Origin of the sequence: Pseudomonas onubensis, from assembly GCF_965653655.1 — a bacterium.
Lineage (GTDB): Bacteria > Pseudomonadota > Gammaproteobacteria > Pseudomonadales > Pseudomonadaceae > Aquipseudomonas.
The window spans coordinates 56788-107123 of the sequence record NZ_CBFHAZ010000010.1 but is presented as its reverse complement, the minus strand read 5'-3'; the positions used below and the strand labels follow the sequence as shown (position 1 = coordinate 107123).

At 60.1% G+C, this 50336-nt stretch carries 46 protein-coding genes and 8 tRNA genes (1 of these 54 running past the window's edge); 40 read left to right on the top strand and 14 right to left on the bottom strand.

What is annotated here, in order from left to right; all coding sequences use genetic code 11:
• Positions 1-84: 84 nt before the first annotated feature.
• Both ACTD9P_RS05965 and ACTD9P_RS05960 read right to left on the bottom strand, forming a co-directional pair.
• A complete protein-coding gene (locus tag ACTD9P_RS05965; RefSeq protein ID WP_065911752.1) occupies positions 85-294 on the bottom strand; it encodes a hypothetical protein in 210 nt (69 codons plus the stop codon).
• 101 nt (positions 295-395) lie between these two features.
• Positions 396-1592, bottom strand: coding sequence for an amino acid aminotransferase (locus tag ACTD9P_RS05960; RefSeq protein WP_017138725.1), 1197 nt, complete (start codon positions 1590-1592; stop codon positions 396-398).
• A 343-nt stretch (positions 1593-1935) separates the two neighbouring features.
• Between ACTD9P_RS05960 and uvrB the strand changes: the two genes are divergently transcribed.
• The 13 genes from uvrB (at position 1936) to ACTD9P_RS05895 (ending at position 13907) form a co-directional block, all read left to right on the top strand.
• Entirely contained in the window at positions 1936-3951 is a 2016-nt protein-coding gene (uvrB, locus tag ACTD9P_RS05955) for an excinuclease ABC subunit UvrB (RefSeq protein ID WP_200431400.1), read from the top strand.
• Between the two features lie 199 nt (positions 3952-4150).
• The gene (gene gltX / locus ACTD9P_RS05950; RefSeq protein ID WP_438867025.1) at positions 4151-5632 is read left to right on the top strand and encodes a glutamate--tRNA ligase; all 1482 of its coding nucleotides are present in this window, start codon (positions 4151-4153) and stop codon (positions 5630-5632) included.
• Between the two features lie 147 nt (positions 5633-5779).
• Positions 5780-5855, top strand: a tRNA-Ala gene (locus ACTD9P_RS05945).
• Between the two features lie 78 nt (positions 5856-5933).
• Positions 5934-6009 (top strand) — tRNA-Glu (locus tag ACTD9P_RS05940).
• 50 nt (positions 6010-6059) lie between these two features.
• Positions 6060-6135, top strand: a tRNA-Ala gene (locus tag ACTD9P_RS05935).
• 79 nt (positions 6136-6214) lie between these two features.
• Positions 6215-6290, top strand: a tRNA-Glu gene (locus tag ACTD9P_RS05930).
• A 183-nt stretch (positions 6291-6473) separates the two neighbouring features.
• Positions 6474-7013, top strand: coding sequence for a TetR/AcrR family transcriptional regulator (locus tag ACTD9P_RS05925; protein ID WP_017138728.1), 540 nt, complete (start codon positions 6474-6476; stop codon positions 7011-7013).
• Between the two features lie 14 nt (positions 7014-7027).
• Positions 7028-7861, top strand: coding sequence for an alpha/beta hydrolase (locus ACTD9P_RS05920; RefSeq protein WP_438867024.1), 834 nt, complete (start codon positions 7028-7030; stop codon positions 7859-7861).
• A 37-nt stretch (positions 7862-7898) separates the two neighbouring features.
• Entirely contained in the window at positions 7899-8333 is a 435-nt protein-coding gene (locus ACTD9P_RS05915; RefSeq protein WP_438867023.1) for an acyl-CoA thioesterase, read from the top strand.
• Between the two features lie 55 nt (positions 8334-8388).
• The gene (locus ACTD9P_RS05910) at positions 8389-9348 is read left to right on the top strand and encodes a tRNA dihydrouridine synthase (RefSeq protein ID WP_438867022.1); all 960 of its coding nucleotides are present in this window, start codon (positions 8389-8391) and stop codon (positions 9346-9348) included.
• Positions 9349-9923: 575 nt separating this feature from the next.
• Complete coding sequence (locus ACTD9P_RS05905; RefSeq protein WP_438867021.1) at positions 9924-11303, top strand: hypothetical protein; 1380 nt, start codon at positions 9924-9926, stop codon at positions 11301-11303.
• A gap of 89 nt (positions 11304-11392) precedes the next feature.
• The gene (locus tag ACTD9P_RS05900; protein ID WP_438867020.1) at positions 11393-12391 is read left to right on the top strand and encodes a hypothetical protein; all 999 of its coding nucleotides are present in this window, start codon (positions 11393-11395) and stop codon (positions 12389-12391) included.
• 256 nt (positions 12392-12647) lie between these two features.
• Positions 12648-13907: a hypothetical protein gene (locus ACTD9P_RS05895; protein WP_438867019.1), complete on the top strand. Its 1260-nt coding sequence runs from the start codon at positions 12648-12650 to the stop codon at positions 13905-13907.
• Here the strand turns inward: ACTD9P_RS05895 and ACTD9P_RS05890 are convergent.
• The gene (locus ACTD9P_RS05890; RefSeq protein WP_438867018.1) at positions 13904-17200 is read right to left on the bottom strand and encodes a sensor domain-containing protein; all 3297 of its coding nucleotides are present in this window, start codon (positions 17198-17200) and stop codon (positions 13904-13906) included. The genes ACTD9P_RS05895 and ACTD9P_RS05890 overlap by 4 nt on opposite strands.
• 67 nt (positions 17201-17267) lie before the next feature.
• Positions 17268-18158: a LysR family transcriptional regulator gene (locus ACTD9P_RS05885; RefSeq protein ID WP_438867017.1), complete on the bottom strand. Its 891-nt coding sequence runs from the start codon at positions 18156-18158 to the stop codon at positions 17268-17270.
• A 140-nt stretch (positions 18159-18298) separates the two neighbouring features.
• Between ACTD9P_RS05885 and leuC the strand changes: the two genes are divergently transcribed.
• From leuC to ACTD9P_RS05790, 19 genes are all read left to right on the top strand, one after another.
• The gene (gene leuC, locus ACTD9P_RS05880) at positions 18299-19717 is read left to right on the top strand and encodes a 3-isopropylmalate dehydratase large subunit (RefSeq protein ID WP_438867016.1); all 1419 of its coding nucleotides are present in this window, start codon (positions 18299-18301) and stop codon (positions 19715-19717) included.
• A 10-nt stretch (positions 19718-19727) separates the two neighbouring features.
• Complete coding sequence (gene leuD, locus ACTD9P_RS05875) at positions 19728-20372, top strand: 3-isopropylmalate dehydratase small subunit (protein WP_094953214.1); 645 nt, start codon at positions 19728-19730, stop codon at positions 20370-20372.
• A gap of 146 nt (positions 20373-20518) precedes the next feature.
• Positions 20519-21283 carry a class I SAM-dependent methyltransferase gene (locus tag ACTD9P_RS05870; RefSeq protein ID WP_438867015.1) on the top strand — a complete coding sequence of 255 codons (765 nt, stop codon included), beginning with the start codon at positions 20519-20521 and terminating at the stop codon, positions 21281-21283.
• A 53-nt stretch (positions 21284-21336) separates the two neighbouring features.
• On the top strand, positions 21337-22419 hold the full coding sequence (leuB, locus tag ACTD9P_RS05865) for a 3-isopropylmalate dehydrogenase (RefSeq protein ID WP_438867014.1): 1083 nt from the start codon (positions 21337-21339) through the stop codon (positions 22417-22419).
• Between the two features lie 64 nt (positions 22420-22483).
• Positions 22484-23596, top strand: coding sequence for an aspartate-semialdehyde dehydrogenase (gene asd / locus ACTD9P_RS05860; protein WP_017138739.1), 1113 nt, complete (start codon positions 22484-22486; stop codon positions 23594-23596).
• Between the two features lie 242 nt (positions 23597-23838).
• Positions 23839-24849, top strand: a complete 1011-nt coding sequence (locus tag ACTD9P_RS05855) for an aspartate-semialdehyde dehydrogenase (RefSeq protein WP_200432912.1) — start codon at positions 23839-23841, stop codon at positions 24847-24849.
• 161 nt (positions 24850-25010) lie between these two features.
• The gene (locus ACTD9P_RS05850; RefSeq protein ID WP_438867013.1) at positions 25011-27584 is read left to right on the top strand and encodes a FimV/HubP family polar landmark protein; all 2574 of its coding nucleotides are present in this window, start codon (positions 25011-25013) and stop codon (positions 27582-27584) included.
• Between the two features lie 208 nt (positions 27585-27792).
• Positions 27793-28617: a tRNA pseudouridine(38-40) synthase TruA gene (gene truA, locus ACTD9P_RS05845; RefSeq protein WP_438867028.1), complete on the top strand. Its 825-nt coding sequence runs from the start codon at positions 27793-27795 to the stop codon at positions 28615-28617.
• A gap of 64 nt (positions 28618-28681) precedes the next feature.
• Positions 28682-29314 (top strand): phosphoribosylanthranilate isomerase, encoded by a 633-nt coding sequence (locus ACTD9P_RS05840; RefSeq protein ID WP_438867012.1) that lies wholly within the window; start codon positions 28682-28684, stop codon positions 29312-29314.
• Positions 29315-29559: 245 nt separating this feature from the next.
• Positions 29560-30480 (top strand): acetyl-CoA carboxylase, carboxyltransferase subunit beta, encoded by a 921-nt coding sequence (gene accD, locus ACTD9P_RS05835; RefSeq protein WP_003234319.1) that lies wholly within the window; start codon positions 29560-29562, stop codon positions 30478-30480.
• A complete protein-coding gene (gene folC / locus ACTD9P_RS05830) occupies positions 30477-31784 on the top strand; it encodes a bifunctional tetrahydrofolate synthase/dihydrofolate synthase (RefSeq protein WP_438867011.1) in 1308 nt (435 codons plus the stop codon). Before accD ends, folC begins: the two co-directional genes overlap by 4 nt.
• Positions 31768-32433 (top strand): SPOR domain-containing protein, encoded by a 666-nt coding sequence (locus ACTD9P_RS05825; protein WP_438867010.1) that lies wholly within the window; start codon positions 31768-31770, stop codon positions 32431-32433. Before folC ends, ACTD9P_RS05825 begins: the two co-directional genes overlap by 17 nt.
• A 223-nt stretch (positions 32434-32656) precedes the next feature.
• Complete coding sequence (locus ACTD9P_RS05820) at positions 32657-33214, top strand: CvpA family protein (RefSeq protein ID WP_138814682.1); 558 nt, start codon at positions 32657-32659, stop codon at positions 33212-33214.
• A gap of 41 nt (positions 33215-33255) precedes the next feature.
• Complete coding sequence (purF, locus tag ACTD9P_RS05815) at positions 33256-34761, top strand: amidophosphoribosyltransferase (RefSeq protein ID WP_017138746.1); 1506 nt, start codon at positions 33256-33258, stop codon at positions 34759-34761.
• A 65-nt stretch (positions 34762-34826) separates the two neighbouring features.
• Positions 34827-36038, top strand: a complete 1212-nt coding sequence (locus ACTD9P_RS05810; protein WP_438867009.1) for an O-succinylhomoserine sulfhydrylase — start codon at positions 34827-34829, stop codon at positions 36036-36038.
• An 11-nt stretch (positions 36039-36049) separates the two neighbouring features.
• Positions 36050-36814 (top strand): SDR family oxidoreductase, encoded by a 765-nt coding sequence (locus tag ACTD9P_RS05805; protein ID WP_178112646.1) that lies wholly within the window; start codon positions 36050-36052, stop codon positions 36812-36814.
• Positions 36815-36921: 107 nt separating this feature from the next.
• Positions 36922-36997: transfer RNA gene (locus ACTD9P_RS05800), tRNA-Val, on the top strand.
• A gap of 55 nt (positions 36998-37052) precedes the next feature.
• Positions 37053-37129: transfer RNA gene (locus tag ACTD9P_RS05795), tRNA-Asp, on the top strand.
• 105 nt (positions 37130-37234) lie between these two features.
• Positions 37235-37311: transfer RNA gene (locus tag ACTD9P_RS05790), tRNA-Asp, on the top strand.
• A gap of 235 nt (positions 37312-37546) precedes the next feature.
• On the opposite strand, the gene ACTD9P_RS05785 is transcribed toward ACTD9P_RS05790, so the two are convergent.
• A complete protein-coding gene (locus tag ACTD9P_RS05785) occupies positions 37547-38830 on the bottom strand; it encodes an NAD(P)/FAD-dependent oxidoreductase (RefSeq protein ID WP_017138749.1) in 1284 nt (427 codons plus the stop codon).
• Positions 38831-39014: 184 nt separating this feature from the next.
• On the opposite strand from ACTD9P_RS05785, the gene ACTD9P_RS05780 reads away from it, so the two are divergent.
• Positions 39015-39091: transfer RNA gene (locus ACTD9P_RS05780), tRNA-Val, on the top strand.
• A 116-nt stretch (positions 39092-39207) separates the two neighbouring features.
• On the opposite strand, the gene ACTD9P_RS05775 is transcribed toward ACTD9P_RS05780, so the two are convergent.
• Positions 39208-39624, bottom strand: coding sequence for a winged helix-turn-helix transcriptional regulator (locus ACTD9P_RS05775; protein ID WP_438867008.1), 417 nt, complete (start codon positions 39622-39624; stop codon positions 39208-39210).
• Between the two features lie 99 nt (positions 39625-39723).
• Between ACTD9P_RS05775 and ACTD9P_RS05770 the strand changes: the two genes are divergently transcribed.
• The 5 genes from ACTD9P_RS05770 (at position 39724) to pcp (ending at position 44230) form a co-directional block, all read left to right on the top strand.
• The gene (locus tag ACTD9P_RS05770) at positions 39724-40845 is read left to right on the top strand and encodes an NADH:flavin oxidoreductase (RefSeq protein ID WP_438867007.1); all 1122 of its coding nucleotides are present in this window, start codon (positions 39724-39726) and stop codon (positions 40843-40845) included.
• Positions 40846-41250: 405 nt separating this feature from the next.
• Entirely contained in the window at positions 41251-41676 is a 426-nt protein-coding gene (locus tag ACTD9P_RS05765) for a GNAT family N-acetyltransferase (protein WP_438867006.1), read from the top strand.
• A 241-nt stretch (positions 41677-41917) separates the two neighbouring features.
• Entirely contained in the window at positions 41918-42634 is a 717-nt protein-coding gene (locus ACTD9P_RS05760) for a DUF969 domain-containing protein (protein WP_438867005.1), read from the top strand.
• Positions 42631-43581 carry a DUF979 domain-containing protein gene (locus ACTD9P_RS05755; protein WP_438867004.1) on the top strand — a complete coding sequence of 317 codons (951 nt, stop codon included), beginning with the start codon at positions 42631-42633 and terminating at the stop codon, positions 43579-43581. The genes ACTD9P_RS05760 and ACTD9P_RS05755 overlap by 4 nt, the downstream gene beginning before the upstream one ends.
• 7 nt (positions 43582-43588) lie before the next feature.
• Positions 43589-44230, top strand: coding sequence for a pyroglutamyl-peptidase I (gene pcp / locus ACTD9P_RS05750; protein ID WP_438867003.1), 642 nt, complete (start codon positions 43589-43591; stop codon positions 44228-44230).
• A 15-nt stretch (positions 44231-44245) separates the two neighbouring features.
• On the opposite strand, the gene ACTD9P_RS05745 is transcribed toward pcp, so the two are convergent.
• The 4 genes from ACTD9P_RS05745 to ACTD9P_RS05730 form a co-directional block, all read right to left on the bottom strand.
• Positions 44246-45646, bottom strand: coding sequence for a heavy metal sensor histidine kinase (locus ACTD9P_RS05745; RefSeq protein ID WP_438867002.1), 1401 nt, complete (start codon positions 45644-45646; stop codon positions 44246-44248).
• Positions 45643-46314, bottom strand: a complete 672-nt coding sequence (locus ACTD9P_RS05740) for a heavy metal response regulator transcription factor (protein ID WP_438867001.1) — start codon at positions 46312-46314, stop codon at positions 45643-45645. Before ACTD9P_RS05740 ends, ACTD9P_RS05745 begins: the two co-directional genes overlap by 4 nt.
• 42 nt (positions 46315-46356) lie before the next feature.
• Positions 46357-46617 carry a DUF2790 domain-containing protein gene (locus tag ACTD9P_RS05735; protein ID WP_056861265.1) on the bottom strand — a complete coding sequence of 87 codons (261 nt, stop codon included), beginning with the start codon at positions 46615-46617 and terminating at the stop codon, positions 46357-46359.
• Positions 46618-46727: 110 nt separating this feature from the next.
• Positions 46728-47498 (bottom strand): alpha/beta fold hydrolase, encoded by a 771-nt coding sequence (locus ACTD9P_RS05730; protein ID WP_138814692.1) that lies wholly within the window; start codon positions 47496-47498, stop codon positions 46728-46730.
• Between the two features lie 221 nt (positions 47499-47719).
• Here ACTD9P_RS05730 and ACTD9P_RS05725 point away from each other — a divergent pair, with 221 nt between their 5' ends.
• On the top strand, positions 47720-48397 hold the full coding sequence (locus ACTD9P_RS05725) for an HAD-IA family hydrolase (RefSeq protein WP_438867000.1): 678 nt from the start codon (positions 47720-47722) through the stop codon (positions 48395-48397).
• A 19-nt stretch (positions 48398-48416) separates the two neighbouring features.
• On the opposite strand, the gene ACTD9P_RS05720 is transcribed toward ACTD9P_RS05725, so the two are convergent.
• From ACTD9P_RS05720 to csrA, 3 genes are all read right to left on the bottom strand, one after another.
• Complete coding sequence (locus tag ACTD9P_RS05720) at positions 48417-48713, bottom strand: hypothetical protein (protein WP_438866999.1); 297 nt, start codon at positions 48711-48713, stop codon at positions 48417-48419.
• Positions 48714-48807: 94 nt separating this feature from the next.
• Positions 48808-49071, bottom strand: a complete 264-nt coding sequence (locus ACTD9P_RS05715) for a hypothetical protein (RefSeq protein ID WP_200432886.1) — start codon at positions 49069-49071, stop codon at positions 48808-48810.
• A gap of 209 nt (positions 49072-49280) precedes the next feature.
• Entirely contained in the window at positions 49281-49475 is a 195-nt protein-coding gene (csrA, locus tag ACTD9P_RS05710; RefSeq protein WP_003192511.1) for a carbon storage regulator CsrA, read from the bottom strand.
• A gap of 262 nt (positions 49476-49737) precedes the next feature.
• On the opposite strand from csrA, the gene ACTD9P_RS05705 reads away from it, so the two are divergent.
• A complete protein-coding gene (locus tag ACTD9P_RS05705; protein ID WP_438867027.1) occupies positions 49738-50103 on the top strand; it encodes an SPOR domain-containing protein in 366 nt (121 codons plus the stop codon).
• 31 nt (positions 50104-50134) lie between these two features.
• Here the strand turns inward: ACTD9P_RS05705 and ACTD9P_RS05700 are convergent, their stop codons facing one another.
• Positions 50135-50336 carry the 3' end of an endonuclease gene (locus ACTD9P_RS05700; RefSeq protein WP_438866998.1) on the bottom strand. Its footprint extends 488 nt past the window's final position, so the window shows 202 of its 690 coding nt (coding positions 489-690); the start codon falls outside the window, past its right edge; its stop codon occupies positions 50135-50137.

The following is a 50336-nucleotide window of genomic DNA, read 5'->3' as shown; positions in this document are numbered from 1 at the left end:
GCGAAAGCGGTGTGTCAGTGATGGATGTATTGGCTGACCCACCGTATTCGCGAGCAAGCCCGCTCCCACATGTTGATCGTGTGTTCAGCCGCCAAATTGCAGGGTGCCCATTGCCAGCTTGGCCATTATCGCCGTGGCGCCCAGTTGTACCAGCCACAAGGCCAGCCCACCCAGGAACACACCCAGTGCCACTTGCAGCACCAGGCTTTTCTGGCGCTTTGCTTGCGGCGGGCGCGGTGCGTAGTCATGCAGTTCGTCGCGGTCGGCGCGCAGGTCCAGGTCGTCGTTTCTCATAAGGCTCTCACAGCAAGGGGGCGTTCGGTGTTCAGTCTAGTGGCTTGGCCAACAAAAAGGGGGAAGCCATTGGCTTCCCCCTTCGTACGACGCTGGCAGGTTTATAGAACCTGAACAATCGCTTTTGTTACCGCACCAATGTTCGACTGGTTCAACGCGGCCACGCAGATCCGGCCGGTGTCGAGCGCGTAGATGCCAAACTCGGTACGCAAACGGGTGACTTGCTCAACGGTCAGGCCGGAGTAGGAGAACATCCCACGCTGGCGGCCGACGAAGCTGAAGTCGTGACCTGGCGCAGCCTTGGCCAGTTCGGCGACCATCTGCTCGCGCATGCCGCGGATGCGCAGGCGCATTTCGGCAAGTTCCGCTTCCCATTGGGCGCGCAGCTCAGGGTTGTTCAGCACTGCCGCTACGATCGCCGCGCCGTGGGTAGGCGGGTTGGAGTAGTTGGTGCGGATAACGCGTTTGACCTGGGACAGGATGCGCGCGCTTTCTTCCTTGGATTCGCTGACGATCGACAGCGCGCCCACGCGTTCGCCGTACAGCGAGAACGACTTGGAGAACGAGCTGGAAACAAAGAAGGTCAGGCCCGATTCAGCGAACAGGCGTACGGCAGCGGCGTCTTCGTGGATGCCATCGCCAAAGCCCTGGTAGGCCATGTCGAGGAACGGCACCAGGTTCTTGGCCTTGATGACGTCCAGCACGTTCTGCCAGTCGGCCGGGCTCAGGTCAACGCCGGTCGGGTTGTGGCAGCAGGCGTGCAGCACCACGATGGACTGTGGCGGCAGGGCGTTGAGGTCTTCGAGCAGGCCGGCACGGTTAACGTCGTGGGTGGCGGCGTCGTAGTAGCGGTAGGTCTGCACCGGGAAGCCGGCTTTTTCGAACAGGGCCTGGTGGTTTTCCCAGCTCGGGTCGCTGATCGCGACGACGGCGTTGGGCAGCAGTTGCTTGAGGAAGTCCGCGCCGATTTTAAGCGCGCCGGTGCCGCCGACCGCTTGGGCGGTGATCACACGGCCAGCGCTCAGCAGGGGCGACTCAGCGCCGAACAGCAGCTTTTGCACGGCCTGGTCGTACGCCACGATACCGTCGATCGGCAGGTAGCCACGGGCGGCGTGTTGCGCAACGCGAATGGCTTCCGCTTCGGCAACGGCACGCAAGAGTGGAATCTTCCCCTCCTCGTTGCAGTAAACGCCCACGCCAAGGTTGACCTTGGTGGTTCGTGTGTCGGCGTTGAATGCTTCGTTGAGGCCCAGGATTGGATCGCGTGGTGCCATTTCGACAGCGGAGAACAGGCTCATTTTTGCGGCAGCTCTATGGGGGAAGGGAGGGACGTGTCGCGCTCCAGCCGAATGCACTAGAGCGGTGCACAAACGGGGAGCTAGTATAGAGGCCATCCAGGCTCAGGGCGACAGCCGAAACGGCTTTTAGGCCAAGTTTTTCGGTTTATTTGCCCACCGTTAGTCTTATTGCAATATTGACCATCGACGGCTGGTAGGACGATTGCCTTGAAACCCGCCACATTTGCCACCACTTCTACAGCTATCATGGTTTTTTCCTGCAACCTGCGAAGACTTTTCGCGGGTTGCTGAGCTATTTCGTCCCTGGCGGTGTTGAGTCTGGGGTGACTTCACGAGGTACGTTATGTCGGATTTCCAGCTCGTCACCCGTTTTGAACCCGCAGGCGACCAACCTGAAGCCATTCGGTTGCTGGTCGAAGGCATCGACGCCGGCCTGGCGCACCAGACGCTGCTCGGGGTGACCGGTTCCGGCAAGACCTTCAGCATCGCCAACGTGATTGCGCAGACCAATCGCCCAACGTTGGTGCTGGCGCCGAACAAAACCCTGGCCGCGCAACTGTATGGCGAATTCAAGGCGTTCTTCCCGAACAACGCGGTGGAGTACTTCGTTTCCTACTACGACTACTATCAGCCCGAAGCTTATGTGCCGTCTTCCGACACCTTTATCGAGAAGGATGCGTCGATCAACGACCATATCGAGCAGATGCGCTTGTCGGCGACCAAGGCGTTGCTGGAACGCAAGGACGCGATCATCGTCACCACGGTGTCGTGCATCTACGGCCTGGGCAGCCCGGAAGCCTATTTGAAGATGGTGCTGCACGTCGACCGCGGCGACAAACTCGACCAGCGCGAACTGCTGCGCCGCCTGACGAGCTTGCAGTACACGCGTAACGACATGGATTTTGCCCGCGCCACCTTTCGTGTGCGGGGCGATGTGATCGACATTTACCCGGCTGAGTCGGACCTGGAAGCAATCCGCATCGAGCTGTTCGACGACGAAGTCGAGAGCCTGTCGGCCTTCGACCCGTTGACCGGCGAGGTGATCCGCAAGTTGCCGCGCTTCACCTTCTATCCGAAAAGCCACTACGTGACGCCGCGTGAAACCCTGATGGGGGCGATCGAGGGCATCAAGGGTGAACTGGTTGAGCGCCTGGAATACCTGCGTTCCAACAACAAGCTGGTGGAAGCCCAGCGTCTGGAGCAGCGCACCCGTTTTGACCTGGAAATGATCCTGGAGCTGGGCTACTGCAACGGCATCGAAAACTACTCGCGTTACCTGTCGGGGCGCGACTCCGGGCAGGCGCCGCCGACGTTGTTTGATTATTTGCCGGACGACGCGCTGCTGGTGATCGATGAATCCCACGTCAGCGTGCCTCAGGTCGGTGCGATGTATAAGGGTGACCGTTCGCGTAAAGAAACCTTGGTGGAGTACGGTTTTCGCTTGCCGTCGGCGCTGGATAACCGGCCAATGCGCTTCGACGAGTTTGAAAGTATCAGCCCGCAGACTATTTTTGTCTCGGCCACACCGGGTAACTATGAGGCCGAACATGCGGGGCGCGTTGTTGAACAATTGGTGCGCCCGACCGGCCTGGTGGACCCGCAAATCGAGATCCGCCCGGCGCTGACCCAGGTCGATGACTTGCTCTCGGAAATCACTAAGCGTGTGGCCCTGGAAGAGCGGGTGCTGGTCACTACGCTGACCAAGCGCATGTCCGAAGACTTGACCGATTACCTGGCCGACCACGGCGTGCGCGTGCGTTATTTGCACTCGGACATCGACACCGTGGAGCGCGTGGAGATCATCCGCGACTTGCGCCTGGGGGTGTTCGACGTGCTGGTGGGGATCAACCTGCTGCGTGAAGGCCTGGACATGCCGGAAGTCTCCTTGGTGGCCATTCTGGATGCGGACAAGGAAGGCTTCCTGCGCTCCGAGCGTTCGTTGATCCAGACCATCGGGCGTGCGGCGCGTAACCTCAATGGTCGCGCGATTCTGTACGCGGACCGCATCACCGGCTCCATGGAGCGGGCGATAGGCGAGACCGAGCGCCGTCGTGACAAGCAGATCGCTTTTAACCTGGAGCACGGCATTACCCCGAAGGGTGTGTTCAAGGATGTTGCCGACATCATGGAAGGCGCCGTGGTGCCCGGTTCGCGCAGCAAGAAGCGCAAGGGCATGGCCAAGGCTGCCGAGGAGAGCGCCAAGTACGAGAACGAACTGCGCTCGCCGAGTGAGATCACCAAGCGGATTCGGCAACTGGAAGAGAAGATGTACCAGTTGGCGCGCGATCTTGAGTTTGAGGCGGCGGCGCAGACGCGTGATGAGATTGGCAAGTTGCGTGAGCGGTTGTTGGCTGTTTGATTTGTAGAGGCTGTGATGGCCTCTTCGCGAGCAAGCCCGCTCCCACATTTGACTGCATTCTCATAGCAGAACTCGGCCGAATGTGGGAGCGGGCTTGCTCGCGAATGCAGGCACCGCGGTCTGCCAGAACCCCCCACGCTGGTGTTACCATTCGCCCCTTGTTTCAATTTTCAGTTTTATCGCCCATTCGAGACCTGCCATGACCACCGTCCGCACGCGCATTGCGCCATCGCCTACTGGGGATCCCCACGTCGGTACTGCCTACATCGCCTTGTTCAACTACTGCTTTGCCAAGCAGCACGGCGGTGAATTCATCCTGCGGATCGAAGACACCGACCAAGTGCGCTCCACCCGTGAGTCGGAACAGCAGATCTTCGATGCCTTGCGCTGGTTGGGCATTACCTGGGCCGAAGGCCCGGATGTCGGCGGCCCGCACGGCCCGTATCGCCAGAGCGAGCGCAGCGACATCTACAAGCAGTACACCCAGCAACTGGTCGACATGGGCCACGCCTTCCCGTGCTTCTGCACCGCCGAAGAACTCGACCAGATGCGCGCCGAGCAACAGGCCCGTGGCGAAACCCCGCGTTACGACGGCCGCGCGCTGCTGCTGTCCAAGGAAGAAGTGGCCCGGCGCCTGGCCGCCGGCGAGCCGCATGTGATCCGCATGAAAGTGCCGAGCGAAGGCGTGTGCGTGGTGCCGGACATGCTGCGCGGTGACGTCGAGATCCCGTGGGACCGCATGGACATGCAAGTGCTGATGAAGACCGACGGCCTGCCGACGTACTTCCTGGCCAACGTGGTCGACGACCACCTGATGGGCATCACCCACGTGCTGCGCGGCGAAGAGTGGCTGCCATCGGCGCCCAAGCTGATCCTGCTTTACGAATACTTCGGTTGGGAACAGCCGCAGCTGTGCTACATGCCGCTGTTGCGTAACCCGGACAAGAGCAAGCTGTCCAAGCGCAAGAACCCGACCTCGGTGACGTTCTACGAGCGCATGGGCTTTATGCCTGAGGCGATGCTCAACTACCTGGGCCGCATGGGCTGGTCGATGCCGGACGAGCGCGAGAAGTTCTCGTTGCAGGAAATGGTCGATAACTTCGACCTGTCACGCGTTTCCCTCGGCGGGCCGATCTTCGATATCGAGAAGCTGTCCTGGCTCAACGGCCAATGGCTGCGTGACTTGCCGGTGGAAGAGTTCGCCAGCCGAGTGCAGCAGTGGGCGCTGAACCCCGAGTACATGATGAAGATCGCGCCGCTGGTACAGGGCAGGGTAGAGACGTTCAGCCAGGTCGCACCGCTGGCGAGCTTCTTCTTTGCCGGTGGCGTGAACCCGGATGCCAAGCTGTTTGAGTCCAAGAAGCTCTCCGGCGACCAGGTTCGCCAGTTGATGCAGTTGATCCTGTGGAAGCTCGAAAGCCTGCGCCAGTGGGAGAAAGATGCCATCACCGCGACGATCCAGGCGGTGGTCGAATCCCTTGAATTGAAATTGCGCGATGCCATGCCGCTGATGTTTGCCGCGATCACCGGGCAGGCCAGTTCGGTGTCGGTGCTGGATGCGATGGAAATTCTCGGCCCGGACCTCACGCGTTTCCGTCTGCGCCAAGCCCTTGATTTGCTTGGGGGTGTGTCGAAGAAAGAAAACAAAGAGTGGGAAAAGCTGCTGGGCGCTATCGCTTAAGCAGGCGGTTGTTACGACGAAACCCCGGTTTTCCGGGGTTTCGCCGGTAAGTGATTGTTATCCCGGCAAAAAAGTTTGGAAATTGTTGAAAATAAATTTGACACACTTCCAAACCGCCATTAAGATTCGCCCCGTCCTCACCAATGAGGGGCTATAGCTCAGCTGGGAGAGCGCTTGCATGGCATGCAAGAGGTCAACGGTTCGATCCCGTTTAGCTCCACCAATTTACAGGTTCAAGGTCTGGCCACACCGTCCTTGAATTGATCAGAACTCAGCTCTGATCGGTTGTACAGAAGGTTTTGTCCCCTTCGTCTAGTGGCCTAGGACACCGCCCTTTCACGGCGGTAACAGGGGTTCGAGTCCCCTAGGGGACGCCAGTTTCAACAAGCAGCTCGAAAGGTCTGCTGCGTCGCGAGACGAAAAATCCGGGGCTATAGCTCAGCTGGGAGAGCGCTTGCATGGCATGCAAGAGGTCAACGGTTCGATCCCGTTTAGCTCCACCAATTTACAGGTTCAAGGTTCCGGCCACACCGTCCTTGAATCGATCAGTTCTCAGCGCTGATCAGTGTATAGAAGGTTTGTGTCCCCTTCGTCTAGTGGCCTAGGACACCGCCCTTTCACGGCGGTAACAGGGGTTCGAGTCCCCTAGGGGACGCCACGATTACCCGCTCTGCGGGATTTTTAAGGGTCATTCAATTATTGAATGGCCCTTTTGTTTGTCTGGCGTTTGGCCAATCCTCTCCTCAATACCCTTTATTCTGTCCTGACCAGCGGTCATGCCTGTCGCTTGCTAAATATTATTATGGTAATAATATTTAACCCATGAGAAACGGAGGCTTTGATGAGCGATAAAAAAGCGCAAACCCGCGAACGCATTTTGCAGGCTGCCAGCGCGGCGTTGATCCAGCGAGGCCCGGCGGAGCCCAGTGTCGGCGAAGTCATGGGCGCCGCCGGGCTGACGGTCGGCGGTTTCTACGCACACTTTGAAAGCAAAGACGCGCTGATGCTCGAGGCGTTCACCCAGTTGCTGGCTCGGCGTCGTGCGTCGATCGACGACATGGACGCGCAACTGACGGGGGAGGAACGCAGAAGCCTGGTGGCGGCGTTTTACCTGTCGCGCAAGCACCGCGACTCCACCGATCACGCTTGCCCGATCCCGGCCACCGTGGGCGAGATGAGCCGCCTGCCGGATGAGTTTCGCCTGGCGCTCAATGAGCACACCGAGTTGATGGCGGCCCAATTGGCAGCAAGCCCCGAAGACACCGACAAGGCCTTGGCCGACATGGCCTTGATGATCGGCGGCCTGGCGCTGGCCCGTGCGCTGGGCCCGGGTGAGTTGTCCGACCGTGTGTTGCGCGCTGCCAAGTCGGCGGTGCGTTAAGAAGGAGTCGCATGATGGGCGCATTCACCTGGATTCGTGGTTTCCATGGCACCGTTGGCCGGTTGGCGCCGCACACAGTGGCCAGCAAATTGCGCCGTACCTTCATGACGCCGCGCACCCTGCCGCCACGTGATTGGGAGCTGCCGCTGCTGGCGCAATCGGAGCGCATCACCTTGCGTTTCGGCTTGTCGGCGTTGCGCTGGGGTCAAGGGCCTGCGGTATTGTTGATGCATGGCTGGGAAGGGCGTCCTACGCAGTTCGCCAGCCTGATCACTGCGTTGGTGGCTAACGGCTATTCGGTGATTGCCCTGGATGGGCCTGCCCATGGTCGCTCGCCGGGGCGTGAGGCGCATGTTTTGCTGTTTGCGCGCGCCATGCTTGAAGCCGCCGCAGAGTTGCCGCCGCTGCATGCGGTGGTCGGGCATTCCATGGGCGGCGCCAGTGCGATGCTGGCGGTGCAACTGGGGCTGCGTACCGAGGCGCTGGTGAGTATTGCCGCGCCCTCGCGCTTCCTGGATGTGCTGCGCGGTTTTACCCGCATGGTCGGTTTGCCGCCGCGTGCGCGCTCGGCGTTTATCCAGGAGGTCGAACTGACTTTCGGCATGCCGCTCAAGCACCTGGATGTGGCCCACTACCAGATGAACCTTCCGGGGTTGATCGTGCACGCTGAAGACGACACCTTTGTCCCGGTCAAAGCCTCGCAAGCCATCCATGAGGCTTGGTTCGACAGCCGTCTGCTGCGCCTGGAGCAGGGCGGCCACCAGCGGGTGCTGGCTGATCCACGGGTGATCGAGGCTGTTCTGGCCCTGTTGGCCGGCCGTCGTTTACAGGAGCGGCAAACCGCCTGATACACTGCCCAGCGACATTCATCGACTGGAGCAAGGCATGGGCTGGGATCTGGCAGCGCCGTTTATCATCGACCTGCAGGTCGCCGCTGAAGATATCGACGGTCTTGGGCACGCCAATAATGCGGTGTACGTGTCCTGGCTGGAGCGTTGTGCGTGGCGCCACTCCCAGCGTCTGGGGCTGGACCTCACTGAGTATCGGCGGCTGGACCGCGCCATGGCTGTGGTGCGTCATGAGATCGACTACCTGGCGGCTGGTTACGAAGGTGACGAGTTGCAACTGGCTACCTGGATTGTTGACTGGGACCAGCGCCTGAAGATGACCCGGCGTTTTCAATTGGTTCGCCCCACTGATGGCGTGACCCTGCTGCGTGCGCAAACGACCTTTGTGTGCATCGAGCTGTCCAGCGGCAAGCCCAAGCGCATGCCTGCCGAGTTTCTTGATGGTTATGGCCCGGCACTGACCGGGGGTTAACGGTTCCAGCTGGAAACCCAGTAAACTGCGCCACGATTTTTCTTGAGTGTTTCCCATGCAAATTGCTTTGGCGCCCATGGAAGGGTTGGTCGACAACATCCTGCGGGACGTGTTGACCCGCGTGGGCGGTATTGATTGGTGCGTGACCGAGTTTATTCGCGTCAACGACCGCCTGCTCACCCCGGCCTATTTCCACAAGCTCGCCCCCGAACTGCTGCACGGTGCCCACACCGCAGCGGGCGTGCCATTGCGCGTGCAGTTGCTGGGCTCCGACCCGGTGTGCCTGGCGGAAAACGCAGCGCTGGCGTGTGAGCTGGGTTCCGAGGTGATCGACCTGAACTTCGGCTGCCCGGCCAAGACCGTCAATAAATCCCGTGGCGGTGCGGTATTGCTCAAGGAGCCGGAGCTGCTTAACCAGATCGTCGAGCACGTGCGCCGCGCCGTGCCGGCGCATATCCCGGTCACTGCGAAGATGCGCCTGGGCTTCGACAGCCCCGACGGCGCGTTGGTGTGTGCCACGGCCCTGGCTGAAGGCGGCGCGGCGCACATCGTGGTGCATGCGCGCACCAAGACCGATGGCTACAAACCGCCGGCCCATTGGGAGTGGATCCCGCGGGTGCAGGACGTGGTCAAGGTGCCGGTGTTTGCCAATGGCGACATCTGGAGTGTCGAAGACTGGAAGCGTTGCCGCGAAGTCAGCGGCGCCGAAGACATCATGCTCGGCCGTGGCCTGGTGGCCCGCCCAGACCTGGCGCGGCAGATCGTAGCGGCGAAGGCGGGTGAAGACGTGGTGGAAATGACCTGGGCGCAGCTGCAGCCCATGCTCCATGAGTTCTGGCGCCAATCGGTGGCGCAACTTACCGAAAAGCAGGCACCTGGCCGTTTGAAGCAGTGGCTGGCGATGCTCACGCGCAACTATCCCGAAGCGGTCGAGCTGTTCACCGCGCTGCGCCGTGAAACCGGGCTGGAGCAGGTCAGCCGCTTGTTGGGTATGAAGCATCCCGACCCAGCGTAGTGACGTGATCACAGCCGCCTTTGTTGCAAAAATGCTCCGTATTGAAAGATACGGAGCATTTTTGCATTTAAAGGTATTGCCGGGGAGGCTCACCAAGCTTGAGAGGTGGCGTTTTTTTGCCGTCTGAGGCTTTTTTGAATGTTGGAAAGTAACAGGCGCTGCCTACCGGCGTTCAGAAGTTACTACAGAGTTGTTCTGAAAAGTCAGTTGCTTGTTTTTACCGCGCAGCAGGTGTTGCGAAAGGTGTTTGGCTGAGTGCGGAATAGCATGGGTTGTTGTTTCGTTGTTCTGTTAACTATGTCGATTAATTGCAGCTTGGCAGTTTATAAACGCGTGTTTCTGTAGTCCTGCGAGCAGGGGCGAGCGATGCCTCGGTTTTTCGTGAGTAACAACGGGGAAAAGTCCCAAAGATTGATTTGGTTTCCTTATATGAAGCGCGATTTCTGGAACTCAATAGTCTCGTGCTCCACAAAAGTGGGGACTGTGAAGCAATACGGTTGCTTGCAGCACTTAAAACAACTGTCGCTGTTCTGGGTGTTTAATTGCCAAGGCTGCGCTTAATTAGGAAATTGTTAATGTCTTTTTCGATCAATAACTCGCCCTTGTTCAAAAATGATGCGCTGCCCCTTGACTCGAAACCGTCAAAAGGTCCCGATGTCGGTACGCCGCTTAGCATGTCCGGGGCTGGTCTTGGGCATACTCCATCCCCCCCCCAAACTGAATTTTCCGCAACGCTGCAGCGTGACGGGTTGAATAATGCCGGCGTGTTCACGAAGCTGTTTGATATGTTTGATCAGCTTGTCAGTGCCATGCGTGAGATGTTTTCGGGCAAAGCTGAAATCCCTAATCGATTGTCTCACACTGATAGCGCGGTCCCCGGCAAGCAGGACCCAGGCGTTCAGAGCGTCGCGCCTGCGCACACTCAACCGCAGGTGAAGGGCTCCTCTTCCGAGGTTCAATCGAAAAGCAAACTGGAAGAAGGCTCGCAGCCAAAAGAAGTACCCGTTGCAGGCGTTCAAACCAAAGAAAGGCTACCAGTCGGTGTGTTGTCCAAGGTTATATCGGATGTCGCGAATCAACTGAAGAAGAAGTCGAGTGAGGATTCGCATCAAACAGAACCGCATGCGCCCAAGCTAAGTGTTTTACCTCGGGCACGTGAGCCCGGCATTAATGTGACAAGCGAATCAAACCCACAGATCAAAGTGGAGGTTAATGTCAACCACTGCCACTGCCCTGACACGTCGATTGAAGCCGGCAAGGACTCGCGTGTCATCGCCGGTATGACGTCCAGGACTCACGTGCCTTTGCCGCCTGAAAGGCAAGTACCGACTGAGAGCGTGGAGGGGCATGTAAGGTCGCTCATCACTGGGGGCCAGGACGGTGAACACGTTATTGAGGGTAAGGAGAGTCATGTCGAGTCAGCCAAGACTGATAGCCAGGACGCTGAGCACGTTATTGAGGGTAAGGAGAGCCATGTCGAGTCAGCCAAGACTGGTGGCCAGGACGCTAAGCACGTTATTAAGGGTAAGGAGCGCCATGTCGAGTCAGCCGAGACTGATGGCCAGGACGCTGAACACGTTATTGAAGGTAAGGAGAGCCATGTCGAGTCAGCCAAGACTGGTGGCCAGGACGCTAAGCACGTTATTAAGGGTAAGGAGCGCCATGTCGAGTCAGCCGAGACTGATGGCCAGGACGCTGAACACGTTATTGAGGGTAAGGAGAGCCATGTCGAGTCAGCCAAGACTGATGGCAAGGACGCTGAGCACGCTTCCGATGACCTTACTGCGCACACCCACCGTGATGAAGTCGCTGAGTCTGAAACCTCTGGCACCCGCGAGGCAACCTCGGAGGTAAGCGCCGGGACCAAGCGTGGTGTGACCAGCCCAGGCCCTGCTGAAAATGAGAATGATCGCTGGAACCAGGGCTTCTCCAACCGCTCCCGGCTGAGGAACTGACACCCGGCAGGGTGTTTTAACTTCGCCGATAACGCCGCGTTTCCCCGGGCCCAAGTTTCGGGGAAACGTTAGAAAACGTGGAGCAAGTCATGGTGTATTACCGAATTGATAACATCGCTTACCCAGATGTGCGTCAGCTGCCAGGCATGGCTTTGCATGACGGTCCCAATGAGCGGGCGTCCTTTTACGCGCCAAGACATGCCGGTTCGCGGTCGAGCTCGATGCCGGTGCTCAGTGATAGGCCTGGGCACCCAAGAGCTGACAGCCTGGTGGGCAGGGTTGCCGCATTCCTGGCGGGGTTGGCCAGTGGTCCCTCGCAGCAGAAGGCTAAGGTCTTTCCCGATGTGCCCCCACAAACCCAAGTGAATCCTCAGTCGGTGAGGCGTGCCGCGCCAGCTGACTCGGCGCTCATGGTAGCTTCCGCGCCTGCGCAGGGGTATGGAGGCGATATCCCGGGCCTGTCCAATAAGCGAAATGGCGCAAAGCCTTTTAATATTTGGAGTGGATTCCGTCAGGGGCCAGGCGGTAACTGTGCCACGGTAGCGACGATCAAGGCTGCCATGCACAAATTCGGTCAAAGCCCGACAGACATCTACCGCGAAGTCAGGCGCCTGGACGGTGGCTATCGGGTAACGATGCGCGACAATTACACGCTCACATTGACCGACCGAGAGTTGGCAGTCGCCACGCGCGCTTCGCAGTTCATCGGCCCCGATAAGGGCATGCTCAAGGATGCGCACTTTTTGTTTGCCGTCAGTGCCAAGCGTGCACACGAGGAAAACAACGACACAACGGCGGGTGATAGCTTTGAAGCGGGTGTCGAAAGTTTGAATGATGGCGAGGATGAGGAACAACCTGGCGAGGGCTTCCTGCGGTTAGGGCTAATTCACTACATGAAAAAAGTCAGCGTGCGTGAGCTTGCCGAAGGTCGCCTGGGCGTGAGTAATCGGCGGGATCACTCGGTGGCGGTCATCAATGGCCGTGAAGAGACCTGGGGGCGGCCAGGCGCTGTGCCTCGGCAAGGGGAGGCTGTGGCACTCAAACACACGCCTTGCTGTCAACGCCCGGCCTCGCTCGGTGCCCAATGATCGGGCAATAAAGGATCAGCGTTGGCGGTAACGTTCAAGTTATCGCAACACATTATTTTAATCCCTCTTTTTAAAGTGTATTGACTGACTGCAGGAGTCATCTGTGTGGATATTGCCAGGCTAAACCTCTCTACACTTTCAACGCGCGCACATTCCCAGCCTTTTACAGGACCGGTCGCACACTCGACAGGCGTGAAGTTGCTGGATGTTGTCAACGCATTCAATGCCCCACAAAGACGCTTTGGTGAGGACTACGATGAGCGTCACTGCGCCAGTTGATCTGCCTGAGCGAAAGAACGGCGCTAAGCCCACCGATATCTTGAGTGGGTTTGATGCTGTTGAGCGCAGTTTTGGTGAGCATTTTGATGTCAGCCATCACGCTGCCGTGATCAAAATGATGATGATGGAGTTTGGCCAGCGCCCAACCGATGTATTTGAGAAGGTCACGCCGTCTGGGGATGGTTATGACATTACGATGAAAGACGGGTTTGAGCTTCACCTGTCGAATGCGCAATTGACGCGCACCGCAGAGGTCTCGCGTTTTGTCGGACGGGACAAAAGCATGGTGAGCAGCGCCAATTTTATGTTGGCGGCGTATATAAAGCGCAGGCAAATGACCAGCACGCCATCTGATGAACCTCAGCGTTTTGAGACCGCTTTATCGCAGACGCTGCGCAGGGACACGAGCTATCGGATCTTGAAGGGGATGGGCATGATTGGGTTCATGCGCATTGTCGAACCGCAAAAAATGCAGGAGAAAGGCGCCGTTGCCGTGGTGGATGACTTTTCCGGTGCGCTGGTGCTGGATGGGATAAAACACCGTTATGGCCAACAAACGCCGGTGGTCAAGGAGTACGGCTATAGGCTCGACAGGCAGACGTCGCACCCGCCGGCATCAAGCCCTGGAAGCCAGCGCTGGACGCTCTCGGACATGCCGGTGGGGGCCAAACCTGAGAATATCTGGGGTGGGTTCTATCAAGGTTCTGAACTCAATTGTGTCACCGTCTCGGCGATCAAGGCCGCCATGATGAAGTATGGTCAAAACCCTCAAGGCATCTACTCGCGCATCACCGAGACAGCCCAGGGCTATACCGTGACCATGCGCGATTCATGCACGGTGCACCTGACCCATGATGAGTTGAAACAAGCGCGCAAAGGCTCAAATTTTCACGGCGAGAATACAGGCCTTTTGAACGATGCGATTTTCTTGTACGCCGTGAGTGCCAAGCGGGCGCAAGTGGAGAATCATGATTTTGTGGCCGGGGAAAGTTTTGCGGCGGCCATGGGCTCGCTCAATGATAAAGAAACCTCAGGTGAAGCGCTTCGACGCCTCGGGTTGTTTGCCTTTACCTACAATAGCAGCGCGCAAGAGTTGGCCAGTGGCGTTCCAGGCACCCTCGCCAATCATGACCACTCCGTAGGTGTTTTTGATGGGTTTATCGATTTTTATGGCTCAAAAATGAAACTGGCCGGGTCGGATTGGATGAAAGACACGCACGCATTAAAGCTGGTTTAAACCGCACCTCGATTTTGCACCATCAGTTGCCTGAACCCCTCAATCGGCAGCGGCCGACTGTGCAAATACCCCTGGAACAAATGGCACCCCAGCTTTTGCAGGAACGCCAGTTGTTCCAGGGTTTCCACGCCTTCGGCAATCACATCAAGGTTGAGGCTGCGCGCCATGGCCACGATGGCGCGGATGATTTCCGCGTCGTTGGGGTCATGGGTGGCGTCGCGCACAAAGGACTGGTCGATCTTCAGCGCATCCACCGGCAAGCGCTTGAGGTAGGTCAGCGATGAATAGCCGGTGCCGAAGTCATCCATGGCAAAGCTCACGCCGAGTTTTTTCAGGCGGCGCATCTTCGCCACGGTGTCGTCCAGGTTCTGTATGACGATGCCTTCGGTGATTTCCAGCTTCAACAGGCTACAAGGCAGGTGATGCTGTTTAAGGCTGCGTTCTACCCGCTCCACGAAGTCGTTCTGGCGAAACTGCCGGGGGCTGATATTCACGCACAGGCTGAAATCCAGCGGGTTTACCAGGCCATCGGCAATCAGCTGCGCAAAGGCGCCGCAGGCTTCATCGAGAATCCAGGTGCCGACCTCCAGGATCAGGCCGCTGTCTTCCAATACCTTGATAAATTCGGAGGGGGACTGCGCGCCCAATTGTGGGTGTTGCCAGCGCACCAGCGCCTCGGCGCCGACAATTTTGTTGCCGCGTGCATCCACTTGGGGCTGGTAATGCACGCTGAACTCACCGCGTGACAGTGCCAGGCGCAGGTCGGTCTCCATGCGCAGGCGCTCACTGGCGGTTTTCTGCATGCTGTTGTGGAACATCTGCGTGGTATTACGCCCCGAGTCCTTGGCGCGGTACAGCGCAATGTCGGCGCGCTTTAGCAGGTCGGCCGGTGTGGAGCCATGATCGGGTATAAGCGCCACGCCGATGCTCGGTGTGACCTGCAGGCGGTGGCCATCCAGGAACATCGGTTCCGACAGCAGTTCGCGCAACGTGTCGGCCAATACTTGCACTTGGCCGCTGACTTCTGCCCGTGTGCCGTCCAGGCCACTGAGCAACACCACAAATTCATCACCGCCCAGGCGCGCCACGGTGTCTTCCAGGCGCACACTGGCTTCCAGCCGCGCAGTGACTATTTTCAGCACGGTGTCGCCCACCGGGTGACCGAGGGAATCATTGATGTGCTTGAAGTGGTCAAGGTCGAGGAACAATAACGCGCCGCGCAGGTTATGGCGCTTGAGCAGGGCGATCTGCTGGCTGAGACGGTCCATCAACAGCGCACGATTAGGCAGGTTGGTGAGCGGGTCGTGATAGGCCAGGTGGCGAATCTGCGCCTGGGCGTTTTTCAACAGGCTCACATCCCGTGCAGTCAACAGCAGGCACGGGGTTTCATTGAGGGTGATGGGTTCGACCGAGACTTCCACCGCCAACACTTCACCGCGCTTGTTGTGCCAGAGCATTTCCAGGTGATGAATACGGCCCTTGATCTGCAGTTCGGCCAACAATGCCGCGCGCTGGTTTTCATCGGCCCAGATGCCGATCTGGTAGAGCGTGAGGCCGATGGCTTCTTCGGCGCGGTAGCCGGTCAGGCGGCAGAAGCCATCATTGACCTCGACATAACGGCCGGTGTCGCGTTCGGTAATGGAAATCGCATCGGGGCTGGAGTGAAAGGCCTTGGCGAACTTCTCTTCGCTGGCCTTGAGCGCGGCTTCCGAACGCTGCTGCTGGGTGATATCGCGCAGTGTGGTGACGATGCACGGCTGATCGCCGACCTTGATCAACCGGCTGGAAATCACGCAGGTCAGGCTTTGGCCGTTCTGGTGATGCACCACCAGGGCCACATTGCTCAACGACTGTTCGCGAATCACCTGTTCAATGCGTTGCAGGCGCTGTCTTGAATCGTCCCACAGGCCGATTTGCTCGGCGCTGTTGCCGATCACTTCAGCGGCGGTCCAGCCAAACGTCTGGGTAAAGGCCGGGTTGATCTCGATAAACACGCCGCTGTCCAGGCAGGTCACGCAGATCGGGTCGGGGCTGGCCTGGAACAGGCTGGCGAATTTTTCTTCGGAGGCGGTCAGGCGTTGTTCGCGTTCAACCTGGTCGGTGATATCGAGCAAGGTGCCGGCCATGCGCAGCGGCTTGCCGGCGTCATCGCGGTACAGGCGTGCGCGGCTTTCCAGGTAGCGCGGGCTGCCATCTTCCATTTCCACGCGGTAGGTCAACTGGTAGTTGCCGTCCGGGCCTTCGCGCAGGCTGCGGTAGGCATTGCGCATACCCTCGCGGTCGGCATCGGACATGCCTTCAAAAAACGCATCGAAGGACTCGTGGAAAGGCTCAGGAGGCAGGCCGTGCAGTTGGGCGGCGCGGGCCGAGCCGTAGAGCATGCCGGTGGGGATGTGCCAGTCCCAGGTGCCCAGTTGCGCCGAGTCCAGGGCCAGGTCGAGGCGCTCCTGGCTGTCCTTGAGGGCCTGCTCGGCGTTCTTGCGGTCGGTGGTGTCGAGGAAGGTGCTGATCAGGTAAGCCTCGCCCTCAAGTTCGACCTTTTGCGCGCAGAGGGTGCCATCGTGAATCTGGCCGTTGCTGGCGCAGAACTGCACGTCCATGGTGATCGGCTCGCCCTTGCGCTGGGTGGCCTTGACCAGCAGCGCGCGCTGCTCAGGGTGGCGCCACAGGCCCAGCTCCAGAGTGGTGCGGCCAATGGCCTCGGCGACGGGCCAGCCAAAGTGAATCTCGAAGTACTGGTTGGCTTCGCTGATGCGCCCGTCAGATTGGCGGGTGAGCAACACCATGTTGGGGCACAGGTGAAACAGCGTGGCGAAGCGTTTTTCGGAGTGCATGAGGGCATGTTCGCGCTCGCGCTGGCGAGTGGTCTCGCGAATTACGCCGATCATGCGGCGCCGGCCGGTTTTGTCCGGCGTCAGGCTGCCGTTGATTTCCAGCCAGTGATGGCTGCCATCCGGCCATTGAATGTGGTGGTGCATGGCCTGCTCGAACGGCTCGCCCGCCAGCACCGCATGAAACGCGCGCACCACCCGGGCGCGGTCCTGGGGCGCCAGCAAGTCCAGGTAGTCCAGGTCTTTGGGCAGTGGTTGTCGAGGGTCGTAGCCGAACAGCGCCTGGGTGCCGCGCGACCAACTGATCCTGCCGGTATCGATTTCCCAGCACCACGCCCCAAGGCGGGCAGCATTGAGGGCTGCCAGCAATTGCGGAGCACTTTCCCAGCTTTGTTCCGCCTCTTGAGGGTCCAGGGCGTAAATGCGCGGCAGGGGCGGTACGGAATCGACGGGGTTGCGCATTATCAAAGGGCCTTGGCTCGATGGGCGTTCGGCACGGGGTTATTCAGGCTCTATGGGCCGCACAGCTTCATGCCGGTATCCCTGGCAGATCGACCTGTGCATCCAATAGGCTCATGAAAGCCCGCGCAGCGTTCGACAGCGTCCTTTCGGTGTGCACGATATAGCCTAGCTGGCGACTGAGCTGTATGCCCGGCAAAGCGATACTCGCCACCTGATCATCGAGCATGGTGCGCGGTAACACGCTCCAGGCCAGGCCGATGGAGACCATCATCTTGATGGTTTCCAGGTAGTTGGTGCTCATCGCGATGTTGGGCGTAAGGCCCTGCGCTTCGAACAGCCGGCTGACGATATGGTGGGTAAAGGTGTTGCCGCCTGGGAATACCGCCGGATGCTTGGCAATGTCGGCCAAGTTGACGATGCCGTTGCCGTTCAAGCTGTGTTCCGGCGCCACCACAAAATCCAGCGGGTCGTCCCACACCGGCATGGCACGCACCAGGTTATGCGGGTCGGGCGCCAGGGTGATGACCGCCACTTCGGCGCGGCCATGCAGGATTTCTTCGTAGGCCACTTCCGAATCAAGGAACTGAATATCCAGTGCCACATTGGGATATTGCCGCGTGAAGGTGCGCAGAATCGGCGGCAGGCGGTGCAGCCCGATGTGATGGCTGGTGGCCAATATGAGCCGACCGCTGACTTCGCCGGTCAGGTTGGTCAGCGCCCGACGCGTATCGTCCAGCACATTCAGAATCTGATAAGCGCGTGGCAGCAGGGCACGCCCGGCTTCGGTCAGGCCGACTTCACGGCCCAGGCGATCGAACAGGCGTACCTTTAATTGTTGCTCCAGCCCGGCGATGCGTTTGCTGATGGCCGGCTGGGTCAGGTGCAGGCGTTCACCGGCGCCGGAGAAGCTGCCGGTCTCGGCGATGGCAATAAAGGCGTTGAGGTTGGCCAGGTCCATGGTGGTATTCCAGTTGGTAATCCAAAGCATAAAAAATATGAATTTGAGTTATTTAATGTAGCGCCATACCATCAGCCTCACAAGCCAAAGGGTTATTGAAAAGCCCGGCGTATAGATGCACCTGTGATGAGGACCGACTGATGGCCGGCAAAACGCTTTACGACAAGCTTTGGGATTCCCATGAAGTGAAACGGCGCGACGATGGCTCGTCGCTGATCTATATCGACCGTCACATCATCCATGAAGTGACCTCGCCCCAAGCGTTCGAAGGCCTGCGACTGGCCGGGCGCAAGCCTTGGCGCGTCGACTCGATCATCGCCACTCCGGACCACAACGTACCGACCACCCCGGAACGCAAGGGCGGGATCGACGCCATCGCCGACACCGTGTCGCGCCTTCAGGTGCAGACCCTCGACGACTACTGCGACGAATATGGCATCACCGAATTCAAGATGAATGACGTGCGTCAGGGCATCGTCCACGTGATCGGCCCGGAGCAGGGCGCTACCTTGCCGGGCATGACCGTGGTCTGCGGCGACTCCCACACCTCCACGCACGGTGCGTTCGGCGCCCTGGCCCATGGCATCGGCACCTCGGAGGTGGAACATGTGTTCGCCACCCAGTGTCTGGTCGCCAAGAAGATGAAGAACATGTTGGTGTTGGTCGAAGGCAGCTTGCCTTTCGGCGTGACCGCCAAAGACATCGTGCTGGCCGTGATCGGCAAGATCGGCACCGCCGGCGGTAACGGCCACGCCATCGAGTTTGCCGGCAGCGCGATTCGCGACCTGTCCATCGAAGGCCGCATGACCATCTGCAACATGTCCATTGAAGCCGGTGCCCGCGTGGGCATGGTGGCGGCGGACGAAAAAACCGTTGAATACGTCAAAGGTCGCCCATTCGCACCGGCGGGCGCCGATTGGGATGCCGCGGTTGAAGCCTGGAAAGACCTGGTTTCCGACGCTGACGCGGTGTTCGACACCGTGGTCGAACTCGACGCTGCCCAGATCAAGCCGCAAGTCAGCTGGGGCACTTCGCCGGAAATGGTCCTGGCGGTTGACCAGAACGTGCCGGACCCGGCTAAAGAAGCCGATTTGGTCAAGCGTGGTTCCATCGAGCGCGCTTTGAAATACATGGGTTTGAAAGCCAACCAGGCGATCACCGACATCCAGTTGGACCGCGTATTTATCGGCTCCTGCACCAACTCGCGGATCGAAGACCTGCGCGCTGCGGCGGTGATCGCCAAGGGCCGTAAAGTCGCCTCGACCATCAAGCAAGCCATCGTGGTGCCGGGTTCAGGCCTGGTCAAAGCCCAAGCTGAAGCCGAAGGCCTCGACAAGATTTTCCTCGAGGCCGGTTTTGAATGGCGTGAGCCGGGCTGCTCGATGTGCCTGGCGATGAACCCGGACCGTTTGGAGTCGGGCGAGCATTGCGCGTCCACTTCCAACCGTAACTTCGAAGGGCGTCAGGGCGCCGGTGGCCGTACTCACCTGGTCAGCCCGGCCATGGCCGCCGCGGCAGCCGTCAACGGTCGTTTCATCGACGTTCGCGAATTGATCTGAGGAATACCCGATGAGAGCTTTTACCCAACACACCGGCCTTGTCGCCCCTTTGGATCGCGCCAACGTCGACACCGACCAGATCATCCCCAAGCAGTTCTTGAAGTCGATCAAGCGTACCGGTTTTGGCCCTAACCTGTTCGACGAGTGGCGCTACCTGGACGTGGGCTACGCCTACCAGGACAACTCCAAGCGCCCGTTGAATAAAGACTTCGTGCTCAACGCCGAACGCTACCAAGGCGCGAGCGTGCTGCTGGCGCGGGAAAACTTCGGCTGCGGCTCCAGCCGTGAACACGCACCGTGGGCTTTGGAAGAATATGGCTTTCGCAGCATCATCGCGCCGAGCTACGCCGACATCTTCTTCAACAACAGCTTCAAGAACGGCTTGCTGCCGATCATCTTGAGCGATGCCGAAGTGGATGAGTTGTTCAAGCAGGTGGAAGCGGATGTGGGCTACCAACTGACCGTTGACCTGGCCGCGCAAACCGTGACCCGCCCGGACGGCAAGGTGTATCACTTCGAGGTGGATGCGTTCCGCAAGCACTGCCTGATCAATGGCCTGGACGACATCGGCCTGACCTTGCAGGACGGCGATGCGATTGCCGCGTTTGAAACCAAGCACCGGGCGAGCCAGCCCTGGCTGTTTCGCGATGCCTGATTCTATGTAGACCGGACTGGCCTCTTCGCGAGCAAGCCCGCTCCCACATTCGACCGAGTTTCTTCAGTTGAAATGCAAACAAATGTGGGAGCGGGCTTGCTCGCGAAGAGGCCAGTAGCAACAACACAAAAACCAGGGACATCATCATGACCACCACCGCCCACACCCAAGTCGTGCAAAAACAATTCGGCGAGCAAGCCTCGGCCTACCTGAGCAGTGTCGTGCACGCCCAGGGCACCGAATTCGCGCTGCTCCAGGCCGAACTGGCCGGGCAGGGCGCTGCACGGTTGCTGGATCTGGGTTGCGGTGCCGGTCATGTGAGTTTTAACGTGGCTCCGCTGGTTAAAGAAGTGGTGGCCTACGACCTGTCCCAACAGATGCTCGACGTGGTTGCGTCTGCCGCCAAAGACCGCAACCTGGCCAACATCCGCACCGTACACGGCGCCGCCGAGCGCCTGCCATTCGCCGACGGCGAGTTCGACTTCGTGTTCAGCCGCTACTCGGCCCACCACTGGAGCGACCTGGGCCTGGCGTTGCGCGAAGTGCGCCGGGTGCTCAAGCCGGGTGGCGTAGCCGCCTTTGTGGACGTCTTGTCACCGGGCAGCCCGCTGTTGGACACTTACCTGCAAACCGTCGAAGTGCTGCGCGACACCAGCCACGTGCGCGATTACTCCGCCGCCGAATGGATGCAACAGCTCAGCGAATCCGGCTTGCATGTGCGCACCAGCAGCCGTCAGCGCCTGCGCCTGGAATACACTTCGTGGGTCGAGCGCATGCGCACGCCAGAGGTATTGCGCGCCGCGATCCTTGCGTTGCAGCAGGCAATGGGCCAGGAAGTGCGCGATTACTACGAGATTCAAGCCGACGGCACCTTCAGCACCGACGTGCTGGTGGTTTTCGCTGAACGCTGATTGATTTTTCCCGACCTGCCCACGGGCGGGTCGCTTGATGAAATGAGGAACGCATGAGCAAGCAGATTCTGATTCTCCCTGGCGACGGCATTGGTCCGGAAATCATGGCCGAAGCGGTCAAGGTCCTGGAACTCGCCAACAGCAAGTACAACCTGGGCTTTGAGCTGAGCCACGACGTGATCGGCGGCGCGGCCATCGACAAGCACGGCGTGCCGCTGGCCGACGAAACCCTGGACCGCGCCCGTGCGGCCGACGCCGTGCTGCTGGGCGCCGTGGGTGGCCCGAAATGGGACAAAATCGAGCGTGACATCCGCCCGGAACGCGGCCTGCTGAAAATTCGCGCGCAACTGGGCTTGTTCGGCAACCTGCGCCCGGCCATCCTCTACCCGCAGCTGGCCGACGCGTCGAGCCTCAAGCCGGAAGTGGTCGCGGGCCTGGACATCCTGATCGTGCGTGAACTGACCGGCGGTATCTATTTCGGCTCGCCACGCGGCGTGCGCGAGTTGGAAAATGGCGAGCGTCAGGCCTACGACACCCTGCCGTACAGCGAGAGCGAAATCCGCCGTATCGCCCGTGTCGGTTTCGACATGGCCCGCGTGCGCGGCAAAAAGGTCTGCTCGGTGGATAAAGCCAACGTACTGGCCTCCAGCCAACTGTGGCGCGAAATCGTCGAAGAAGTGGCCAAGGACTACCCGGACGTCGAACTGAACCACATGTACGTCGACAATGCCGCCATGCAGCTGGTGCGTGCGCCCAAGCAGTTTGATGTGATCGTTACCGACAACCTGTTCGGCGACATCCTGTCGGATCAGGCCTCGATGCTCACCGGTTCCATCGGCATGCTGCCGTCGGCGTCCCTGGACACCAACAATAAAGGCATGTACGAGCCGTGTCACGGTTCGGCGCCGGACATCGCGGGCCAGGGCATTGCCAACCCGCTGGCGACCATTTTGTCGGTCTCGATGATGCTGCGTTACAGCTTCAACCTGAGCGAAGCGGCGGATGCCATCGAGAAGGCGGTAAGCCTGGTGCTGGATCAGGGTTTGCGCACCGGTGACATTTGGTCACAGGGTTGCACCAAGGTTGGGACGCAAGAAATGGGCGACGCAGTAGTCGCCGCGCTGCGGAATCTGTAATCTCTCGGGCCCGCTTGCAGTTGTTGCTGCAAGGCGGCCCACTTTTTAACAAGGTGTAGTTGCGATGAAACGTGTAGGTCTGATCGGTTGGCGCGGTATGGTCGGTTCCGTGCTCATGCAGCGGATGCTGGAAGAGCAGGATTTCGATCTTATTGAGCCGGTGTTTTTCACCACTTCGAACGTAGGTGGCCAAGGGCCGTCCGTGGGCAAGGATATCGCCCCGCTCAAGGACGCCTACAGCATTGAAGAGCTGAAAACCCTCGACGTGATCCTGACCTGCCAGGGTGGCGACTACACCAGCGAAGTCTTCCCCAAGCTGCGCGAAGCCGGCTGGCAGGGTTACTGGATCGACGCCGCATCGAGCCTGCGCATGCAGGACGACGCGGTGATCATCCTCGACCCGGTGAACCGCAAGGTTATCGACCAGCAGCTGGATGCCGGCACCAAGAACTACGTCGGCGGCAACTGCACCGTCAGCCTGATGCTGATGGGCCTGGGCGGCCTGTTCGAAGCCGGGCTGGTTGAGTGGATGAGTGCCATGACTTATCAGGCGGCGTCCGGCGCCGGCGCGCAGAACATGCGCGAACTGATCAAGCAGATGGGCGCGACCCACGCCGCTGTCGCTGATCAACTGGCCGACCCTGCCAGCGCGATCCTCGACATCGACCGCCGTGTGGCCGAAGCCATGCGCAGTGACGCTTACCCGACCGAAAACTTCGGTGTGCCATTGGCCGGCAGCCTGATCCCGTGGATCGACAAGGAACTGCCGAACGGCCAGAGCCGCGAAGAGTGGAAGGCCCAGGCCGAAACCAACAAGATTCTGGGTCGCTTCAAGAGCCCGATCCCGGTAGACGGCATCTGCGTGCGCATCGGCGCCATGCGCTGCCATAGCCAGGCGCTGACCATCAAGCTGAACAAAGACGTGCCGATCGCCGACATCGAAGGGCTGATCAGCCAGCACAATCCATGGGTCAAGCTGGTGCCGAACAACCGCGATATCAGCATGCAGGAGCTGAGCCCGACCAAGGTCACCGGCACCCTGAATGTACCGGTGGGCCGTCTGCGCAAGCTGAACATGGGCAGCCAGTTCCTTGGCGCGTTCACCGTTGGCGACCAGTTGCTGTGGGGCGCGGCCGAGCCGCTGCGTCGCATGCTGCGGATTTTGCTCGAGCGTTGATCGCTTGAAGCCGTAAGAGAAACCCGCGCTCTGGTGACAGGCGCGGGTTTTTTATTACGCGCTAATGATCGTTCCCACGCTCTGCTGATCGTTCCCACGCAGAGCGTGGGAACGATCAAAGTTGTGTAGATACCTATGCTGCGATGAGGCCATCAGCTACACCACAAAAACCAGCTTAATTGCCTCACCCCGAGCCACCCGGTAAAGTGCCGCTCCCCCCGCAATGCCCGAGGCAGCCCCCCATGACCCAGACCTTTGAAATCGCCGTGATCGGCGCCACCGGCACGGTCGGTGAAACCCTGGTGCAGATTCTCGAAGAACTGGATTTTCCGGTGGGCACCCTCTATCTGCTGGCCGGCAGCAATTCGGCCGGCGCGTCCGTGCCGTTTCGTGGCAAGAACGTGCGGGTCAAGGAAGTCGACGAGTTCGATTTCAAAAAAGCGCAGCTTGCCTTCTTTGCGGCGGGCCCGGCCGTGACCTTGAGCTTTGCACCACGCGCCACCGCTGCTGGTTGTGCGGTGATCGACCTGTCTGGCGCCTTGCCCGCTGACCAGGCGCCTCACGTGGTGCCGGAAGCCAACGCCCATGTCTTGGACAGTTTGAAAAAGCCTTTCCAACTGAGCAGCCCAAGCCCATCGGCGACCAACCTGGCCGTGGTGCTGGCGCCGTTGCGTGAATTGTTGGAGATCCAGCGTGTCAGCGTCACCGCCAACCTGGCGGTATCCGCCCAGGGCCGTGAAGCCGTCAGCGAGTTGGCGCGACAGACCGCCGAACTGTTGAACGTACGCCCACTGGAACCGAAGTTTTTTGACCGGCAGATGGCCTTCAACCTGTTGGCACAAGTCGGCACGCCAGACGCGAAAGGTCATACAGCTTTGGAGAAACGTCTCGTACACGAACTGCGCGCGGTGTTGGAAACTCCATTGCTGAAGATTTCTGCAACCTGCGTTCAAGCCCCGGTGTTTTTTGGCGATAGCCTGACGGTGTCGTTGCAATTGGGCGCGCCGGTCGACCTGGCAGCGGTAAACCGTGCATTGGAAGCGGCACCGGGCATTGAACTGGTCGAAGAGGGTGATTACCCCACGGCTGTGGGCGATGCGGTCGGCCAGGATGTGGTCTACGTCGGCCGTGTGCGTGCGGGTGTGGATGACCCGGCGGAACTAAATCTGTGGCTGACGTCAGATAACGTACGCAAGGGCGCGGCACTCAACGCCGTACAGCTGGCGCAGTTGTTGATAAAAGGCCTTGCGTAAAAGATACTTGGCGGCAATTTGTAGATTGATTCTAGCCAGGCGCTATGCTTGGCCCCAAGCGGTAAAGAAGCGCGTCGGTAACCTATCGGCTCGCCATGCCTTTTGGCAGCGGTTACCAACCTTCTCGCAGGCCGGGGAGTGTTCAGACAAAGGATGAGGCTATGGTTCAAGTTCGCAAACTGGTGTTAGCAATAGCGGCCGCCTCGGCGCTGTCCTCCGGTATGGCGCAGGCGCTGCAACTTGGGGAGATGACCCTCAAGTCGAAGCTGAACCAGCCGTTGTCGGTGGAAATCGAATTGCTCGACGTGGGCGGCCTCACGGCTTCGCAGATCACTCCGAGCCTGGCTTCCGACCAGGCGTTTGTCGATGCAGGCGTAGACCGCCAGGCGTTCCTCAATGACCTGACGTTTACCCCGATGGTCAACCCCAGCGGCCGCAGTGTGGTCCGCGTCACCTCCAGCAAGCCGCTGCCAGATTCCTACGTACGTTTCCTGTTGCAGGTGCAGTGGCCTAATGGCCGCTTGATGCGCGACTACAGTGTGTTGCTCGACCCGGCCAAGTTCGAGCAGCCGGCGACAGCGCCAGCCGCCAGCGCGCCCGCACCGCGCTTGAGCGCACCGACCAGTACTGCGCGAGCCAGCACGGCGCCGACCGCCAGCAAATCCGCCCAGCACACCACCACCTCTCACGACACATTGTGGGAAATTGCCGAAAAGAACCGCAACGGTGCATCGGTGCAGCAAACCATGCTGGCCATCCAGGCGCTTAACCCCGACGCCTTTGTCGACGGCAACATCAACCGCCTGAAAACCGGCCAGGTCCTGCGCCTGCCAGACCGCCAGCAAGCCACCAGCTTGCCGCAGCCCGAGGCGATTGCCGAAGTGACCGCGCAAAATGCTGCCTGGCGCGAAGGCCGTCGCACAGCCAGTAATCCAGTAGCAGGCAAGCAACAGCTGGACGCGACCAAACGCACCCAGGCCGGTAATGCACCGTCGAGCACCACCGCAAAGGACAACTTGAGCCTGGTGTCGGCGGAGTCGGCCAAAAAAGGCGCGAAGGGCAAGGCCGGTGATAGCCGAGCGGTGAGCGACAAACTGGCGATGACCCAGGAGCAGTTGGACACCACCCGTCGCGACAATGAAGAACTGAAAAGCCGCGCGGCGGACCTGCAAAGCCAGCTGGACAAGCTGCAAAAACTGATTCAACTGAAAAACGATCAACTCGCCAGGTTGCAGGCCGGCAACCCTGAGCCGGCAGCGCAGGCAACAGCGGCGATGCCCGCTCAATTGGCGGCTGAACCTGCGGCTACGCCAGCACCGGCTGAGGCTGCCCCCGTTGCAGCCGCACCAGCGCCTGAGCCGATCAAGCCAGAGGCGGCGCCTGCCACCCGCGAAGGCAAGTTCAACGAGCTGCTGACCAACCCGATTGTCCTTGGTGTGATCGGCGGCGCGGCTGGCTTGCTGGTGTTGTTGCTTCTGCTGCTGTGGGCGCGCCATCGCAATGCGCGCCTCGAAGAGGAAAAGCACCTGCGCATGGCCCGTGCCCTGGCCGAAGAGCCAGCTTTTACGCCCAATGTGGATCACGACCTGCCACCCGACAGCTTCGAAGGCCTTGAAGTGGCAGCGCCGAACGTTAAATTGGCCGCCGCGCCAGCGCCGGCAGCCGTGGTTGAACCCGTGGTGGTGCCCTCGGTTGCCTCCGTACTGGCACCTTTGGCGGTTGCCGTCGCCCCGGAAAACTCCAGTGATGCTCTGGCGCAAGCCCAATCCCATATCGACCGTGGCCACCTGAACCAGGCCGCCGATGTGCTGGAGCAGGCGATCAAGCGCGAACCCAAGCGCAGCGACCTGCGCTTGAAGTTGATGGAAGTCTACGGCCTGCAAGGTGACAAGGACGGTTTCGTCACCCAGGAGCGTCAACTGGTGGCCAATGGTGAAAACCATGCCCAGGTCGAGCAGCTGAAAAACCGCTTCCCGGCCATGGCCGTGTTGGCGGCGGGCGTCAGTGCTGCGGTGGCGGCGGCGGCCCTGGATGCTCAATACGTCAAGGATTTGCTCGAAGACAAGCCCGCGGCGCCTGCCCCGGAACCTGACGCCTTCGACACCGATTTCGACCTCAGCCTCGATGACCTGGAAGCGGCGTCACCCGCCGTAGTCAGCCCGAAAGACGAACCGAGCTTTGAATCGCTGCTGCAACAGCAGACTGAAGCCAAGGCCAGCCCGGATGACCTGTCGGATTTCGATCTGGATTTGCAACTCGAGGCGCCGTCTTCGCAGGCCGATGATGACTTCCTGTCGGGTCTGGAAGATCAAATGAAGGACCTGCCAGCCGTCGAGCCGCCGACCTTGGCACCCACTGCGCTGGACGACTTTGACCTGCCGGAAGATTTCGACCTGTCCCTGGCCGATGAGCCACAAGCGCCGGCCGCTGCCAAGCCCGATGCATTCGCTTCGGAGCTCGATGACGTCAACGCAGAACTCGATCGCCTGTCCCAGAGCCTCGAGCATCCGCCGATCGAGCCTTCGTTCACCGCTGAAGATGCGGCGTTGGGCGCCGATGAACCGGAGTTCGACTTCCTTTCCGGCACCGATGAAGTCGCCACCAAGTTGGACTTGGCCCAGGCTTACATCGACATGGGTGATGCGGACGGCGCCAAGGACATCCTCAATGAAGTGCTGACCGAGGGCAGTGAAGAACAGCGCGGTGAAGCCAAGGAAATGCTCGGCAAAATCTAACAATTGACACAAAACCCTTGTGGGAGCGGGCTTGCTCGCGAAAGCGGTGTACCAGTTGAGGAATACATCGACTGACACGCCGCCTTCGCGAGCAAGCCCGCTCCCACATTAGGCCTGCGCATATTCTCCAGCGCCTTTATAATGCCCGCCTTCGCGCAACTCATCGGGCTCTCAGTTCTTGGCAAATATAGATAACGCGGCCGCCGAAATGGCGGCCGCAGGCTTTAACCGCATCGCCTTGGGCGTGGAATACAAAGGCTCGCGCTATCGCGGCTGGCAGCGCCAGGCTTCTGGTGTGCTGACCGTGCAGGAAACCCTCGAAAACGCGTTGTCGAAGGTGGCGGATTCGCCGGTGTCGCTGATGTGCGCCGGGCGTACCGATGCCGGTGTGCATGCCTGTGGCCAGGTGGTGCATTTTGACACCCAGGCCGAGCGCACGCTGAAAGCCTGGGTGATGGGCGCTAATATCAATTTGCCCCATGACGTCAGCGTGACCTGGGCCAAGGTCATGCCTGCGCATTTTCATGCGCGCTTCAAAGCCATCGCCCGGCGCTACCGCTACGTGATCTACAACGATCAGATTCGCCCGGCGCACCTTAACCAGGAAATCACCTGGAACCACCGCCCGCTGGATGCCGAGCGCATGGTCGAAGCCGCCCAGCATCTGGTTGGCGTGCATGATTTCAGCGCCTTCCGTGCCGGGCAATGCCAGGCCAAGTCGCCGATCAAGGAAGTCCATCACCTGCGCGTGACCCGTCACGGCAAGATGATTGTGCTGGATATCCGCGCCGGCGCCTTCCTGCACCATATGGTGCGCAATATTGCCGGTGTGCTGATGACCATCGGCACTGGCGAGCGCCCGGTGGAGTGGGCGCGGGAAGTGCTGGAAAGTCGCGTTCGCCGCACCGGCGGGGTCACGGCACACCCGTTCGGCCTGTACCTGGTGGATGTGGAGTACCGCGACGAGTTTGAATTGCCGCAACGCTTTATCGGTCCACATTTCCTCACAGGTTTCAGTGAACTTGACGGCTGACGCCTGCAAGCGCTTTTGTTACCATCCGGGACTTTCTCGGCCCAACCCCTGAGGTTTCTACGACATGCCAGCCGTTCGCAGCAAGATTTGCGGGATTACCCGCATAGAAGACGCGCTGGCGGCAGTCGAAGCGGGGGCGGATGCCATCGGTTTCGTGTTCTATGCCAAGAGCCCACGGGCGGTGAACGTGTTGCAGGCGCAGGCAATCATCGCTGCGCTGCCGCCATTCGTGACCACCGTGGGGCTGTTCGTCAACGCCAGCCGTTGCGAGCTCAATGAAACCCTGGATGCTGTGCCGCTGGATATGCTGCAATTTCACGGCGACGAAAGCCCCGATGAGTGCGACAGCTACCAGCGCCCGTATATCAAGGCGCTGCGCGTCAAGGCCGGGGATGACATCGCTGCTGCATGCGCCGCCTATACTGGCGCTCGCGGGGTTCTGTTGGATACCTACGTTGAAGGCGTGCCCGGCGGTACGGGTGAGGCGTTCGACTGGACGCTGATTCCCGAAGGCCTGAGCAAGCCGATTATCCTCGCCGGTGGGCTTAACCCCGCGAATGTCGCGGCGGCCATCGAGCAGGTCCGGCCTTATGCCGTGGACGTCAGCGGCGGAGTGGAGCAGGCCAAGGGCATCAAGGATCACCACAAGATTCGCGCATTCATGCAAGCCGTGCGCAACAGCAGTGGTGCGATGTGACGGCAGGCAATCTGCCGCCGTCCATAACTACCACTGTGTAAAACAGCATCGGCGCCGCCTGCGGGAGGCCCGGAAATGAAGTGGCAACCCTGCGTTGGCAGGTTGTCTGGAAGGCTGAGGATACAGGCGGGAAATGGCCGGTCGAACGTCTGACCCCGTCCAGCCTGTGTCATCGCCACATATGAATTTAGCTCAAGGGCATACGCGGGGCTGTGTTCAAGCCACCGGTACTGGAGAAAGAAAGCATGAGCAACTGGTTAGTAGACAAACTGATCCCTTCGATCATGCGTTCCGAGGTGAAAAAAAGCTCGGTTCCTGAAGGTCTGTGGCACAAGTGCCCATCCTGCGACGCGGTGCTGTACCGCCCGGAGCTGGAAAAGACCCTGGACGTTTGCCCCAAGTGCAACCATCACATGCGTATCGGCGCGCGCGCGCGCATCGACATCTTCCTGGACGCCGACGGCCGTAACGAGCTGGGCGCAGACCTGGAGCCGGTTGACCGTCTCAAGTTCCGCGACGGCAAGAAGTACAAGGACCGCCTGACCGCTGCGCAGAAGCAAACCGGTGAAAAAGACGCGCTGATTTCGGTCAGCGGCAAGCTGTTGGGCATGCCGGTGGTGGTGTCCGCGTTCGAGTTCTCCTTCATGGGTGGTTCCATGGGGGCCATCGTTGGTGAGCGTTTTGTGCGTGCCGCCAACTACGCGCTGGAAAACCGTTGCCCGATGATCTGCTTCGCCGCCTCCGGTGGTGCGCGCATGCAGGAAGCGCTGATCTCCCTGATGCAAATGGCCAAGACCTCTGCGGTACTGGCGCGTCTGCGTGAAGAAGGCATCCCGTTCATCTCGGTACTGACCGACCCGGTCTACGGCGGCGTTTCCGCCAGCCTGGCGATGCTGGGTGACGTGATCGTCGGCGAGCCCAAGGCCCTGATCGGCTTTGCCGGCCCACGCGTGATCGAGCAGACCGTGCGTGAAAAACTGCCGGAAGGCTTCCAGCGCAGTGAGTTCCTGCTGGAGCACGGTGCCATCGACCTGATCATCCCGCGCGGTGAACTGCGTCCACGCCTGGGTAACCTGCTGGCGCAAATGATGGGCCTGCCGACGCCTGTGTACGTCGCGCCTAAAATCGAACCTATCGTTGTTCCGCCGGTGCCGGCAAACCTATGACCCAACGTACCCTGGGCGAATGGCTCGCCTACCTTGAGCAGTTGCATCCGTCAGCCATCGACATGGGCCTGGAGCGCTCGCAACAGGTAGCGGCCCGCCTTGGGTTGGGCCGGCCGGCGCCGCGTGTGATCACGGTGACCGGCACTAACGGCAAAGGCTCTACCTGTGCCTTTGTCGCGGCGCTGCTGCAAGCCCAAGGGCTGAAAGTCGGCGTCTACAATTCTCCGCACCTGCTGCGTTATAACGAGCGGGTGCAGCTCAATGGCGTCGAAGCCACTGACGCGCAGCTCTGCGAAGCCTTCGCCGCACTGGATGTCGGGCGTGGCGAAATTTCCCTGACCTACTTCGAAATGGGCACCTTGGCGGCGTTCTGGTTGTTCGAGCGTGCGCAGTTGGATGTGGTCGTGCTGGAAGTCGGGCTTGGCGGGCGTCTGGACACCGTCAACGTGGTGGATGCCGATATTGCGCTGGTGACCAGCATTGGCGTCGACCATGCGGACTATCTGGGCAATACCCGCGAGTCTGTCTCATATGAAAAGGCCGGGATCTTCCGCCAGGGCAAGCCGGCGCTGTGTGGTGACCTGGATCCGCCGCAGCCTTTGCTGGACAAAGTGCGCGAGCTGGATTGCCCGTTTTACCTGCGCGGCCGCGAATTCAGCCTCGAGATTAGCGACCAGCATTGGCAGTGGCGCGGGCGTGATTCGCGCGCCCAGGCAGTGGAGCTGAGGGATTTGCCGCTGCTGAACCTGCCGATGGAAAACGCTGCCCTGGCGCTGCAAGCCTACCTGTTGATGGATCTGCCGTGGAATCCCGAGCAGATTGCTGCCACGTTGCTGGCTACCCGTGTGGTGGGGCGTCTGGATCGCCGCACCTTCGAGTGGGAAGGCAAGCGCCTGAACCTGTTGCTGGACGTGGGGCATAACCCCCATGCCGCCGAGTACCTGGCGCAACGCCTGTCGCGCACGCCGCCTGCCGGTCGGCGCCTGGCGGTGTTCGGGTTGTTGGCTGACAAGGACCTGGACGGTGTGGTTGCACCGTTGCTGGGCAATGTTCAGGCTTGGGCGGTAGCGCCGCTGGACACGCCGCGCAGTCGCCCGGCAGCCGAACTGCAAGTGGCCTTGCAGAACCTTGGCGCGCCGGTGGCGTCGTATGCAAGCGTCACCGCCGCGCTTGAAGCGCAATGCGCGGTGGCGACGGCCGAGGACGAGATTCTGTTGTTCGGATCATTTTATTGTGTTGCCGAGGCGCTAGAGTGGTTGGCCCGGCGCTCCACGGAGGAAGCTGCACATGGCATTACTGGATAGCGCATACAAGCAGCGAATGGTCGGAGCCCTGGTATTGGTGGCATTGGCGGTGATTTTTCTGCCGATGCTGTTTTCGCGCCAGGACGAGCAACGCCAGGTGGTGGTCGAGGCGCCGTCTGCGCCGCAGGCGCCAACGATGCCGCAGGTTCAGGTCGAGCCGGTGGTGGTTCCTGAGCCGCAGGCGCTGCCTGAAGAACCTGTGCCGAGCGACGACGAAGTGGCTGCGCAGCAGGCACCCGCAGCGCCGGTGCAACAAAGCGTGCCGGTGGTCAAGCCAGCGCCTGCTCCGTCCGCCCCGGTTGTAGCTGCCAAACCAGCTGCGCCAGCCCCTGCGCCAAAGCCGGTAGCGCCGCAACCTGCCGCGGCGGGCAAGCCGGATGTGGGTCAAAGCCGTATCGACCCGAATGGCCTGCCGATCAGTTGGTCGATCCAGCTTGCCAGCCTGGCCAATCGCGAAAGTGCTGATGCCTTGCAGAAAAAACTGCGTGCCCAGGGTTATAACGCCTATATCCGCAGTGCTGACGGCAAGAATCGCGTATTTATCGGGCCGCTGATCGAGCGCGCCGAGGCGGATCGCTTGCGTGACCTGCTGGGGCGCCAGCAGAACCTGAATGGGTTTGTGGTGCGGTTCCAGCCGGAGCGTGGCTGATTTCTGATTGGTTATGCGCTCCAGGTGTTGGAGCTGGCTTGTGTGGGAGTCGGGCTTGTGTGGGAACTCCCACACAAGCCCGCTCCCACATTGGTTTTGTGGTGGTTATAAATAGGGTTTGGTTGCCACAACCCATTGATTTGCAAAGCACCCACAATCACAGCTTACCGATAGCCCAGCGCTCTGCTAAAATGCGCCGCCTTATCCGTCCGTAGGCTGCACTGTGCCATTTACCTGGGTTGATTGGGCGATCGTTGCAATCGTCGCCATCTCCGCTTTGATCAGTCTAAGCCGCGGCTTCGTAAAAGAAGCACTGTCGTTGCTGACCTGGATCATCGCAGGAGTCGTAGCCTGGATGTTCGGTGGTTCACTGTCGGTTTACCTGGCCGGGTACATCGAAACACCTTCGGCTCGCGTCATTGCGGGCTGCGCCATCATGTTCATCGCCACGCTGTTGGTGGGAGCAATGGTCAATTATCTTATTGGCGAGTTGATACGTGTTACCGGCCTCTCCGGGACTGATCGATTTCTCGGCATGGCCTTCGGCGCCGCACGTGGCGGCTTGCTGGTGGTTGTGGCGGTCGGGCTGTTGAGCCTGGGGCCGGTACAGCAGGATGCATGGTGGCAGGAGTCGGTACTCGTGCCAAAATTTCTATTGGTTGCAGACTGGTCCAAGAACCTCATATTGGGGTGGAGCAGTCAGTGGCTGGCCAGCGGAATCAGCGTACCCGCTGATCTTCCGTTCAAGGAACACCTCTTGCCGGCCAAAACGCCTCAGTAAGCAGTGTTCAGTCAAGATTCATTAAGTAGGGGTTGCGTCGCATGTGTGGCATCGTCGGTATCGTCGGTAAGTCGAACGTCAATCAGGCGCTGTATGACGCGCTAACCGTCCTCCAGCACCGCGGCCAGGACGCTGCCGGTATTGTGACCAGCCACGACGGCCGGTTATTCCTGCGCAAGGACAATGGCCTGGTGCGTGACGTGTTCCATCAGCGTCACATGCAGCGCCTCGTCGGGCACATGGGCATTGGCCATGTGCGTTACCCGACTGCCGGTAGCTCGACCTCGGCCGAAGCTCAACCGTTTTACGTCAACTCGCCTTACGGCATCACCCTGGCGCACAACGGTAACCTGACCAACGTTGAACAGCTGGCCAAGGAGATTTACGAATCTGACCTGCGCCACGTCAACACCAATTCCGACTCGGAAGTGCTGCTCAACGTGTTCGCCCACGAACTGGCCCAGCGCGGCAAGCTGCAGCCGACCGAAGAAGACGTGTTCGCTGCCGTGACCGACGTGCACAACCGTTGTGTCGGTGGTTATGCCGTCGTCGCAATGATCACTGGTTATGGCATCGTCGGTTTCCGTGACCCGCATGGCATTCGCCCAATCGTGTTCGGCCAGCGTCACACCGACGAAGGCGTCGAGTACATGATCGCCTCCGAAAGCGTGTCCCTGGACGTGCTGGGCTTCACCTTGATCCGCGACCTCGCGCCGGGCGAAGCGGTGTACATCACCGAGGACGGCAAGCTGCACACCCGTCAGTGCGCGATTGCGCCGAAACTCACGCCGTGCATCTTCGAACACGTCTACCTGGCGCGTCCGGACTCGATCATCGACGGTGTCTCGGTGTACAAGGCACGCCTGCGCATGGGAGAGAAGCTGGCCGAGAAGATCCTGCGCGAGCGCCCTGAGCACGATATCGACGTGGTTATCCCGATTCCGGACACCAGCCGTACCGCTGCGCTGGAGCTGGCCAACCACTTGGGCGTCAAGTTCCGCGAAGGCTTCGTCAAGAACCGTTACATCGGCCGTACCTTCATCATGCCTGGCCAGGCGGCGCGCAAGAAGTCGGTACGCCAGAAGCTCAACGCGATCGAGCTGGAGTTCCGCGGCAAGAACGTGATGCTGGTCGACGATTCCATCGTGCGCGGCACCACCTGCAAGCAGATCATCCAGATGGCCCGCGAAGCCGGTGCGAAGAACGTGTACTTCTGTTCCGCCGCACCTGCCGTGCGTTACCCGAACGTGTACGGTATCGACATGCCGAGCGCCCACGAACTGATCGCCCACAACCGTTCGACCCAGGACGTGGCCGACCTGATCGGTGCCGACTGGTTGATCTATCAGGACCTGCCGGACCTGATCGAGGCGGTCGGTGGCGGCAAGATCAAGATCGCCGAGTTCGACTGCGCCGTGTTCGACGGCAAGTACGTGACGGGCGATGTCGACGAGGCCTACTTGAACAAGATCGAGCAGGCGCGTAACGATTCATCGAAGATCAAGACCCAGGCGGTCAGCGCGATCATCGATCTGTACAACAACTGAGTAGACACCGGCCCTGAGGGGCCGGTTTTGTATCTTAAATAGAGTATTGAGTAAGGAGTCGCAGCATGAGTCAGGAATGGGATGCCGGTCGGTTGGACAGCGACCTCGATGGCGTAGCTTTCGATACCCTGGCTGTGCGCGCCGGTCAGCACCGCACCCCGGAAGGTGAGCACGGTGACCCGATGTTCTTCACCTCCAGCTATGTGTTCCGCACCGCTGCCGACGCGGCAGCGCGCTTTGCCGGCGAAGTGCCGGGCAACGTCTATTCGCGTTACACCAACCCGACCGTGCGTGCGTTCGAAGAACGTATCGCGGCCCTGGAAGGCGCTGAGCAGGCGGTGGCCACGGCGACCGGCATGGCCGCGATCCTGGCGGTGGTGATGAGCCTGTGCAGCGCTGGCGACCATGTGCTGGTGTCGCGCAGTGTGTTCGGCTCTACCATCAGCCTGTTCGAGAAGTACTTCAAGCGCTTCGGCATCGAAGTGGACTATGTGCCCCTGGCGGATCTGTCCGGCTGGGATGCGGCGATCAAGGCCAACACCAAGTTGCTGTTCGTCGAGTCGCCATCCAACCCGCTGGCCGAACTGGTGGACATCGCTGCATTGTCCGAGGTGGCCCACGCCAAGGGCGCGATGCTGGTGGTCGACAACTGCTTCTGCACCCCGGCGCTGCAACAGCCGCTGAAGCTGGGCGCGGACATTGTTGTGCACTCGGCCACCAAGTTCATCGACGGCCAGGGCCGTTGCATGGGCGGTGTAGTCGCCGGCCGCAGTGAGCAGATGAAGGAAGTGGTGGGCTTCTTGCGCACCGCCGGCCCAACCCTGAGCCCGTTCAACGCGTGGATCTTCCTCAAAGGCCTGGAGACCCTCAGCCTGCGGATGAAGGCCCATTGCGCCAATGCCCAGGCCTTGGCCGAATGGTTGGAGCAACAGGACGGTATCGAGAAGGTGCACTACGCCGGTCTCAAGAGCCACCCGCAACACGCGTTGGCCCAGCGCCAGCAGCGTGGTTTCGGCGCGGTGGTGAGCTTTGAGGTAAGAGGCGGCAAAGACGGCGCCTGGCGCTTTATCGATGCAACGCGTCTGATCTCCATCACCGCCAACCTGGGTGACAGCAAAACCACCATCACCCACCCGAGTACCACCTCCCACGGGCGCCTGGCGCCACAGGAGCGTGAAGCAGCCGGCATCCGTGACAGCCTGATCCGCATTGCGGTGGGCCTGGAAGACGTCGCTGACCTGCAAGCTGACCTGGCTCGCGGGCTGGCTGCCTTGTGATCGAGTGGTCCATGGAAACAGCAACGGCCGGTAACGGCCGTGTTGCGCTGGTGACGGGCGCCGCCCGGGGCATTGGCCTCGGAATCGCGGCGTGGCTGATCAGCGAAGGCTGGCAGGTGGTGTTGACCGACCTGGACCGCGAGCGCGGCTCCAAGGTGTCCAAGGTGCTGGGTGACAACGCCTGGTTTATCACGATGGACGTGGCAGACGAGAAGCAGGTCGCCCAGGGCGTTGCCGAAGTGCTCGGCCAGTTTGGTCGCCTGGACGCGTTGGTGTGCAACGCAGCGGTGGCCGACCCGCGCAATATCACGCTCGAAAGCCTCGACCTGGCGTACTGGAACCGCGTGCTGGCGGTGAACCTCAGCGGGCCGATGTTGCTGGCCAAACACTGCGCACCGTACCTGCGCGCTCATGGCGGTGCGATCGTCAACCTGGCCTCGACCCGCGCGCGTCAATCAGAGCCCGACACCGAGGCTTATGCGGCGAGCAAGGGCGGGCTGCTGGCCCTGACTCACGCCCTGGCCATGAGTCTTGGGCCGGAGGTGCGGGTCAATGCCGTCAGCCCTGGCTGGATCGATGCGCGTGATCCTGCGGCGCGGCGTGCCGAGCCCTTGACCGATGCCGATCATGCCCAGCATCCGGCGGGCAGGGTGGGCACGGTTGAAGACGTGGCGGCGATGGTGGCGTGGCTGCTGTCGCGTCAGGCCGGGTTTGTCACCGGGCAAGAGTTCGTGGTCGACGGCGGCATGAGCAAGAAGATGATTTACAGCGAGTAGGGCGGGTAGCCGTCTTGAAGCAATTTTGTCTTTTTCAGAAAAACTTCAAGCAGGCTATTGACTTAGGTCCGCTACCTGCGTAAATTTCGCGGCCTCAACGAAGCAAAGGGTGATTAGCTCAGCTGGGAGAGCATCTGCCTTACAAGCAGAGGGTCGGCGGTTCGATCCCGTCATCACCCACCACTTCTTGAGAGTTTTGCCTTAGGGCAAGACGCAACGTTAAAGGTTGCACCGACGCGCAGCGGTAGTTCAGTCGGTTAGAATACCGGCCTGTCACGCCGGGGGTCGCGGGTTCGAGTCCCGTCCGCTGCGCCATATTTTCCAGGTCCGACTTGTCGGGTTTGAGATTGAAACGCTTAGGCTGATCAGTCAGATGTTTAAAGACTGTTGAGGGTTTAGGCTCAACTGGTCAAGCGATACGCAGCGGTAGTTCAGTCGGTTAGAATACCGGCCTGTCACGCCGGGGGTCGCGGGTTCGAGTCCCGTCCGCTGCGCCATATCTGCTTCAAGGCCCACTGAACGCCTTGGGGCGCAAAGCAAGCGTTAAGCTGCTTTGATCCGATAGCAAAGACCCTGGTCGAAAGGCCGGGGTTTTTTGTGTCTGCGATTTGGCTTTATGTGGGAGCGGGCTTGCTCGCGAAAGCGGTGTATCAGCGAGAGCACTTTTCACTGAACCACCGCTTTCGCGAGCAAGTCGAATCGTCGCACCGCCGCTCCCACAGTTGGATTGCCTCAGAACCCCAGCTTATCCCGCAGCCCGTAATACCACGCGCCCAGCGCCGCAAACGGTGTGCGCAACAGCTGCCCACCCGGGAAGGGGTAGTGCGGCAGGTCGGCAAACGCGTCAAAACGCTCTGCCTGGCCTCTCAACGCTTCTGCCAGCACCTTGCCCGCCAGGTGCGTGTACGTCACGCCGTGGCCACTGCAGCCCTGGGAGTAATAGATGTTGTCGCCCAGGCGACCCACCTGTGGCAATCGCGACAGGGTCAGCAGGAAATTGCCGGTCCAGGCGTAGTCGATTTTCACATCCTTGAGCTGCGGGAAGGCCTTGAGCATCTTCGGGCGAATGATCGCTTCGATGTTGGCCGGGTCGCGCGCGCCATACACCACGCCGCCGCCGAAAATCAGGCGTTTGTCGCTGGTAAGGCGGTAGTAGTCGAGCAAGTAATTACAGTCCTCGACGCAGTAATCCTGCGGCAGCAAGGTCTTGGCCAGTTCATCGCCCAGCGGTGCGGTGGTGATGACCTGGGTGCCGCACGGCATCGACTTGGCCGCCAGCTCCGGCACCAGGTTGCCCAGGTAGGCATTGCCCGCCACGATGATGAACTTGGCCCTGACCTTGCCCTCAGCGGTGTGTACCACCGGGTTGGCGCCACGCTCGATGCGCACTGCCGCCGACTGCTCGTAGATCGTGCCGCCCAGGGATTCGACGGCAGCCGCCTCACCCAGTGCCAGGTTGAGCGGATGAATGTGGCCGCCGCTCATGTCCAGCAGGCCGCCGACATAGTTGTCACAGGCCACCACTTCGCGAATACGGCGCTCATCCAGCAACTCAAGCTGCGTATGGCCGTAACGCTCCCACAGACGCTGCTGCGACTCCAGGTGGCCCATGTGCTTACTGTTGAGTGCAGCGAACACGCCGCCGTCTTTCAAATCGCACTGGATCTGGTACTTGGCCACGCGTTCACGAATGATCCTGCCGCCCTCAAACGCCATCTGCCCCAGCAGTTGCGCCTGCTTGGGGCCGACGCTGCGCTCGATCACGTCGATGTCGCGGCTATAGCTGTTGACGATCTGCCCGCCATTACGGCCCGAGGCGCCAAAGCCGACCTTGGCGGCTTCCAGTACCGTCACACGAAAACCATTCTCCAGCAGAAACAGCGCGCTGGACAGACCTGTGTAGCCGGCGCCAATCACGCACACATCGGTTTCGACTTCACCTTGCAGCACCGGGCGTGGCGGAACCGCATTCGCGGACGCGGCGTAGTACGACTGGGGGTAGGGGGTGTTCGCCATCCTGGAACCTCTGTTTTATATTTTTTACGAGTGCGCCGATCCTACCTGAGTTGAAAATTGCCTGCCAGCCACCCGAAAACCCCGGGCATGCCTTTCACAAATAAAAAATTCGCATATTCATAGGGTTAGCTGCAAAAAAGATGTTGACACCCCTTCGGAATTCCGTAGAATGCCGCCTCACAGCAGGCACGTAGCTCAGTTGGTTAGAGCACCACCTTGACATGGTGGGGGTCGTTGGTTCGAGTCCAATCGCGCCTACCAAACAAAATCCGCTCTGCTGGGCGGTCTGGAAGGGCTCACCGAAAGGTGGGCCCTTTTCTGTTGTCTGCGATTTGTAAAACGCCCTTTCCTACACTCCCGCCGCCGCCGTTGTGCTTTTACCCCTCCTGCTGCTGCTCTTGTGCAAGCTTATCGAATGCCGCTTGGGCGTTTATGACAGCGTCAGAATGTTGGACTGTCCACCTATACAACGCGCGAAATGGCTCTTCCAGCGTATGCCCCAGGTCGGTAACGCTGTACTCGACGGCGACTTGAGAAGAGGGGATGACGCGGCGCGACAATATGCCATTGCGCTCCAGGCGACGCAGGCTTTGCGTAAGCGCTTTTTGCGTAATGCCATCGAGTCGACGCCTGATTTCATTGAACCGCAGCGGGCTTTTACACAGCGTTGCCAGTATCAATACCGACCACTTGTCCGCAATCTGGTCGAGCAATATCCGGCTTGTGCAATCAGCGGCGTAGACGTCGGTAGGGCTTTCGTTTTGCTCCAACCCCTGAAGACTTTGTTCCAGCATGCAGTTTCCTCGGCTATACCTGAGCACTTTTAAGTGCCTTATTGATATTAGGTATACAACTTATACCATGTGATCTCCTTTCGCTCGGAGCATCTTTTCATGAGTTCTACGAATCTCGACTCGCTGTTTCAGCCGTTCACGATCAAGTCTTTGACCCTGAAGAATCGAATTGTAATGGCCCCTATGACGCGCGCTTTCGCCAAGGGCGGTGTGCCTGACGAACAAATCGCCGCCTATTACCGCAAGCGTGCAGAAAACCAGGTCGGTTTGATTCTGTCTGAGGGCACTGTGGTGGATCGTCCTGGCGCGCGCAATATGTCTGGGATCCCGTTTTTCCATGGCGATGCATCGCTCGCAGGCTGGAAGGCAGTCATCGACGGTGTACACAGTGCTGGTGGCAAAATGGGACCGCAGATTTGGCACGTAGGGGCTGCGCCGAGTTTCCAGGAAGACTGGGCACCTGCCGGTGGGTTTGAAAGCCCGTCCGGGCTTGCCGGCCCGCAGAACCCCTTGGGGCAGGCCATGACGGATGAGGCAATTGCCGACACCATCGCGGCATTCGCCAAGGCTGCCGCTGATTCCAAACGACTGGGGTTCGATACGGTGGAAATACACGGTGCCCACGGTTACCTGCTGGACCAGTTTTTCTGGCCGGGTACCAATGAACGCGCCGACCGTTTTAATGGCGCAACGATCAAGGAGCGCTCACGGTTCGCAGCGGAAGTGGTCAAGGCCATACGCCTGGCCGTAGGCCCGGATTTCCCGGTGATTCTGCGCCTGAGTCAGTGGAAGCAACAGGATTACAGCGCCCGTTTGGCGACAACGCCTGAAAGCATGTCCGATTGGCTGGTGCCATTGGTGGAGGCCGGCGTGGATGTTTTGCATTGCTCTCAACGGCGCTTCTGGGAGGCCGAATTCCCGGAACTGGACGGCGAGCAGGGGCTGAATTTTGCCGGCTGGGCCAAAAAGCTGACGGGCGCTGCGACGATCAGTGTCGGCTCTGTGGGGTTGTCCGGCGACTTCCTCGGCGCCTTCAGCGGCGAAAGCTCCCAACCGGCAACGATCGACAATTTGGTGCAGCGATTGGAGAAAGAGGAGTTCGACTTGATCGCTGTTGGGCGGGCTCTGCTGAGTGACGCGCAGTGGGTGAGGAAAATTCGATCGGGCAACTCGGCCGACTTGAAGCCTTTTGACGTAAAAGACTTGGCCGAGCTGGCCTGAACTTCGAGTGTTGAAGGGCTCACCGAAAGGTGGGTTCTTTTTTTTCGGCTGGAATTTTGGCAATACCTGCCCCTACCGCTTTGCGGGTGACTGCGCTCAGAAGTGGTTTAGCAGAAAAGCGTAGCCACCGATAACAGGCAGATAATCTGTGCAAACATCTGGCACCGTATCTCACCATTTGTTGTCGCCATACTCGTTTGTCCGGCGTACATAGCGGCTGCCTCCATCGGCAATACTGCGCTGAGTGCTGCGCAGTTCCGCGCAGCACTGAATTGAGTATAGGTTTGGAACGAGATCCATGCTGTCGAGCCGACTTAAGGTTAATGAGCCTGGTGCAGGTGCACCCAGGTTTGCCGCGCCGGAGGCATACTGAGCGGCGATTGAATTCAACCCAGGGAGTCTGTGATGGAAGTGACAATGGAAGTATCGTACGACGTGACGGCGCAGGAGCGTGAAGCCATTCTCAAACCGCTGAGGGCCTACAACCGCAGCCACACCGGCAAAATGGCGTTTGAAACAGTCGGCATTTTGCTGCGTGATCCTACCTCCCAAGAGGTCGTGGGTGGTCTTTACGGGGAGATTTCCTATGGATGGTTGTTCATCGAGCTGTTGAGCATTCCCGAGCAGATGCGCACCCAAGGCACGGGCACGCGATTGATGCGCGCGGCTGAAGACTTGGCCCGTGAACGCGGATGCGAGGGCATCTGGCTGGACACTTTCAGCTTCCAGGCGCCCGGGTTTTATCGCAAGCAGGGCTTCACTGAGTTTGGCCACATTGCCAATTTCCCGCCGGGCCATCGGCGGCATTTTTTCCACAAACGCTTGAGCTAAACCCTCGCAGGGCGCCGGCTCATCCGGCGCCCATCACCGACAAAATTTATTGGTTTGCAGCAACAATTTTTCTTGTTGGACACCTCCCGCCCCCAAGCAGCACAGTTGCCGCCACTGACGCTCGACCTTCCAGGTCAACAATAAAAACCACGTCGGGCTGCACGCCACTTTCATGCTGTGAACCCTTTGTTCACATCCTGCCGTCATGGCGCCGCAGCGCGCATTCCAGGACTTCATCGTCATGCAAACTGTTGTGAACCTATGGCCGTTGATCGGCGTACTTGTCATCGTGGTTGGCTTTGTCTTGCGCTTTAATCCGTTGCTGGTGGTGACCGCCGCCGCTATCGCCACCGGGCTCGCCGCCCACTTCCCGTTGGAAAAAATCCTCGCCAGCATGGGCGAAGGTTTCCTTCAGACCCGCGCCCTGCAATTGATCCTGTTGCTGCCCCTGGCCGTCATCGGCCTGCTGGAGCGTCACGGCCTGCGCCTGCATGCACAGAACTGGATCGCCCGTTTTGAGCGCGCCACCGTCGGGCGCTTGTTGATCATCTACCTGTTTGTGCGCGAGTCCACCGCAGCCATGGGCCTCACCAGCCTGGGCGGGCATCCGCAGATGGTGCGCCCGTTGTTGGCGCCGATGGCCGAAGGTGCAGCGGAAAAACGCTACGGCAAGCTGCCGGACAAACTGCGCCACAAGGTGCTGGCCATGTGTGCGGCGACCGATAACGTCGGGCTGTTTTTCGGCGAAGATATTTTTGTCGCCTTTGGTGCGATTGCGCTGATGCACACTTTCCTGCTCGGCTCCGGGATTGATGTGGAGCCGTTGCACATTGCGGTGTGGGGCATCCCGACGGCGATCTGTGCGTTTATCATCCACGCGATTCGCCTGCACCGGTTCGACCGAAAGCTTACCCGCGAGATGACGCCCGTCGCCACGCCGGTGGAGTCTGCGCAATGATTATCTCGATTGAGTACCTGTACTGGCTGGCCGGCATCCTGCTGTTGATTACCGCGGGCATGATCCTGCTGGATCGTAGCCATCCCAAGCGCTGGTCCAGCGCCGTATTCTGGTTGTTGTTTGCCATTCCGTTCCTGGTCGGGGAGCGTTTGCCCCCGGTGGTCATCGGCGTCGGCGTGGTGATCATGGCGTTGATCGCAGGGTTGGGCGGCGTGGGGCGAGGCGTGCATGCCCAGTTGCATGACAAGTCTGCCCGCGCAAGTGCAGGTCGGCTTGGCCACAAGCTGTTTATCCCGGCGTTGGCCATTCCGCTGACCACCGTGATTGGCTCGGTATTGCTCAAGCACACCGAAATCGCTGGCGTGCCGCTGCTGGACCCGAAAAACACCACCTTCGTCTCCCTGGGCATCGGCTGCCTGATCGCCCTAGGCCTGGCCTGCTGGTTGACCCGCGACACACCGGTGCAAGCCTTGCGCGAGTCCCGGCGCCTGACCGAAGCCCTGGGCTGGGCCATGGTGCTCCCGCAGATGCTCGCCATGCTCGGCTTGCTGTTCAATGAAGCCGGGGTCGGGACTGCGGTTGCCCATGTCACCACTACCTACATCAATCTGGACTACAAGCTGGTCGCGGTGATGGTGTATGTATTGGGCATGGCGCTGTTTACCGTGATCATGGGCAATGGCTTTGCGGCGTTCCCGGTGATGACCGGTGGTGTCGGCGTGCCGGTGCTGGTGGGCATCTACGGCGGCAACCCGGCGGTGATGGCGGCGATTGGCATGTTCTCCGGCTATTGCGGCACGTTGATGACGCCGATGGCGGCCAACTTCAATATTGTCCCGGCGGCCTTGCTGGAGTTGCCGGACAAGAACGCGGTTATCAAGGCGCAACTGCCCACGGCTCTGATGATGCTGGTGGTCAATATTGTGCTGCTTTATCTGTTGATGTGAGGCGAGGATGCAAACGTTATTGTTGATGGGCTTCGAGCCCTTTGATCAAGACCCGGTCAACCCGTCCTGGGAAGCTGTGCGCCAGTTGGATGGGGTGCGACTGGGTGAGGATGTGCAGATTGTTGCGCGCCGACTGCCCTGTGCATTTGCCTTGGTGGGGGAGCGCCTGGCTGAGTGGATCACGCAATTGCGCCCGGCGATGGTCATCGCTACGGGGCTTGGGCCTGGGCGTAGCAGCATTTCCATGGAGCGGGTGGCGATCAACGTTAACGACGCGCGCATCCCCGACAACCTGGGTGAGCAACCTATCGACACGCCCGTTGTGGTCGACGGGCCGGTGGCGTACTTCAGCACATTGCCGATCAAGGCCATGGTCAAGGCGCTGCGCGAGGCCGGGGTGCCTGCGGCGGTTTCGCAGACGGCGGGCACCTTTGTGTGTAATCAGGTGTTTTACCTGTTACAGCACGCGCTGGCCGGTACGGACGTTCGCAGTGGGTTCATCCATGTACCGAACCTGCCGGAGCAGGTGGTGGGGACTGGGTTGGCATCGATGCCATTGGTGACAACCGTTGAAGGCTTGCGCCTGGCGGTGCAGGTGGCATGGAACACCCAGGTGGATGTGGTACAGGCCGATGGCCAGGTCAGTTGACCCGGCTCGTGGTGTTCAGGCTTCGCGGCTGGGAAAGAACAACTCAAAACAGGTCACTTCGGCCTCACTGCTGACACTGTAGCGACCGTTGTGCAGCTGCATGATGGTCGCCACGATCGACAGCCCCAACCCATTGGATTGGGCCGAGCGTTCCCGCGATTCATCCACCCGGTAAAACCGTTCGAACAGGCGCGGCAAATGCTCGGCGGGGATGGTCTGCCCGTGGTTACTGACGCGCAGGTTGATACCCTCGGCCTCTGGAATGGCTTGAATCAGCAACTGCGAGCTCGGTGCGCCGTACTTGATGGCGTTTGCACATAAATTTGCCAAGGCGCGGCGCAACAGCATCGGTTCGGCCCAGATCAGGCCTTCGCCCTCGGCCAGAATGTGAATATCCACATCGCTCGCCAACCCTTCGAAGTAGTCCGCTATACGCTCCACTTCATCCGCCGCATTCAGTTCCTGGCGTTGGCGCAATGCGCTGGCCGGGTCGGTACGGGCGAGGAACAGCATGTTGTCGAGCATTCGCGCCAGGCGTTCGAGCTCTTCGACATTGGACGCCAGCAGTTGCTGGTAGCTCTCCACATTACGGCTCTGTTGCAGGGCGACCTGGGTTTCTCCCAGCAAGTTGTTGATCGGCGTGCGCAGTTCGTGGGCCATGTCGGTGGATACCTGGCCCAGTTGTACAAAGCCTTTGGCCAGCCGCTCAAGCATGGTGTTGAAGGCGTCGATCATCGGCAACAGCTCTTTGGGCGCGCCGTGGCTGTCGAGGCGTTCAGCCAGGTTGCCCACGCCGATACCTTGGGTATGCACCGCCAGGCGTCGCAGCGGCACCAGCCCACGGTGTACCAGCAGGTAGCTGACGATGGCGAGAATAACCGCAGCGATACTGGCGAGGATAAACACGCTCAAGCGATAGCTGGCGAGCATCGCCGTGCGTTCGGTCATCAAGCGCCCGGTGGTGACTTGCAGGCTGCCCAGGTCGCCCGAGTCGATGGACGCCGCTACGGTGGCGAAGGGCACGCCATTGACGCCGGGTAGATGGTGCACATCGGCAAACCCCAGCTCACGGTTGGTGGGCACGGGCGGCACATTCGGCATAGCAATGTTGCCCGGGTTTACCAGCAGCAACGGCGTTTGCCCCGGCGCCGCGATGCTCAGCACCGACTCGCTGTTGCCCAGCATGTTCTGGAACAGCTCCGGCTTGGTCTTGATCAGGTCCAGGGTGTTGCTGTCGTTGAGCAGGTTGCGCAGCTGGTCGGCGCGATAGATCAGTGCGGCGTCGTCACGCTTGATCAGTTCACGCTCCAGCTCGCGGTACAACGCAACGCCCAGGGTGGCGAGCAGGGCAAAGGCGAGCAGGGCGAAGATCAACGCCAGGCGCAGAGTCAGCGAATAATGGCGGCGAGGGTTCATGGCTGGGTGTCGAAGCGGTAGCCGATGCCCCGCACGCTGTGGATCAACTTGAGCTGGAACGGGTCGTCGATTTTCAGGCGCAGGCGCCGCACGGCGACGTCGACCACATTGGTGTCGCTGTCAAAGTTCATGTCCCAGACCCGCGAGGCAATCATCGAACGTGATAACACTTGGTCCTGGTGCGTGGCGAACAGGTGCAGCAGGGCGAACTCCTTGTTGGTCAAGGTAATGCGCGTGCCTGCGCGGGTGACGCGGCGTTTGAGCACGTCGATCTGCAGGTCGGCAATTTGCAGTTGCTCCTCTTCGCGACTCGGGCCGCGACGCGTCAGGGTGCGCAAGCGTGCGACCAGCTCGGCGAAGGAGAACGGCTTGATCAGGTAATCGTCGGCGCCCAGTTCCAGGCCCTTGATGCGGTCGGCAATGTCATCGCGGGCGGTGAGGAACAGCACCGGCGTGTCAGCCTCTTTGCGCAGGCGGCGCAGCACTTCCCAGCCGTCCATTTTCGGCATCATCACATCCAGCACGACCACGTCGAACGGCGTTTCCAGCGCCTGGTGCAAGCCGTCTACGCCATCGCGGGCGAGGCTCACCGAATAACCCAGCTCCTGCAGGCCATTGAGCAGGTAATTGCCGGCCTTGGGTTCGTCTTCGACTACGAGGATGTTCATGGGAAATGCCCTGGTTCGTTGCGTTGCGCCAGTGTAGCCGGATCAATTGTCACTGGCGCAACCAATGCCTTGCACCTGGTAGTCCAGCACATGTTCGCGGTCCTGGGAGTCGAGGTATTTGAGTTGCGCCGGAACGATCCCGCATTGGCCGTAGGTGTCGGTGCTCGACAGCACTTTGGCCACGTCCAGGTGCACGAAGAAGCCGGTTTTGTCGTGGATCACGTTAGCGTCCGGGGCGGTGTCGGCAGCGAACGCAGAACCGGTGGCAAGCAAAGCGGCAAAGCCCAAGATAAACAGTTTCATGGCACTAACTCTCTTTAAGGGTTGGCTGCCGGGGTTGGCAGTGAGTTCACAGTAACCAGGCACCCCAAACAGCCAACCAACAGGATGATGACAAGTTTGTAATGCGTGGCTTACGGCTGGCGGCCGGACGCTTCAAGGATCAGGTCGGTGATTTCCTTGGCGTGGGACACCAGCGACAAATGGCTCGAAGGCAGTTCAATGGTGGTGGCGTTCATGCGCTTGGCCAGAAACCGCTCCAGGTCCGGATTGATGGTCTGGTCATTGCTCGACACTGCGTACCAGGACGGCTTGGTGTGCCAGGCGGCATTCACCGTGCGGCCGCTGAACAGGGTCTTGGCGATCGGCTGTTGCACCGCGAACAGCTCCAGGGCTTTGGCGCGCGGTACGTCGGCGGCGAAGTACTTGAGGAAGGCGTCCTGGTTCAGCGTCAGGTAACCGTCGTGTTCGACGACTCCGGCGCGCACCGGCGTGCTGGGGTACTTGGCAGACAGGGCGACGAAGTCTTCATTGGCGTCCGGTGCGCGGGCGGCCACATACACCAGCGAGCTGACCTTGGGGTTCGCCCCGGCGTCGCTGACCACGGTGCCGGCGTAGGAGTGGCCGACCAGCACGGTAGGGCCGTCCTGTTGATCCAGCACGCGGTTGGTGGCGGCGACGTCATCGGCCACCGAAGTCAGTGGGTTCTGTACGGCGGTCACATGCAGCCCGGCGGCCTGCAGGCGCGTGATCACCTCGGACCAGCTCGAGCCGTCAGCCCAGGAACCGTGCACCAGCACCACGTTGTTGGCTTTGACCGGCGCGACAGTGCCGGCCATGGCGGTGCCGGTACCCAGCATCAACAGGCTGGCGGCGATCAGGCAGAGTTTGCTGGCAGGTTTCATCGTGCGGGCCTTCATCATCAGTGGGAAGTTGTGCCACCCGGTGTGGGTGACTGACGACGCCACTGTATGAAGCGAGGGTGCTGACAAGACTTACAGGTTCATTACAAACCTGTAATCCAAGCGCCAGGTCCGCCAGCTGCTGCTGGCGTTTACAAGCGAGAAGGTGACCCGTAGATTGCATCGGGCCGATTATTTGTTACCGCCGATGAGGAAGCCACGCAGTGTCCATCCGAGGTCCAGCCGTATTTACCCAACGTTACCGCGCCTTCCTGTTCGATATGGACGGCACCCTGCTCAACTCCATCGCCGCCGCCGAGCGTGTATGGAGCATCTGGGCTGAACGCCACGGTCTGGAGGTGGCGGCGTTCCTCGCCACCATTCATGGCGCACGGGCCATTGACACCATTACCCGTCAGGCGCTGCCAGGTGTGGATCCCGAAGCTGAAGCGCAGTGGATAACCGAGGCGGAAATCAACGATGTCGAGGGCGTGGTGGCGATTGCCGGTGCCGTCGAGTTTTTGAGTGGCCTGCCTGGCGATCAGTGGGCACTGGTCACATCTGCACCCAGGGAACTGGCGTTACGGCGCCTGGCTGCGGCAGGCATTGCACCCCCAGCCGTGCTGGTGACCGCCGAGGATGTTGCCAGCGGCAAGCCGGATCCTGCCTGCTACGTGCTGGGCGCCCAGCGTCTGGGGGTGCCGGTGCAAGAGTGCCTGGTGTTCGAAGACGCTGCGGTGGGGATTCGCGCCGGGGAGGCGGCCGGCGCGGATGTGCTGGTCGTCACCGCAACTCACCTGACGCCCATCGTCACGGCGCATGCCAGCATTAATGACTATAAGCGGCTGCAGGTTATGCGCGACGCAGAAGGCAAGTTGCGCTTGCAGCGTGTGGAGGACTGAAACGAAAAAGCCGAGCCCGTTACCGGTCTCGGCTTTGTGCGCAGGAAGGGGCGGGGGGCGGTGCCTGTGGTCGGCCGCTCTTGATGCCTCGGCGCGATAGCACCATTTCTTTGAGAATCTCATTGGCAAGCCGGGCAATTGCCTCTGCACCCCGGTAGTGCGCGCGCACGATGCCGGTAATCGCGAAATGGTCGGTTTCCGGGCCGCTGAGGATGGCGGAAAGCGTGCCGTCAGCGTGCAACGTACAGGTAATTTCATAGCTGGGTAAGCGTGCCGCCAAAGCAGCTTCGATTTGGGATTTACTGAGGGTGTCCATCTGCCTTAATGCCTTTGACTGACCGTGCAAGCCCAAGCATAGATCCTGCCGCAGGCCTGTAAATACCGGCGATCTGATAGCAGATTAGCGGCCATCATCGTGCAGTCTTCGGGTGCTCGCGTTGCTCGGCACGCTGGCATAATTTGCGCAGAATGGCTTTCTGGATAGGCTGCAGACAGAACACGAACAGATAGCCGCACAGGAAGAGTGTCAGGTCCAGCGACGAGCGTTTAACGGGGTCACTGACTGTTTCAATCTCAAACCTCACGCCATATCCCAGCACCACGAAGGCCAGCCCTATGAGCAGGGCGATCCCCCAGGACTTGGAGACAAGCGGCTGTTTTGCAATCGGCCTCATCGACGTGCTCCTGAACGCACACTGATGGTAGGGTTATAGTCAGGAGATTCGGCCGCAAATTACGCAACAAGTTCCAGACGTCAAGACAGTTTCATCTTGCAGCGTAGCTGAAAGCATAAAGCAAGCCGGTCATGCGGGAAGCGCGAGCGGGCGGAAGGGTTTTCGCCAGCCATCACAGTGAACGAAAAGGCTGGCTACTGAGTGAAACGTCAAGGAGTCTGGTTTTTGTCCGGAGCTGTCAGGCCAGCCTGAATGCGCTGGTAGATCTCCTCGCGATGCACGGCAACGTCCTTGGGTGCGTTGATGCCGATTCGTACTTGCTGGCCGCTGACGCCCAGGATGGTGATCGTAATGTCATCACCGATGTTTATGCTTTCACCAACTTTGCGGGTGAGTATCAGCATGGACTTCTCCTTGATTACTTTTAAGGACACATGTTTCAGACAGGGCAGGTGTCGGATGTGTGTAGCTTACTGCTAAGCGCTTCCCTGTGACTGCCTCTTTTAGGACGCATAGAGGCGACATTAATTCCCATGGCGGCATCATACAGGTCTGCGATACATCATTCGCATTGTTTAAGCCAACGTTTATGACGGCCAGAATAGACAGTGAATGATAAAGTTGCCTCTTTATCCTTAAAGGAGCAGGGCAGTGCGTAAAGTAGCGATGGCAATTGCGGTGTTGGCGTTGGCCGGTTGCGGTGAAGGTAAACCGGTCGACGCCCCCAAGGCCAAGCCTGCCGTGACCGAGAGCCAGCCACAAACCGGGGCGATTGCCGCTCAGGAATGGGACGTGTGGGTAGGCCCGCCGGGCCATAAGCTGCAAGCAATCACCGACCTGACGGCCTGGTTGCTCGAACATGGATTCAACTTTTATATCGTCAAGACAGACGGCAAGGACGAGGTGTATCTCGGCCCGTTCGCGAGCAAGGCCGAGGCTGAAGCCAAGCAGGCACTGCTGACCGAAAAGCTCGCACGTGCCAAGAAAAACGATACCGAATCAGAGGTTGTCGAGCACAAGTCTGCGCAATAACCCGCAGCGTGGGCGGCAAACCCGCCCACGCTCAACCGCAGGTCTTAAGGTTTACCGGGCCGACGAACTCGTTACCACGCCCCATCACACACGCCACGGTCTGGTTGCGCTGGCGTTCCCAGGGTTGCACCGGGTAGGTCTTGTTCCAGGCTTCATACAACTGTCGGTCCTGTTTAGACAGGCGCAAGCCGTATTGTTTACTCATGTAAAAATACGTTCGAGCGATCATTCCG

Bases quoted from the DNA above. Each gene is read 5' to 3' on its own strand.
- ACTD9P_RS05965 (WP_065911752.1), bottom strand. From the start codon at position 294: ATGAGAAACGACGACCTGGACCTGCGCGCCGACCGCGACGAACTGCAT.
- ACTD9P_RS05960 (WP_017138725.1), bottom strand. From the start codon at position 1,592: ATGAGCCTGTTCTCCGCTGTCGAAATGGCACCACGCGATCCAATCCTG.
- uvrB (WP_200431400.1), top strand. From the start codon at position 1,936: ATGTCGGATTTCCAGCTCGTCACCCGTTTTGAACCCGCAGGCGACCAA.
- gltX (WP_438867025.1), top strand. From the start codon at position 4,151: ATGACCACCGTCCGCACGCGCATTGCGCCATCGCCTACTGGGGATCCC.
- ACTD9P_RS05925 (WP_017138728.1), top strand. From the start codon at position 6,474: ATGAGCGATAAAAAAGCGCAAACCCGCGAACGCATTTTGCAGGCTGCC.
- ACTD9P_RS05920 (WP_438867024.1), top strand. From the start codon at position 7,028: ATGGGCGCATTCACCTGGATTCGTGGTTTCCATGGCACCGTTGGCCGG.
- ACTD9P_RS05915 (WP_438867023.1), top strand. From the start codon at position 7,899: ATGGGCTGGGATCTGGCAGCGCCGTTTATCATCGACCTGCAGGTCGCC.
- ACTD9P_RS05910 (WP_438867022.1), top strand. From the start codon at position 8,389: ATGCAAATTGCTTTGGCGCCCATGGAAGGGTTGGTCGACAACATCCTG.
- ACTD9P_RS05905 (WP_438867021.1), top strand. From the start codon at position 9,924: ATGTCTTTTTCGATCAATAACTCGCCCTTGTTCAAAAATGATGCGCTG.
- ACTD9P_RS05900 (WP_438867020.1), top strand. From the start codon at position 11,393: ATGGTGTATTACCGAATTGATAACATCGCTTACCCAGATGTGCGTCAG.
- ACTD9P_RS05895 (WP_438867019.1), top strand. From the start codon at position 12,648: ATGAGCGTCACTGCGCCAGTTGATCTGCCTGAGCGAAAGAACGGCGCT.
- ACTD9P_RS05890 (WP_438867018.1), bottom strand. From the start codon at position 17,200: ATGCGCAACCCCGTCGATTCCGTACCGCCCCTGCCGCGCATTTACGCC.
- ACTD9P_RS05885 (WP_438867017.1), bottom strand. From the start codon at position 18,158: ATGGACCTGGCCAACCTCAACGCCTTTATTGCCATCGCCGAGACCGGC.
- leuC (WP_438867016.1), top strand. From the start codon at position 18,299: ATGGCCGGCAAAACGCTTTACGACAAGCTTTGGGATTCCCATGAAGTG.
- leuD (WP_094953214.1), top strand. From the start codon at position 19,728: ATGAGAGCTTTTACCCAACACACCGGCCTTGTCGCCCCTTTGGATCGC.
- ACTD9P_RS05870 (WP_438867015.1), top strand. From the start codon at position 20,519: ATGACCACCACCGCCCACACCCAAGTCGTGCAAAAACAATTCGGCGAG.
- leuB (WP_438867014.1), top strand. From the start codon at position 21,337: ATGAGCAAGCAGATTCTGATTCTCCCTGGCGACGGCATTGGTCCGGAA.
- asd (WP_017138739.1), top strand. From the start codon at position 22,484: ATGAAACGTGTAGGTCTGATCGGTTGGCGCGGTATGGTCGGTTCCGTG.
- ACTD9P_RS05855 (WP_200432912.1), top strand. From the start codon at position 23,839: ATGACCCAGACCTTTGAAATCGCCGTGATCGGCGCCACCGGCACGGTC.
- ACTD9P_RS05850 (WP_438867013.1), top strand. From the start codon at position 25,011: ATGGTTCAAGTTCGCAAACTGGTGTTAGCAATAGCGGCCGCCTCGGCG.
- truA (WP_438867028.1), top strand. From the start codon at position 27,793: ATGGCGGCCGCAGGCTTTAACCGCATCGCCTTGGGCGTGGAATACAAA.
- ACTD9P_RS05840 (WP_438867012.1), top strand. From the start codon at position 28,682: ATGCCAGCCGTTCGCAGCAAGATTTGCGGGATTACCCGCATAGAAGAC.
- accD (WP_003234319.1), top strand. From the start codon at position 29,560: ATGAGCAACTGGTTAGTAGACAAACTGATCCCTTCGATCATGCGTTCC.
- folC (WP_438867011.1), top strand. From the start codon at position 30,477: ATGACCCAACGTACCCTGGGCGAATGGCTCGCCTACCTTGAGCAGTTG.
- ACTD9P_RS05825 (WP_438867010.1), top strand. From the start codon at position 31,768: ATGGCATTACTGGATAGCGCATACAAGCAGCGAATGGTCGGAGCCCTG.
- purF (WP_017138746.1), top strand. From the start codon at position 33,256: ATGTGTGGCATCGTCGGTATCGTCGGTAAGTCGAACGTCAATCAGGCG.
- ACTD9P_RS05810 (WP_438867009.1), top strand. From the start codon at position 34,827: ATGAGTCAGGAATGGGATGCCGGTCGGTTGGACAGCGACCTCGATGGC.
- ACTD9P_RS05805 (WP_178112646.1), top strand. From the start codon at position 36,050: ATGGAAACAGCAACGGCCGGTAACGGCCGTGTTGCGCTGGTGACGGGC.
- ACTD9P_RS05785 (WP_017138749.1), bottom strand. From the start codon at position 38,830: ATGGCGAACACCCCCTACCCCCAGTCGTACTACGCCGCGTCCGCGAAT.
- ACTD9P_RS05775 (WP_438867008.1), bottom strand. From the start codon at position 39,624: ATGCTGGAACAAAGTCTTCAGGGGTTGGAGCAAAACGAAAGCCCTACC.
- ACTD9P_RS05770 (WP_438867007.1), top strand. From the start codon at position 39,724: ATGAGTTCTACGAATCTCGACTCGCTGTTTCAGCCGTTCACGATCAAG.
- ACTD9P_RS05765 (WP_438867006.1), top strand. From the start codon at position 41,251: ATGGAAGTGACAATGGAAGTATCGTACGACGTGACGGCGCAGGAGCGT.
- ACTD9P_RS05760 (WP_438867005.1), top strand. From the start codon at position 41,918: ATGCAAACTGTTGTGAACCTATGGCCGTTGATCGGCGTACTTGTCATC.
- ACTD9P_RS05755 (WP_438867004.1), top strand. From the start codon at position 42,631: ATGATTATCTCGATTGAGTACCTGTACTGGCTGGCCGGCATCCTGCTG.
- pcp (WP_438867003.1), top strand. From the start codon at position 43,589: ATGCAAACGTTATTGTTGATGGGCTTCGAGCCCTTTGATCAAGACCCG.
- ACTD9P_RS05745 (WP_438867002.1), bottom strand. From the start codon at position 45,646: ATGAACCCTCGCCGCCATTATTCGCTGACTCTGCGCCTGGCGTTGATC.
- ACTD9P_RS05740 (WP_438867001.1), bottom strand. From the start codon at position 46,314: ATGAACATCCTCGTAGTCGAAGACGAACCCAAGGCCGGCAATTACCTG.
- ACTD9P_RS05735 (WP_056861265.1), bottom strand. From the start codon at position 46,617: ATGAAACTGTTTATCTTGGGCTTTGCCGCTTTGCTTGCCACCGGTTCT.
- ACTD9P_RS05730 (WP_138814692.1), bottom strand. From the start codon at position 47,498: ATGAAACCTGCCAGCAAACTCTGCCTGATCGCCGCCAGCCTGTTGATG.
- ACTD9P_RS05720 (WP_438866999.1), bottom strand. From the start codon at position 48,713: ATGGACACCCTCAGTAAATCCCAAATCGAAGCTGCTTTGGCGGCACGC.
- ACTD9P_RS05715 (WP_200432886.1), bottom strand. From the start codon at position 49,071: ATGAGGCCGATTGCAAAACAGCCGCTTGTCTCCAAGTCCTGGGGGATC.
- csrA (WP_003192511.1), bottom strand. From the start codon at position 49,475: ATGCTGATACTCACCCGCAAAGTTGGTGAAAGCATAAACATCGGTGAT.
- ACTD9P_RS05705 (WP_438867027.1), top strand. From the start codon at position 49,738: ATGGCAATTGCGGTGTTGGCGTTGGCCGGTTGCGGTGAAGGTAAACCG.